The organism is Phycisphaeraceae bacterium (assembly GCA_019636655.1).
In the GTDB taxonomy this organism is placed as follows: domain Bacteria; phylum Planctomycetota; class Phycisphaerae; order Phycisphaerales; family UBA1924; genus JAHBXB01.
In genome coordinates this window covers 57,672-114,527 of sequence record JAHBXB010000006.1, presented here as the reverse complement: position 1 = coordinate 114,527, position 56,856 = coordinate 57,672, and the positions used below count along the sequence as shown (strand labels likewise).

52 protein-coding genes (1 of these 52 cut by a window edge) are annotated in these 56,856 nt (G+C 68.0%); 25 read left to right on the top strand and 27 right to left on the bottom strand.

Going from position 1 to position 56,856, the window contains the following annotated elements:
- Nucleotides 1–480 carry the 3' portion of an aldehyde dehydrogenase family protein gene (locus tag KF745_14510; protein MBX3359628.1) on the top strand. Its footprint begins 450 nt before the window's first position, so the window shows 480 of its 930 coding nt (coding positions 451–930); its start codon lies beyond the left edge, outside the window; its stop codon occupies nucleotides 478–480.
- A 5-nt stretch (nucleotides 481–485) separates the two neighbouring features.
- Here KF745_14510 and KF745_14505 read toward each other — a convergent pair whose 3' ends face one another.
- The 6 genes from KF745_14505 to KF745_14480 form a co-directional block, all read right to left on the bottom strand.
- Entirely contained in the window at nucleotides 486–1,997 is a 1,512-nt protein-coding gene (locus tag KF745_14505) for an undecaprenyl/decaprenyl-phosphate alpha-N-acetylglucosaminyl 1-phosphate transferase (GenBank protein ID MBX3359627.1), read from the bottom strand.
- A complete protein-coding gene (locus KF745_14500; GenBank protein MBX3359626.1) occupies nucleotides 1,997–3,061 on the bottom strand; it encodes a GDP-mannose 4,6-dehydratase in 1,065 nt (354 codons plus the stop codon). Before KF745_14500 ends, KF745_14505 begins: the two co-directional genes overlap by 1 nt.
- A gap of 39 nt (nucleotides 3,062–3,100) precedes the next feature.
- A complete protein-coding gene (locus KF745_14495; GenBank protein MBX3359625.1) occupies nucleotides 3,101–5,308 on the bottom strand; it encodes a polysaccharide biosynthesis tyrosine autokinase in 2,208 nt (735 codons plus the stop codon).
- Between the two features lie 124 nt (nucleotides 5,309–5,432).
- A complete protein-coding gene (locus tag KF745_14490) occupies nucleotides 5,433–9,986 on the bottom strand; it encodes a tetratricopeptide repeat protein (protein ID MBX3359624.1) in 4,554 nt (1,517 codons plus the stop codon).
- Nucleotides 9,987–10,040: 54 nt separating this feature from the next.
- A complete protein-coding gene (gene xrt, locus KF745_14485; protein ID MBX3359623.1) occupies nucleotides 10,041–11,912 on the bottom strand; it encodes an exosortase in 1,872 nt (623 codons plus the stop codon).
- Between the two features lie 118 nt (nucleotides 11,913–12,030).
- A complete protein-coding gene (locus KF745_14480) occupies nucleotides 12,031–13,581 on the bottom strand; it encodes a polysaccharide biosynthesis/export family protein (GenBank protein MBX3359622.1) in 1,551 nt (516 codons plus the stop codon).
- Nucleotides 13,582–13,861: 280 nt separating this feature from the next.
- On the opposite strand from KF745_14480, the gene lipA reads away from it, so the two are divergent.
- Nucleotides 13,862–14,986 carry a lipoyl synthase gene (lipA, locus tag KF745_14475; protein MBX3359621.1) on the top strand — a complete coding sequence of 375 codons (1,125 nt, stop codon included), beginning with the start codon at nucleotides 13,862–13,864 and terminating at the stop codon, nucleotides 14,984–14,986.
- A 13-nt stretch (nucleotides 14,987–14,999) separates the two neighbouring features.
- Here lipA and rpmH read toward each other — a convergent pair whose 3' ends face one another.
- Complete coding sequence (gene rpmH, locus KF745_14470; protein MBX3359620.1) at nucleotides 15,000–15,140, bottom strand: 50S ribosomal protein L34; 141 nt, start codon at nucleotides 15,138–15,140, stop codon at nucleotides 15,000–15,002.
- Between the two features lie 324 nt (nucleotides 15,141–15,464).
- Between rpmH and rnc the strand changes: the two genes are divergently transcribed.
- The 3 genes from rnc (at nucleotide 15,465) to KF745_14455 (ending at nucleotide 17,654) form a co-directional block, all read left to right on the top strand.
- Nucleotides 15,465–16,202: a ribonuclease III gene (rnc, locus tag KF745_14465; GenBank protein MBX3359619.1), complete on the top strand. Its 738-nt coding sequence runs from the start codon at nucleotides 15,465–15,467 to the stop codon at nucleotides 16,200–16,202.
- Between the two features lie 67 nt (nucleotides 16,203–16,269).
- The gene (locus KF745_14460) at nucleotides 16,270–17,229 is read left to right on the top strand and encodes a ParA family protein (protein ID MBX3359618.1); all 960 of its coding nucleotides are present in this window, start codon (nucleotides 16,270–16,272) and stop codon (nucleotides 17,227–17,229) included.
- Nucleotides 17,226–17,654 carry a VanZ family protein gene (locus KF745_14455; protein MBX3359617.1) on the top strand — a complete coding sequence of 143 codons (429 nt, stop codon included), beginning with the start codon at nucleotides 17,226–17,228 and terminating at the stop codon, nucleotides 17,652–17,654. The genes KF745_14460 and KF745_14455 overlap by 4 nt, the downstream gene beginning before the upstream one ends.
- Here the strand turns inward: KF745_14455 and KF745_14450 are convergent.
- From KF745_14450 to KF745_14435, 4 genes are read right to left on the bottom strand one after another with little or no spacing between them, the layout of a single operon-like run.
- Complete coding sequence (locus KF745_14450; GenBank protein MBX3359616.1) at nucleotides 17,635–18,201, bottom strand: NADH-quinone oxidoreductase subunit B; 567 nt, start codon at nucleotides 18,199–18,201, stop codon at nucleotides 17,635–17,637. The genes KF745_14455 and KF745_14450 overlap by 20 nt on opposite strands.
- Nucleotides 18,202–18,247: 46 nt before the next feature.
- Nucleotides 18,248–18,442, bottom strand: coding sequence for a hypothetical protein (locus KF745_14445; GenBank protein MBX3359615.1), 195 nt, complete (start codon nucleotides 18,440–18,442; stop codon nucleotides 18,248–18,250).
- On the bottom strand, nucleotides 18,357–19,892 hold the full coding sequence (locus tag KF745_14440; protein ID MBX3359614.1) for a YihY family inner membrane protein: 1,536 nt from the start codon (nucleotides 19,890–19,892) through the stop codon (nucleotides 18,357–18,359). Before KF745_14440 ends, KF745_14445 begins: the two co-directional genes overlap by 86 nt.
- Entirely contained in the window at nucleotides 19,889–20,830 is a 942-nt protein-coding gene (locus tag KF745_14435) for an rRNA pseudouridine synthase (protein ID MBX3359613.1), read from the bottom strand. The genes KF745_14440 and KF745_14435 overlap by 4 nt, the downstream gene beginning before the upstream one ends.
- A gap of 159 nt (nucleotides 20,831–20,989) precedes the next feature.
- On the opposite strand from KF745_14435, the gene KF745_14430 reads away from it, so the two are divergent.
- Genes KF745_14430 through KF745_14410 form a run of 5 tightly spaced genes read left to right on the top strand, consistent with a single transcriptional unit; the run spans nucleotide 20,990 to nucleotide 25,211 of the window.
- On the top strand, nucleotides 20,990–21,505 hold the full coding sequence (locus KF745_14430; protein MBX3359612.1) for a polymer-forming cytoskeletal protein: 516 nt from the start codon (nucleotides 20,990–20,992) through the stop codon (nucleotides 21,503–21,505).
- A gap of 28 nt (nucleotides 21,506–21,533) precedes the next feature.
- Nucleotides 21,534–22,082 carry a polymer-forming cytoskeletal protein gene (locus KF745_14425; protein ID MBX3359611.1) on the top strand — a complete coding sequence of 183 codons (549 nt, stop codon included), beginning with the start codon at nucleotides 21,534–21,536 and terminating at the stop codon, nucleotides 22,080–22,082.
- 60 nt (nucleotides 22,083–22,142) lie between these two features.
- The gene (locus KF745_14420) at nucleotides 22,143–23,171 is read left to right on the top strand and encodes a hypothetical protein (GenBank protein ID MBX3359610.1); all 1,029 of its coding nucleotides are present in this window, start codon (nucleotides 22,143–22,145) and stop codon (nucleotides 23,169–23,171) included.
- Between the two features lie 53 nt (nucleotides 23,172–23,224).
- Complete coding sequence (locus KF745_14415; GenBank protein ID MBX3359609.1) at nucleotides 23,225–24,736, top strand: aldehyde dehydrogenase; 1,512 nt, start codon at nucleotides 23,225–23,227, stop codon at nucleotides 24,734–24,736.
- A 37-nt stretch (nucleotides 24,737–24,773) separates the two neighbouring features.
- On the top strand, nucleotides 24,774–25,211 hold the full coding sequence (locus KF745_14410; GenBank protein MBX3359608.1) for a RidA family protein: 438 nt from the start codon (nucleotides 24,774–24,776) through the stop codon (nucleotides 25,209–25,211).
- Between the two features lie 20 nt (nucleotides 25,212–25,231).
- Here KF745_14410 and KF745_14405 read toward each other — a convergent pair whose 3' ends face one another.
- The 4 genes from KF745_14405 to dprA are packed head-to-tail and all read right to left on the bottom strand — an operon-like array spanning nucleotide 25,232 to nucleotide 29,952.
- On the bottom strand, nucleotides 25,232–25,879 hold the full coding sequence (locus KF745_14405; protein ID MBX3359607.1) for a cyclase family protein: 648 nt from the start codon (nucleotides 25,877–25,879) through the stop codon (nucleotides 25,232–25,234).
- 32 nt (nucleotides 25,880–25,911) lie between these two features.
- Nucleotides 25,912–27,327 (bottom strand): FAD-dependent monooxygenase, encoded by a 1,416-nt coding sequence (locus KF745_14400; protein ID MBX3359606.1) that lies wholly within the window; start codon nucleotides 27,325–27,327, stop codon nucleotides 25,912–25,914.
- 19 nt (nucleotides 27,328–27,346) lie between these two features.
- The gene (kynU, locus tag KF745_14395; protein MBX3359605.1) at nucleotides 27,347–28,696 is read right to left on the bottom strand and encodes a kynureninase; all 1,350 of its coding nucleotides are present in this window, start codon (nucleotides 28,694–28,696) and stop codon (nucleotides 27,347–27,349) included.
- 38 nt (nucleotides 28,697–28,734) lie between these two features.
- Nucleotides 28,735–29,952, bottom strand: a complete 1,218-nt coding sequence (gene dprA, locus KF745_14390; protein MBX3359604.1) for a DNA-processing protein DprA — start codon at nucleotides 29,950–29,952, stop codon at nucleotides 28,735–28,737.
- 59 nt (nucleotides 29,953–30,011) lie between these two features.
- Here dprA and KF745_14385 point away from each other — a divergent pair, with 59 nt between their 5' ends.
- Both KF745_14385 and KF745_14380 read left to right on the top strand, forming a co-directional pair.
- Nucleotides 30,012–30,539 carry a nucleoside deaminase gene (locus KF745_14385; GenBank protein MBX3359603.1) on the top strand — a complete coding sequence of 176 codons (528 nt, stop codon included), beginning with the start codon at nucleotides 30,012–30,014 and terminating at the stop codon, nucleotides 30,537–30,539.
- 52 nt (nucleotides 30,540–30,591) lie between these two features.
- A complete protein-coding gene (locus KF745_14380; protein ID MBX3359602.1) occupies nucleotides 30,592–32,100 on the top strand; it encodes a SpoIID/LytB domain-containing protein in 1,509 nt (502 codons plus the stop codon).
- Between the two features lie 19 nt (nucleotides 32,101–32,119).
- On the opposite strand, the gene KF745_14375 is transcribed toward KF745_14380, so the two are convergent.
- Nucleotides 32,120–34,036: a M61 family metallopeptidase gene (locus KF745_14375; protein MBX3359601.1), complete on the bottom strand. Its 1,917-nt coding sequence runs from the start codon at nucleotides 34,034–34,036 to the stop codon at nucleotides 32,120–32,122.
- Between the two features lie 15 nt (nucleotides 34,037–34,051).
- A complete protein-coding gene (locus KF745_14370) occupies nucleotides 34,052–34,483 on the bottom strand; it encodes an EVE domain-containing protein (protein ID MBX3359600.1) in 432 nt (143 codons plus the stop codon).
- 208 nt (nucleotides 34,484–34,691) lie between these two features.
- Here KF745_14370 and KF745_14365 point away from each other — a divergent pair, with 208 nt between their 5' ends.
- A complete protein-coding gene (locus KF745_14365; GenBank protein MBX3359599.1) occupies nucleotides 34,692–37,322 on the top strand; it encodes a hypothetical protein in 2,631 nt (876 codons plus the stop codon).
- A gap of 90 nt (nucleotides 37,323–37,412) precedes the next feature.
- Here the strand turns inward: KF745_14365 and KF745_14360 are convergent, their stop codons facing one another.
- On the bottom strand, nucleotides 37,413–38,207 hold the full coding sequence (locus KF745_14360) for a hypothetical protein (GenBank protein ID MBX3359598.1): 795 nt from the start codon (nucleotides 38,205–38,207) through the stop codon (nucleotides 37,413–37,415).
- On the bottom strand, nucleotides 38,204–38,788 hold the full coding sequence (locus tag KF745_14355; protein MBX3359597.1) for a sigma-70 family RNA polymerase sigma factor: 585 nt from the start codon (nucleotides 38,786–38,788) through the stop codon (nucleotides 38,204–38,206). Before KF745_14355 ends, KF745_14360 begins: the two co-directional genes overlap by 4 nt.
- Nucleotides 38,789–39,239: 451 nt before the next feature.
- Here KF745_14355 and KF745_14350 point away from each other — a divergent pair, with 451 nt between their 5' ends.
- From KF745_14350 to KF745_14325, 6 genes are all read left to right on the top strand, one after another.
- Complete coding sequence (locus KF745_14350) at nucleotides 39,240–39,866, top strand: DUF1559 domain-containing protein (protein MBX3359596.1); 627 nt, start codon at nucleotides 39,240–39,242, stop codon at nucleotides 39,864–39,866.
- Between the two features lie 136 nt (nucleotides 39,867–40,002).
- Nucleotides 40,003–41,019: a peptidylprolyl isomerase gene (locus KF745_14345; protein ID MBX3359595.1), complete on the top strand. Its 1,017-nt coding sequence runs from the start codon at nucleotides 40,003–40,005 to the stop codon at nucleotides 41,017–41,019.
- A gap of 26 nt (nucleotides 41,020–41,045) precedes the next feature.
- Nucleotides 41,046–41,987, top strand: coding sequence for a deoxyribose-phosphate aldolase (gene deoC / locus KF745_14340; protein ID MBX3359594.1), 942 nt, complete (start codon nucleotides 41,046–41,048; stop codon nucleotides 41,985–41,987).
- Between the two features lie 48 nt (nucleotides 41,988–42,035).
- A complete protein-coding gene (locus KF745_14335; protein MBX3359593.1) occupies nucleotides 42,036–42,662 on the top strand; it encodes a hypothetical protein in 627 nt (208 codons plus the stop codon).
- A complete protein-coding gene (locus KF745_14330; protein ID MBX3359592.1) occupies nucleotides 42,659–43,342 on the top strand; it encodes a hypothetical protein in 684 nt (227 codons plus the stop codon). The genes KF745_14335 and KF745_14330 overlap by 4 nt, the downstream gene beginning before the upstream one ends.
- Before the next feature lie 177 nt (nucleotides 43,343–43,519).
- On the top strand, nucleotides 43,520–43,768 hold the full coding sequence (locus KF745_14325; GenBank protein ID MBX3359591.1) for a hypothetical protein: 249 nt from the start codon (nucleotides 43,520–43,522) through the stop codon (nucleotides 43,766–43,768).
- A gap of 16 nt (nucleotides 43,769–43,784) precedes the next feature.
- On the opposite strand, the gene KF745_14320 is transcribed toward KF745_14325, so the two are convergent.
- The 6 genes from KF745_14320 to KF745_14295 form a co-directional block, all read right to left on the bottom strand.
- On the bottom strand, nucleotides 43,785–44,984 hold the full coding sequence (locus KF745_14320) for a DUF4340 domain-containing protein (GenBank protein ID MBX3359590.1): 1,200 nt from the start codon (nucleotides 44,982–44,984) through the stop codon (nucleotides 43,785–43,787).
- 20 nt (nucleotides 44,985–45,004) lie between these two features.
- The gene (locus KF745_14315) at nucleotides 45,005–46,951 is read right to left on the bottom strand and encodes a Gldg family protein (protein ID MBX3359589.1); all 1,947 of its coding nucleotides are present in this window, start codon (nucleotides 46,949–46,951) and stop codon (nucleotides 45,005–45,007) included.
- Nucleotides 46,952–46,969: 18 nt separating this feature from the next.
- Nucleotides 46,970–47,716: an ABC transporter permease subunit gene (locus tag KF745_14310; GenBank protein MBX3359588.1), complete on the bottom strand. Its 747-nt coding sequence runs from the start codon at nucleotides 47,714–47,716 to the stop codon at nucleotides 46,970–46,972.
- Nucleotides 47,713–48,723 (bottom strand): ABC transporter ATP-binding protein, encoded by a 1,011-nt coding sequence (locus tag KF745_14305; GenBank protein ID MBX3359587.1) that lies wholly within the window; start codon nucleotides 48,721–48,723, stop codon nucleotides 47,713–47,715. Before KF745_14305 ends, KF745_14310 begins: the two co-directional genes overlap by 4 nt.
- 199 nt (nucleotides 48,724–48,922) lie before the next feature.
- On the bottom strand, nucleotides 48,923–49,663 hold the full coding sequence (locus KF745_14300; GenBank protein MBX3359586.1) for a DUF4230 domain-containing protein: 741 nt from the start codon (nucleotides 49,661–49,663) through the stop codon (nucleotides 48,923–48,925).
- Between the two features lie 114 nt (nucleotides 49,664–49,777).
- The gene (locus KF745_14295) at nucleotides 49,778–50,683 is read right to left on the bottom strand and encodes a pseudouridine-5'-phosphate glycosidase (protein ID MBX3359585.1); all 906 of its coding nucleotides are present in this window, start codon (nucleotides 50,681–50,683) and stop codon (nucleotides 49,778–49,780) included.
- Nucleotides 50,684–50,809: 126 nt separating this feature from the next.
- Here KF745_14295 and nbaC point away from each other — a divergent pair, with 126 nt between their 5' ends.
- The 4 genes from nbaC to KF745_14275 all read left to right on the top strand — a co-directional run bounded on the left by nbaC (nucleotide 50,810) and on the right by KF745_14275 (nucleotide 53,343).
- Entirely contained in the window at nucleotides 50,810–51,439 is a 630-nt protein-coding gene (gene nbaC, locus KF745_14290) for a 3-hydroxyanthranilate 3,4-dioxygenase (GenBank protein ID MBX3359584.1), read from the top strand.
- Between the two features lie 92 nt (nucleotides 51,440–51,531).
- Entirely contained in the window at nucleotides 51,532–52,263 is a 732-nt protein-coding gene (locus KF745_14285) for a DNA alkylation repair protein (GenBank protein MBX3359583.1), read from the top strand.
- A gap of 62 nt (nucleotides 52,264–52,325) precedes the next feature.
- Nucleotides 52,326–52,853, top strand: a complete 528-nt coding sequence (locus tag KF745_14280) for an SMI1/KNR4 family protein (GenBank protein MBX3359582.1) — start codon at nucleotides 52,326–52,328, stop codon at nucleotides 52,851–52,853.
- A 52-nt stretch (nucleotides 52,854–52,905) separates the two neighbouring features.
- Nucleotides 52,906–53,343, top strand: a complete 438-nt coding sequence (locus KF745_14275; GenBank protein MBX3359581.1) for a hypothetical protein — start codon at nucleotides 52,906–52,908, stop codon at nucleotides 53,341–53,343.
- A gap of 21 nt (nucleotides 53,344–53,364) precedes the next feature.
- Here KF745_14275 and KF745_14270 read toward each other — a convergent pair whose 3' ends face one another.
- Nucleotides 53,365–53,928, bottom strand: a complete 564-nt coding sequence (locus tag KF745_14270; GenBank protein ID MBX3359580.1) for a hypothetical protein — start codon at nucleotides 53,926–53,928, stop codon at nucleotides 53,365–53,367.
- A gap of 196 nt (nucleotides 53,929–54,124) precedes the next feature.
- Here KF745_14270 and KF745_14265 point away from each other — a divergent pair, with 196 nt between their 5' ends.
- Nucleotides 54,125–54,538 carry a hypothetical protein gene (locus KF745_14265; GenBank protein MBX3359579.1) on the top strand — a complete coding sequence of 138 codons (414 nt, stop codon included), beginning with the start codon at nucleotides 54,125–54,127 and terminating at the stop codon, nucleotides 54,536–54,538.
- A 131-nt stretch (nucleotides 54,539–54,669) separates the two neighbouring features.
- Here the strand turns inward: KF745_14265 and KF745_14260 are convergent, their stop codons facing one another.
- Nucleotides 54,670–54,939: an FKBP-type peptidyl-prolyl cis-trans isomerase gene (locus tag KF745_14260; GenBank protein ID MBX3359578.1), complete on the bottom strand. Its 270-nt coding sequence runs from the start codon at nucleotides 54,937–54,939 to the stop codon at nucleotides 54,670–54,672.
- Nucleotides 54,940–55,170: 231 nt separating this feature from the next.
- Between KF745_14260 and KF745_14255 the strand changes: the two genes are divergently transcribed.
- Nucleotides 55,171–56,259, top strand: a complete 1,089-nt coding sequence (locus tag KF745_14255; GenBank protein MBX3359577.1) for an amidohydrolase — start codon at nucleotides 55,171–55,173, stop codon at nucleotides 56,257–56,259.
- The last annotated feature ends 597 nt before the right edge of the window (nucleotides 56,260–56,856 follow it).

Sequence of the window (56,856 nt, the reverse complement as noted above, 5' to 3'; positions counted from 1 at the left end):
CCCGAGCCGACCGGCGTCGTCGGCGTCATCGCCCCCGACGAGCCCTCGCTGCTCGGGCTCATCACCCTCATCGCCCCCCCGCTGTGCGCCGGCAACGCCGTCGTCGCCCTCGCCGCGGAAGCCAACCCCCTGCCCGCCGCAGTCCTCGGCGAGGTGCTGGCCACCAGCGACCTGCCCGGCGGTGTCGTCAACCTCCTCACCGGCAGCCGCGACGAACTGATCCCGGTCTTCGCCTCGCACCGCGACGTCGATTCCCTGGTCGGCGCCGGTCTCTCGCCAGCGCACGCGGCCACCCTCCGCGAGGGCGCGGCGGAGAACGTCAAGCGCGTGGTGATCCTCGGCGCCCCGGCCCCCGCCGCCAGGAAGTCCTCCTCCAAGCCCCCGGCCATCGACTGGCACGACACCACAGCCTGGGAAAGCCCCTGGTCCATCGAGCCGTTTGTCGAGTTTAAAACTGTCTGGCACCCGAGCGGCGCCTGATGCGCTCAGCGAGACTCCGCCGCGCCGACCGGCTGCGACTCCGCGACGCCGCGGAGCGCCGGCGCCCCGGCCTCGTCCTGCTTCACGACCGCGGGACCCTGACCGGTCCGCTTCGCCCGCCGCTCCGCGTGCTCCTCGATGTGCTTCCGGCGAGCGATCTTGAACGCCGTCACCCCGATGTACGCGGCAAACACGAGCACCACCGCGTACGTCAGGCGCGACCGGAACAGGGCGAGCGACACACCGAGTACCGCGAAGGACGCGGCGATCAGGTACAGCACGAACACCGCACTCTTGACCCCAAGGGCCCGCTTGAGCATGTGGTGCAGGTGCTGGTCGTCCGCCGCGGAGATGGCCTTCCCGGAGACCTTCCGCCGGACGATCGCCAGCGTGGTATCGATGATCGGGAGGGCGTACACCACAAGGCCGGCGAGCACAAGGTTCGTCCGACCCGTGTCGCCCAGCGTCAGGATGATGACAATCGTGCAATAGCCAAGCAGCAGCGACCCAGCATCGCCCAGGAAGATCGTCGCCGGGTTAAAGTTGTGCGGCAGGAAGCCAAGACACGCTCCGAGCAGCGCCAGACAAAGAACGATCCGCGGGCCGTCGAGTCCGCCGTTGACCTGGCGGGCGCCGTCGTCCGCCAGGGCCAGCGAGAGCGCGATGACGAGCAGGCCAACGGCCGATATCGCGGTAGTACCGGTCAGCAGCCCGTCCAGCCCGTCGATAAGGTTCGACGCGTTGCACGCGCCCAGCACGGCCAGCGCAATGATCGCCGTGCCGACCCAGTACACCACGTCGATGGGGATGTGGTCGATCCCCAGCACCGGCACCGGCATCGGGATCGAGAACACCACGCTGGGGATCCCATCACCCACAGACTGAGTCGGGATGCCGAACGCGTTCGCAACCGGGACGACTACCTGCGACGCCAGCTTCACGCCGACGTTCTCGACCGCGAGCGCCGCCGCGGCGACAAGCTGGCCCGCGATCTTGATCCGCGGCGAGATCTTCAGCACGTCGTCGAGCAGGCCGACGATCATGATGACCGTCATGCCCAGCAGGATGCTGACCGGCACGCCGCCGGGGATCAGCCCCTCGGAGGCGATTCCCTTGGTCGGGTGCGGCGCGATCAGCCCGTGCCACTTGGCGGTGTACGAGAAGAGGATCGCACCGAGCAGGCCGAGGTAGACCGCGACACCGCCCATGTAGGCGATCGGGATCCGGTGCACCTTCCGCGCCTCGCCCGGACGGTCGATCACGCCGTTGGCGATCGCGAGGCGGCGCATCAGGGGCGTCACGAGCAGGGTCACCAGGAATGCAACAATAAACACCCCCACGTAGCCGTGGAAGATCTCAAGGCGCGTGGCGCCCGGGACGACCGACGGTTCCAGCACCCGGATGACCTCGTCGATCTGATCGGTGCTTTTGGTGCTTTCCTCCTGGATCGAGCGCAGCATCTCCACGGCCCGCCGGGTCGCGAGCGAGTCCTGCGCCAAGGTGGTCATCCAGGTCATCACGGCATTGGCCCACGAGCTCTTGTTCCCGTGACCGTAGTCACGGACGCACCGCCCGCGGGCAACCACCCGAGGGTGTGTGCGATATCGACAATTGTCTGCTCCAGCGTTCGAGTCGGAGCAAAGCCGATCGCCTCGCGCAGCCGGGTGAGGTCGGGCCGCCGCTGGCGGAGGTCCTCAAAGCCCGGCGAGTAGGCGATCTCGTACGGAACGTGAACGGTATGAGACGAGGAACCGAGCGTGTGGATGACCAAGTCGGCCAAGCGGTTCATCGAGATCGGCGCATCGGATCCAAGATTGAGCACCCGACCGTGACAGCCGCGGTTGCCGACCAGCCGCGGCAGCGCGCCGGCGACATCGCGCACGTCGCAGAAGCACCGCGTCTGGTGCCCGTCGCCATGAATCGTCAGCGGCTCGCCGCGGATGGCGCTGGCCACGAAGTTCGGCAGCACCATGCCGTACGACCCGACCTGTCTGGGCCCGACGGTATTGAAAAAGCGAACGACGACCGCGCCGAGTCCGTGCCGGGCATGGTGGGCCAGGGCGAGGTACTCGTCGATGGCCTTGGAGCAGGCGTAGGACCAGCGTGTCTTGGTGGTCGCGCCGTAGACGACGTCGTCGTCCTCGTGGAACGGGGACCGCTCGGACTTGCCGTAGACCTCCGAAGAGGAGGCGATGAGCGTCGGGGCCGGGGCACCAGCCGGGCCGTGCGACAGCGCGAACTGGAGCAGCGCCGAGGTCTGGAAGACATTGGTCTCGATCGATTTGATGGGCTCATCCACGATGAGCCGGACGCCGACGGCGGCGGCGAGGTGGTAGATCTCGTCGAACGTTTCGCCGTTGCTGAATCCCTGGAGCGCCGCCGCGAGATCGGCCTCGATGAATCGGAGGCCGGCCGGCAGGGACCGTGGCAGGTTCTCGCGGCGACCCGTTGAGAGGTCGTCGATCACTGTGACGTGGTCGCCCCGTGCGAGCAGGGCCTCGGTCAGGTGGGAGCCAATGAAACCCGCACCCCCGGTGACGAGGGTGCGGCGTGGCGTTGGTGTGGGCGCGGGGGTACTCACGTCGCGGTGCGGTCCGGCACCTCCGGGCGCCGGGACCGATCAAGCCTTGGCGTTCTGGTACTCGTGCGTGGCCTTGATGTTCCTCTTGAAATAGCCGCCGGCTGAGGAGCGGACGGCGTTGACGATGACACCCAGGAACTCGCCACGGCAGTCCAGGAGCTGGGCCTGGAGCCGGGCGACCAGGCCACGCTTCTCGGCGAGGGCGCGGACGACGAGACACACGGCGTCGCAGCGGTTGGCGAGCACCAGACCGTCGCCGGAGACGATCGCCGGAGGCGCATCGACCAGCACGAGGTCGTATGAGTCGGCCGCCTCGCGGAGCAGGCGGGTCATCGTGTCGGTGGCCAGCCGCTCGGGGAGAGCCCGGTTGGCGCTGGTGCCGGCGGCAAGGACGGAGAGATTCGGAACGTTTGTGGACTGGGTGGCGGTGGCAAGCTGGGCCTGGTTGGCAAGGACATCGCCGAGCCCCGGGCCTTCGGGGAGTCCGAAGACCTTGTGGACGCCCGGGCGGCGGAAGTTGGCGTCGATGACCAGGACGCGGATATCGGTCGCCGCGTTGGCGATAGCCAGGTTGCACGCGGTGGTGGTGGCACCGGAACCGGGCATGCCAGCCATCACCAGCATGGACTTGTGACCTGCCTGCTCGAGCTTCTTGGAGAGCGGGGCGCGGAGCTGGCGGATGCTCTCGGTAACCACGCTCTGCGGGGAGTCGCGGAAGGCGAGGGCGACGTTGGCCGGGCGAGCCGGGTCCTCCGCCGCGTCGGGGATCATGCCGAGCAGCTTGAGGCGAGGGATGAGCGAGAGATCGGCGGGGCCGCGGACGCGCTGGTCGAAGACCTCGCGGAGGAACAGGGCGCCGCCGACGAGCAGCGGGAGCAGGATGGCCCCGCCGGGGACGCTGATATAGAGCTTGGGGAAGGTGACCTTTGTCGGCGTCTGGCCGCTGCGGATGACGCGGACGCGGTTGCCCTCCTTGAGGTTGCCGATAACGTCGAGCTGCTTGATGGCGTTCTCGGCGTCGTTGACGTTGGCGGTGTACCGCTCGATCTGGTCCTTGATGACCTCAAGACGGAGCTTGGCCTGAAGGAGTTGCTCTCGCTTCTTGTTGGACTCGGCAATCTTCTGATCGAGATCCCTGACGGAACTGATCGTGGCCTCGTAACTCGAGCGGGTGGAGTCCATCAGGCCATTGAAGAGACGGAGCAGGGTGTCCTCGAAGGCGCGGTCGCGCTGGTTGGCCTTGCTCGCGATCAGCGTCCGGATCGCCTTGACGTCCGGGTGGTTGTCGCCGAGCCCCTGCTTCTGAAAGGACTGCTCGCGGGAGCGGAGATCGGCGAGTTCGCTGTCCATGTTCTTGACGAGCGCATCGTTCATCGCCTCGTCACGGACGCGGTCGGGAAACTGGACCTCGCCCATATTGCCGACCCGCTGCCGGTACTCCTCGAGGAGCGAGAGCAGGGTCGCGGCCTTGGCGGCGTCCTCGGTGCGCTTGCTGGAAAGTTGCTGCAGCTCGATGTGCTGCCCGCCGATCTGCTGGCCGTCTGCATCGAGCCCGGTTTCGGTGATGATCCGTTCTCGCTGCGAGGCGAGCGACTGGATCGTTTCACGGAGATCCTGGAGGCGCCGGCCGAGCGCATCGCGCCGGTCGCTGGTCTGCGACCTCGTGCTCCGCTGGAAATCCTCGAGGTACGCGCGGTTGACGGCGTTGACGAGGGTCGCGGTCTCGGCCGCGTTCTTCCACGTGCAGGTGAGCTGCACGAGCATGGTCATCGGCCTCACGCGGGCGGAGAGGCGGTTTTCCAACTGGATCGCGGCGTCCCTCCACTGGTAGGCGCCCTGGCTGTTCACGAACCCCTTGGCCCACTTGGTGTCCATGACCTCAGGGTCCTTGGCCGCGGCCTGAAGGACCAGTTCGGAGGTCATCAGCGCCGCCTGCGTGCCCATGAAGCGATCGATCTCATCCTGGCTGTACACGACGGCCGCATCCACCTTGGACATGTCCTGGATCGGCAGCGCACACTCGTAGATCACCTGGGACTGGTAGACGGGCCAGGTCGCCATCATGGTGAAGTGAAAGGCAAGCCCGATCATCCCACCGACGATCACACAGACCGTCAGCAACGTCGCGTGCTGCTTGAGCAGCTTGATGGGGTCGACCGAGGCGACCCCTGGGGAACCTCCGGGGCCTGCGGGTACGGGGCGCGATGGGGAGGCGACCGAAGGTCTGGGTGGTGTGGCTGTAGTCATTGAGTCACTTCCCTATCATGATGCAAACAATCGCCCTGTGCCCCTCATAGTCTGTTTCGGCCCATAAACCCGGCGGCTTTGGCTGCCCGCGGGGATCCGATACGACTGAAGCCCACGTACGCCGTCAGGGCGTCGAGAGTTTCTGCCTGAGTTGGTCCACCTTGGACCCGTATTCGGCCTGAAGACCCGGGTTTCCGGCGAGGAGTTCTTCGAGTCGGCGCACGGACTTGCTGGCCTCGGTGCGATTGCCCTGGGCCAACTGCACCTCCCCGAGATGGAGGAATACGGGCGTCTTCTCCACCATGTTCGGGCTGGCTGCCAAAGCCCGCTGCAATGTCTCTTCGGCCTCGGCAAGACGGCCGAGTCGAAGATAGATCGTTCCAAGGGTATCCAGGTAACTCATGCTGTTGACCCGGGCCTTGGAGCCTCGCTGGGCGTAGGGCAGGGCCTCCTCGGGCCGACCGAGATCCTCGCAGAGGATGTAAGCGAGGTTGTTGTTCGTCTCCGGGTCGTCCGGCGCCAACTCGAGAACCTTGCGGAACTGGGCCGCGGCCTCCTCGGGGCGGGGCGGCGTCGCGGTGATGGCCAGGCGGGCCAGCGACGACCGGGCGGTCAGCGCGAGGTCCAATCGGTCCTTGCGTTCGGCCAGTCGCTCGAATCCCGCGACGATCTCGGGGGTCGGGCCGCCGGGCAAGGCCGCCCGCAGCTTCAAGTCCTGGAACTCGAACCAGTCCTTGAATGTGTACTTGGTCTTGAGCGCGGCGAGCATCCGGGCCTGATCCGTCGGGGTAGGGAGGAGCGCCTGCATCGCGACGACGAAGTTGGCGCAGGCGTTGGCATCCGACTGGTCCACGAGCGCGAAGGCGGCCATGGCGTCGGCCTCGGCGCGGGGCATCTGGCCCGCCTCCTTGAAGACCCTCGCCCGCGTCATGAGCAGCGGGAAGCTCTTGTCGATCTCCAGTTCCGGCGCGGCGAGGACGTCGCGGGCCTTTTGGAGGTTGGGGCGGCTGGACTTGAGGAGGACCTCGACGTACGCGAGGGCGACCGGGGCCGACTTGTTAAGATCCCAGGCGTGCTCCAAGTGCTTGATCGCGGGGTCGGGCGTGCCGGCCTTGATAAACACATCGGAAGAGAAGACGAGCCACTGGACTGAATCGGGTTTGCGGGCGATCGCCTGCGAGACGAGGTCGGCGGCCTGTTTGAAGTTGCCGCGGCCCATCAGGGTGTTGAGCAGATCGAGCCGCACGCCGTCGTTGTCCGGTTCGGCGGCAACAGCCTGCTGCCACTGGTCGAGCGCCTGGTCCCACTGGCCGCGGTAGGCGTAGAAGCGTGCGAGCCGGACTCTCGCGGCGACGCCCTTGGGGTCGACACGGATGGCGGCCTGCAGGTCCTGCTCGACGTCCTGGGCGCGCTCGGCGTCCATGGACAGGAAGTCGGCGCGGGTGATGTAAGGAACCGGTGACGTCGGGTCCGCTGCGACGGCGCGGTCGAGCAGCGTGCGGGCGCGGGCCATGTCGTTGCGGCCGGCGGCGGCCCGGGCCTGGGCCAGCAGCAGCGCGGGGTCCTTCGATGCGGACTCGATGCTGTTGATCGCCGACTCAGCCTCGGCGTACTTCTCGGTCTTGAGCAGGCATTCGATGATTGCCCGCGTCAGTTCATCATTGGGATCGGACTTCGCGCGATCGCGGATGCTCTTGAGCACGACCACGGCGTCGTCGCAGCGGTTGGAGAGCATCATCAGGCGGGCGCGCTGGCGGTCGCAGTTCATCGTGACCGGGTCCTGGTACTTGGCTCCCTCCTGGAGGACGGAGAGGGCCTCCTCGACGAGGTTGTTCTGCGCCAGCAGCGCGGCGAGGCGGACGTACGGGACATCGGTGAGCGACCCCGCGGGCTGGGTCGCGATGAAGTCCTCGAGCACCTTGCGGGCCTGCAGGACGTTCCCCTTGGCGGCCTGCCAGGCCGCGTCGAGGGTGGCGACGTCGACTCCGGCCCCGTCCTTGCTCAGCAGGTCGATCTGGGCGCGGGCCTCGTCGAGTGCCTTCTGGCCGATCAGCAGACCGGCGAGCTGCACCCGGTTCTCGCGGTCGGCGGGGCGGTTCTTGGCCCATTCACGGCGTTTCTCGATAGCGATCTTGCGGTCGCCGGAGGGCGCCTCGGTCTCCAGACCGATCAGGAGCATCGCGAAGTCCTCATCAGACGCGGCCCCACGGGGAGCACGGCGGGCGATCATGAGGGCGTCGTCAAGCCGATTGGCGAGGACCCGCGACATGATGAGGCCCTTGAAGGACGCCATCTCGTTGGGCTGGATCTCCACCGCCTGGGTGTAGGCCTGGGCGGCCTGTTCGTACTGCTTGAGCTTGAAGCGGCAGTCACCGAGGAATCGCCACACGATCGGGTTGAAACGGTCGATTTCGGCGGCCCGCTGGAACGCGGCGGCGCCCTCCTGGTACTCGCCGCGGGCCCACGCGAGACGGCCCTTGTAGGACAGACCGTCGACGTTGTCGATGTTCTTGGCAGTGCCCTTGGCGCCGAGCGCCGCGGCCTTGTCCAGGTCGCCGGCGACGAGGGCTTCGCTGAACGACTGCTCGATCACGCCGGGGTTCTCGGGGTCGATCCGCCTGGCCTCTGCGAGTGCGGCGGCGGCCTCGCTCTTCTTTCCGAACCGCTGGTAGATCGACGCCAGATAGAGCTGCTTCTGCACCTCGCTGACGTCGCTCGCGAGCACGGACGCCTTCGCCGCCTCGAGCGGGTCGGTGAAACTCAGTTGCTGTTCCATCGACTTGAAAACGCGGTTGTCGGGCGAGGCCTGCACCGCCAGCTTGGCCTCCTCGAGGGCGGCGGCGCGATCGCCGGACATCGCGAGCAACTGGATCAGCACGCTGACCAGGCGGTCGTCGCGCCCGAGATCAACGATTCCTTTGCGGATGATCGCGATGGCTCGCTGGGGATCGGAATCGGCGGTCGAGGCTTTCTCGGCTTGGTCGAGCACGATGAGCACCTTGTCCGTGGTGGTGCCCTGACCGCGGTTGTATCGCTGCATTTCCTTGATGACCGCGAGTTGTCTCTCGATCTCCTTGTTGGAGGGATCGACCAGCATGACCTGTTGGAGGTGCATGATCGCGACGGGGTACTCGCCCGCCTGGGCCGCCATGTTGGCGACGTAGAGCCGCGCCTGCACGTTCGCGGGCTGGAGTTCGACGACCCGCTCGTAGACCCTCCGGGCCTCGCCGCCGACGTTCATCTTCTGAAGGATGTCGCCGAGCAGACCGAGGGCCTGGACGTCGTTGGGGTCGTCGCGATCGAGGTAGGCGGTCACGGCGACTCGCGCCGCGCCGAGTTCGTTGGCGAGGTACTTGAGTTTCACGTCGGCCAGGCGGACTTCCTTGCTCGACTCGCCGGCCTTCGCCGCCAGGTCGTCGCGGAACTTCTTGGCCCGGGCGATCAGTTGCTCGCGTTCCTCGGGGGGCGTATTGCCTTTGATCTGCAGCATCACCGTCTCGATCTGCCTCGCCGCGGCGGAGGACCGCATCGATTGGAGAACGACGGCCATGAGGCCAACCGGTCTGTTCGGCAGGTCGACGACTTTCTGGAACGCAGCGATCGCCTCCTCGGGGCGGTCGGCTCGGGCCTCGGTCTCGGCGAGCTGCTTGAGCAGGATCGGGTCGTTGGGGTGGCCCTTGAGGGCCTGCGTGAGAACCTCGACAGCCGCATCGCGACCGAGTTCGGGCACGGCCTGGATGTACTGCGCGGCGATGCCGACGACGGCGGGGTCGAGCGAGGCAGGGGGGGCCTCACGGATCGATGTGATGACGCGGTCGATGGTGTCGCGGTGGAGCGAGATCACGTCCCGGGTCGACTTGCCCTCCCGCTGGAGGGCACGCACGCTGGAGTTGACGCGGAGCCGGAGCAACGCGACCAGGGCCTTGGTCGAGTCGGGGTGTGCGGACGTAAAGGTCTCGAGCGTGCCGGTGGCATCGGCGAGCGCGGCGGCCGCGGCGGCCTCGTCGCCGCCAAGCCTGGCGTTCTCGTAGCGGACCATGTCGAGATCGGCCAGGGCGATGGTGGCGTCGGCATCGGCGGGATCAGCGGCGATCGCGGCGGTGAGGTCTTCGCGGGCGCGTTCGAGTTTGACTCGGTCGGGGCTCTTGGAGGCACGGATGACGTTCAGCCTCGCCATGCCCGCGTAACGACGGAGCACAGCGCCATCCTCGGGCTTATCGGCAAAGAAGCGGAGGGCGTCCTCGGACTTGCGTAGGAGCGCCTCCCAGGCGGCCAGGTCGCCGCCGAACTTGGTCGCCGGGGAGAAGGCCTCGTCAAGGAACCGCCGGTGCGCAGCGACGTTCGTGCGCTGGACCTCGGCGAGCGTCTGCAGGGCGGGCACGTACTCGGCGTAGTACTTGTCGCGGATGGTCTGCTGTGATGTGGGGGTGAAGTGCTCGAGGCAGTCGATCCACTTTTCAAGCAGTTCGGGGTTGGACTGATCTTTGTTGACCGCGCGGGCGTAGGTCTCGCAGGCGAGTTCGTAGTTTCCGCCGGCGACATGCTGCGCGGCGATGGCGGCGAGTTGGGCGCTGCTCTTCCTCAGCGACAGGACGCCGATGGCGGCCACGCCGATCAGCAGCACGACGACCACGCTCGAGACGATGATGACGAAGCTCTTGTTGACGCGTGAAGCCATAATCGGGTGTTCCTCTTGCGGGACGGCGACGGAGCCGGAGAATGGGGGCGAAGGCTAGCGGTCCGGGGGAGAGAGGGCCCGGCGCGGGTTGTCGTCGGGGTAGGTCCCGGAGGTCACGCTGACCCAATCGGGCGTACACCGCATGATCTCGGGCAGGAGTTCGGAGAGCAGGCTCCCGGCGGCCGCGGCGAGTTCCTCTTCGGAGGCGACGCCGGAACTGCTGATCTGCACCTTCAAGTAATAGGCGTAGTCATCGGTGAGGTTAAACGCCAGTTCGCGGACGCCCTCGGCGGAGGAGACGGTGCCGCCGTTGGCGATGAAGAAGTACCCGGCGTACAGCTTCCGGCCTGACTCGGGGTCCATGAACGGGGTGATGCGGAAGCGGATGTCCTTGGCGTCGAAGGGGAGGTTGATCCGCTGGCTGGGAAGGTCGGTGAGGGCGGGATCGTCCGCGGTGCGGGCCTGGTAAACCCGTCCGTTGAGGGCATCGGGAACGTCGCGGTTGAGGATCCAGCGCGACGAATCGAGCGGGAGGGGCAGCGTGCGGGACTGGCCGTCCATCGTCATGCCGCCGCCGACCAGGCACCGCTCCGGGACGTGGGGAACGGTGTCGACGGTGCCGGTGTAGTAGGCGAGGTGCACATCGAGGATCGGCATGCCCTCGGCCGCGGTGCCGGGCTTGGGCATGTACTGGCGGTTGAGGTAGTTCTGGGTGCCGAGCGTCTCGATGACGGCTTCCTTCTCGATGCCGTCGGAGCCGATGCGCTTCCAGGAGGCGGTCTCGGCGGGCACGGCGCGGACCTGGCGATCGCCGGGGGCGTAGATCGGCTGCTTCTTGAGGTAGATCTTCAGCGAGGCCATTGCCGTGTTGAACCCGAGCGCGGAGCCGCCCATGAGGATGACGGCGGTCAGCAGCGCCGGCGATGCGAGGAGCCGCCACGTGGGCGGGGTGTTGGGGGCGGACCTGGCGACGGGGACGGGCGATGGCGGCGCCGGTGTGACGGATCGCTGCAGGATCCAGAGGATCAGCATGTAGAGGAAGAACCCGGGGATGAGCAGGAGGGTGCCGATGAACATGTGGGCCTCGCCCTCGGCCAACTGCGGGTTCCACAGCGAAGCGACGGCGAGGACGACGACCCTCATCATGTTCATGAACAGCGCGACGGGGACGGCCATGATGACCATGACGACCCGTTGCCACCACTCGCGGCAGGCGACCAGCGCCACGGCCGCTCCCAGCGCGACGAACGCGACCAGCATGCGCAGGCCCGAGCACTGCTCGGCGATGTTCAGGGGGATCGCGGCGCCGGCGGAGGAGTAGATCGTCAGCACCGTGCCCTTAATGTCGACGGTGAGCCCGAGGACGCGGAGCATCGCGTACGCGCCTTCGGAGGCGACGAACTGGAGGTCGGTGGTGATGCGGGTCATGATCTTGCCGGAGATCGACACCGCGAAGACGAGGTAGGCAATCGGGAGGATGAGCAGCCGCATCATCGCGGGCCCCAGCAGGAGCAGCACGAGCCCGAAGAGAGAGAGGATCACGGCCCAGCCGGCGATCATGTCGTTGCGGACGCCGACGAGGGAGAAGAGGTAGGTTGCGATGCCCAGCAGCATCACCGGGAGACCGGGCCAGAACACGCAGGCGGGTGTGCGGGCCAGTTCGGCGCGGCGCTGGTAGATGATGTAGCCGCTGATGACCGGAACCAGCAGCGCGTGGCCCCAGTCGGAGGGGTAGGCGAGGGAGATGCGGATCTGCGTCGTGAGCCAGGAGTTGAACAGCGCGACGAACGCGAGGGCGACGAGGGCCGTAGCCACGATGACGGAGGGCGTGAACCGCGAACGCAGGAGGGTCACACCGCCGGCGCGTCCCATGTCAGGGGCTTGTCCGACTCCCTGGCTGGTGGGCATGGCGAGGACTTGTGACACGCCTGACGCTCTCCTCAGAGTCGCTGCTGGTACCGGCGGGATGCAGACGTAGTACGACCACGGGAATCGGGGGTTCGCCCCCAGCCCCGGGACGATCGGACACCACGCGCCATCGCGGCTAGAACCGGAAGCTCTCGGGCGGCGGCCCGAAGACGTCGTTGCCGAAGTTGCGATCGAGCAGGAACCCGAACCCGTACGTCATCCGGAATCCGTTGCGGATCACCGCCAGCGGGTAGGCGAAGAAGTTCGTTCCGATATTGATCGAATCGTCGTTCTTCAAGAAAATGTTCGGCTGGGTGCCTTCCTGGATGGCCCGCAGGTTGAGGCGGATGGTCGCCTGCCGGTCCGGGCCGATCATGCGGATCAGGTCGACTCGCTCCGGGATTGCGAGCGAGCCGAGGCCGCCGGCGGCGACCACGGCGTTGGTGATGGTGATGCGGCCGTTGCGCGGGATGTTGTACACGCCCGGCCGGGAGATCTGGCCGCCGATGTAGAACAGCAGGTCGGAGTTGAGCGGCACGTGGATGATGTCGCCGGGGCGGATCACGATGTTGTACTTCGACACGCCGGAGATCATCGGACCCATGGGGATCTTGATGACGCGCTGGGTGACCAGCGGCGGCAGTACGCCGGCGCTGCCGTCGGACCCGGCCGGGGCTGTCGGAGTCTGCGGGGCGACTTTGACCCACTGCCCGTTCAGGAACTGCCACTGGTAGCCCGAGCCGGTCGGCGGCACCGAGGGCGCCGCGCCGGGGCGAGGCGCGGGAGAATCGGGCAGGTCAATCGGGGGCGGCTCGCGGCCGGCGGCGCCGTTGGGCGGCTGCTGGTTCACGCGGGCCGATACGAAGGCGGGGCGGTCACCCGCGTAGACGGCGGGTGACGGCTTGTCGCCGCCCTGGGGCTTCGAGAGTTCGTCGATCAGGTCGATCAGTTTCTCCGGCGGCGGGGGCGTCGGGGTCTGGCCGGGAGCCAATGGCACCTCGGCGTTTCCATCGAGCCCAAACTCAAGCGGCACCTGCCGGATCACGTAGACATACGGCGCCACCTCCTGGAACCCGCCGGCGGCGGTCAGGGCCTGCAGCAGGCGGTAGTCGGGGGTCGGGATGAAGTACGTGCCGGGGTTGAGAACCGAGCCGAAGGCGCTGAAGGTCTGCTGGCGCTGGGCCTGCGGGACGACGGAGACCGTCGGATCCTGCAAAAGGCCGGCATTCTTGATGGCCAGGGAGATGGCGTCCCGCGCCTGCACCGGCGTCAGCCCGGCGACGCGCACCGGCGCCAGCCTGGGCAGGTCGATGTTGCCGCGCTTGTCTACCACGCGGTCGAACTCGGCCTCTTCGCCGAGACGGAGGAAATCGCGGATCTTGACCGTCAGGGCGTCACCGGTCGTGATGCGGTACTCAGCCGCGACCGGGACAAGGTCATCGACCGTCACATCGGAGGTCTCGGCGTATCCGGTGTCGCTCGGCTCGACCGCGGCGATCCGGTCGAGGACGGGGACGGTCGTCGGGGTGACCTCCCAGCGGCCAAGGACGCTGGGGTCCATCCATGAATCGACATCGCACCCGGCGAGCGCCGGGAGGCTGGCGACGGCCAGCACAATCGAAAGAACCCGGCGCCACCGCCCGCTGGTACCCGCCGTGTGTGCTCGACTCTGCAAGACTTGGGTCACAGCCCGCTCCTTCGTCTCTGGATCTGGAACTACCCGCCGCCAGCCGGGCAACACCTCGCCGACCGACGCCCGCACCCCCGATTTCGAACGCCCTGACCCCACCTTGGGACAACCACGGTAATCGCTTGGATCGACAGTCCGCCACCCCGGGGTTAGTCGGACCCGCGGAGGGGACGGTTGAATCGACAAGAATATCGGGCAAACTGGGCAAGTCCGGTGACTCGACCAAGGTTCTTGGATTCACGGAGCGCAGAAGCCGCGCGGCTACACTTGGCCTGCCATGACTCAGGACGCGGGCCCCAACTGCTCTCACACCAGCCCACCGGCCCCACAGGCGGTGTCGGCAGCGGCTGCTCTGCGACACCCGAGACCGCCGGGCGGTGACCCCCTGAGACGGGTGGATCGGCCGCTGGTGAGCCTGTCGTCGATGGTCCTGAACAACGCTTCGGGAGCGGTTGACCACATGACGGTCAAGCGGAAGCCGGCGTGGCTGCGGGCCCGAGTGCCCGGCGGCCCGGGGTACACCCGCCTGAAGGGGATCATTGATGAGCACCGCCTCCACACCGTGTGTCAGGAGGCGGGTTGTCCGAACATGGGGGAGTGCTGGGCCCGTGGCGTCGCCACGATCATGATCCTCGGCGACACGTGCACGCGCGCCTGCGGCTTCTGCAACGTGAAGACCGGGCGCCCGGGGACGCTGGATACTGATGAGCCGCGGCGGGTGGCGGAATCTCTGGCCCTGATGGGCCTGCGGCATGTTGTCATCACGTCGGTCAATCGGGACGAACTCTCCGACGGTGGGGCTGGGATCTGGGCGGAGACCATCCGGCGAACACGGGAGGCGTGCCCGTCCATGTCGGTCGAGGTGCTGATCCCGGACTTCGAGGGGAACTGGGAGGCCCTGCAGGCGGTGATCGATGCCCGGCCGCACATCATCAATCACAACCTGGAGACCGTTCGCCGCATGTACCCGGCGGTCCGCCCCAGTGCGAAGTTTGATCGATCCCTGGAGTTGCTGCGGCGGGTGCGGGACCAGGGGACCGTCGCGAAGACGGGGATCATGGTCGGGATCGGAGAGAACGACGATGAGGTCCTGGCGTTGATGGATGATGTCCGCCAGGCAACGTCGGTCGGGAATGGCGCCGGGGTCGAGATCCTCACGATCGGCCAGTACCTGCAGCCGACGCGGAACCACCTGCCGATTGAGCGGTGGGTCACGCCGGAGACCTTTGCCTGGTACAGGCAGGAGGGTCTGGCTCGCGGGTTCAAGGTGGTCGAGAGCGGGGCGCTGGTCCGCAGCAGTTACCACGCGGACGAGCAGGCCGAGCAACTGGCGGGCGCCCCGGGGGAAACCGCCCGCAGCATGAACCGCCTCATCGAAGCCGCAAAGACACGGCTCGCCTAGTAATTACCCTAGTCTACCGATCGGCGGTGTTGAGCGAGCGGCCCACCCGGCGCTGACGGTTGATGAGCTTGCGGCCACTCTTGGTCTTCATGCGGGCACGGAAGCCGATGGCCCTCTTGCGCTTGAGCTTGCTGATACGGTGCGGATAGTGCATGGATGGATCTCGCTGACGGGGGGAGGCAGGTCCCAGCGGCCGCCGGGCGGCCTTTGGGGCGGGGATAGTAGGCCGATGGGTCGGGGTGGTGGATGGGCACGAATCAGATATAGTTGAGTGCGGCGGACACGCTCGTGTCGTGCCGATAGATACCGGGGTGGGTGGGGGCGCGTCTGCTCGCCGGCCGCGGTCTTTCGGGCTTGGCGCCCGAGGGGATCGGCCTGCGAGCATGCGCGTCCGACGGTCCGCGGCCGATTCCGTGCCGCGCCCGACCCGACCGGAACGACCGGCGGGTGTTGTCGGTGGTCTCCCCAATCCCCGCGCATGGACCCCCAGGTACGCCAACAGATTGAGACGAGCATCGGGCATGTGTTTACCGATGGCGCGATCCTTGAGCAGTCGCTCACTCACGCCTCGGTGACCGAGCGGCGGACGGACTCGAATGAGCGGCTCGAGTTCCTTGGCGACGCGGTGCTCGGGCTGGTGACCTGCGAACTGATCTTCGCTGAGTACCCGGACCTGCTGGAGGGGGAGATGACCAAGATCAAGTCGACGGTGGTCTCGCGGCAGACGTGCGCCGCGGTCTCACGCGACCTGGGGCTGGACCAGTTGCTGGTGCTCGGGCGAGGAATGCAGTGGCACACGGTGCTGCCTCAGAGCCTCGCGGCGGCGGCTCTGGAGGCGATCGTCGCGGCGGTGTACCTGGACGCGGGGCTGGAGGCGGCGAGGAAGTTCCTGCGGCCGATCCTGGGCCCGCTGATCCGCCGGGCGTTTGCCTCGGGGCACCAGGAGAACTTCAAGAGCGTGCTGCAGCAGCATGCGCAGCAGTCGCTGCAGGAGACTCCGATCTACCTGGTGCTCGACGAGAAAGGGCCGGACCACGCCAAGTGCTTCGAGGTGTGCGTCGAGATCGGGACCAGGCGGTTCGACTCGGCGTGGGGGCAGAGCAAGAAGCAGGCGGAGCAGCTGGCGGCGCTCGCGGCGCTGCGGGCCCTGGGCCTTGTGCAAAATGATGAAGGCGGGCACGTCCGGGTGGCGAGAACGGGCACCGACGCCGGCTGACCGACGAATGCGCACGTCGCCGCCAACGCCCCCTGTTTCGGGCCCGGCGTCTCCTTATACTGCGGCCATGCCTCCTCACCCCGCGCGGGTCATCGCGCTGATCAATCAGAAGGGCGGCGTCGGGAAGACCACCACGACGGTCAACCTCGGCGCGGCGATCGCGGAGGAGCCCTCCGAAACGGGTCCGCGCCGCGTGCTGATCATCGACATGGACCCGCAGTCGCACGCCTCGCTGCACCTGGGGGTGGAGCCGGGGAACGGGAAGGCGAGCGTCTACGACCTGCTGTCCGACTCGACGATTGACCCGGCTGACGCGCTGCACGAGGCGAGGCCGAACCTGTTTGTGCTGCCGGCGGAGACGGACTTGGCCGCGGCGGAGTCCGAGCTGGCCGCGAAGCCGGACCGGCTGCAGCGGCTTCGCCAGGCGATCGACAAGATCCAGGCGGGCCCGCGCCCGTTCGACTTCATCCTGATTGATTGTCCGCCGGCGCTCGGCCTGCTGACGCTCAACGCGCTCGCGGCGGCGCGCGAGGTCTTCATCCCCATGCAGGCGCACTTCCTGGCGCTGCAGGGTGTGGGAAAACTGCTCGAGACCGTGGCGCGGGTGTCCCAGTCGGTCAACCCCAGACTGGTGGTGACGGGCGTCATCCTGTGCATGCACGATCCGCAGTCGACGCACTCCAGGGAGGTCGTCGCGGACCTCGAGGGGTTCTTCGAGGCTGCGCGGGGTCAACCTGTGGCGTGGCGAGCGGCCCGTGTGTACCGACCACCTGTTCGTAGGAACATCAAGCTTGCGGAGTGTCCGTCGTTCGGGCAGACGATCTTCGACTACTCAGCGTGGTGCCCCGGCGCGAACGACTACCGGCAGTTGGGGCACGCCATCGTCTCGGAGTGGGAGCGCATCACTGCGCGGATCGCACCGGGTCAGGGCGCCGCGGCTGCGGCGCCGGCGGTGACCGAGGCCAAGCCGACGGTGACGACGGTCCCGCCGCGACCGCCGGCGGTCGCGGGCGAGCGGAGCGCATGAGCCAGGCTGAGGAGCGCGGGGGGATACTTCCGAGGCTGCGCGTGACGGTGTTCGCCGCGTACGCAGTGCTGCTGTTCACGATGACGCACTGGCCACGGCTGGAACTGCCCCCGGTGGTGCAGCGACCGGACCTGATCGTTCACTTCGGCGCGTTCGGGCTGTGGGCGTTGCTGCTCAACTTCTCGGGGCTGGTCGGGCCGTTTCTGTCGCGGCGGACGGCGATGATCGCGTTCCCGATCTCGCTCGCCTACGCGGCTATCGATGAGGGTTTGCAGGCGATTCCGTTCGTGCACCGGCAGTGTGCACTCGACGACTGGCTCGCCAATGCGGGCGGGGTGACGATCGTCACGATCGGTCTGCTCGTGGTTGCTCGGCGCGCGCCGCCAGCGGCCGCGGAGGCCCGGGCTACGCGCCCCCGACCGTGAGCCCGACGGGCTGCGGACGGACGGTGTGGGTCGGCTCGATCACGAGACCAAGGGGGGCACGCTTGCCGCCGGGTGGCGGCATTCCTTCGCGGTCGATGTGGCGCTGGATGGCCATGATCCCCTCGAGCAACTGCTCGGGACGGGGCGGGCAGCCGGGGACGTAGACGTCAACCGGGATGTACTGGTCGACGCCCTGGACGACGGCGTAGGTGTCGAACACCCCGCCGGTGCTGGCGCAGGCGCCCATGGAGAGAACCCACTTGGGCTCGGGCATCTGGAGGTAGATGCGCTGCAGGACGGGCATCGCCTTGATGGACACACGCCCGGCGACGATCAGCAGGTCGGCCTGTCGCGGCGAGAAGCTCATCCGCTCCATGCCGAACCGCGCGAGGTCGTAGCGGCTTGCCGCGGTGGCCATCAGCTCGATCCCGCAGCAGGCGGTGGCGAAGGGCATCGGCCAGAGGGAACTCCGGCGCGCCCAGTTAATCACTCGCTGCAGCTGGGTGGTGACAAATCCGTCCGCTGTGAGTGCCGCTTCGATCCCCATCGCACGCTCCTGCCGTCCGTGACGCCGTTCAGGCGGGCCTCAGGCTTCAGTTCGACTTGCGGTCCAGCAGCGTGCTCTTGGGCTGCTTCTGGGGGCCGAAGATCCAGTCGTCGACCGCCGAGTTGGACTGGTACTTCTGCTCGACGGAGTACTGATCAGACCCCGGGCCCTTCGCCCCGACGACCCGCTCGTAGCACCCCCCCATCAGCAGGCCTGCCGCCGGGATGGCGAGCAGCATCATCGCCGTCCGCCTCGTCTGAATCACCCAATGCCGACCCATTGCCCGCTCCTTGTTCGGAATCATCTAGCCTAGCCCCGGGCTGGTCGGGCGACCAACCGGCGTGCGGCCCCCGGGCTCCAGACTTCTTCGATCCGGCCGGAATCCCGATGAGTTCCGCCAGGGTGGTCGGACCGGCGGCGGCGAACTGGGCGTCCCGCAAGCGCCCGGCGATCCGGGAGGCCTCCTCGACGGGCTTGGCCGCGGTCGGGTGATCGACGGCGTCGAAGGAGGCTTCGAGGACTTCTCGGACGGTGATCCCCTCTGCGGGGCGAGCGGGGGTGACGACCTCGGGACCGCCCTCCTCCCGCCGCACGAAGTGGACCAATCCGCGGGTGCGGAGGCTCTCGACGATCGCCTCGCTGACCTCGAGGCTGACACCAGCCCACTGCGCCAGCTGGGGGGCGGCCACGGGCTTGCCCTCGGCGAAGGCCCGCGAGACCCCGGCCATGATCGCGACACCGACGGAGGGGTCGACCACGCGGGCGGTCTCGGTGGGCTCATCGCGCGCGAGGCCGTACTGCATGACGTAGCTCACCTGCAGCCCGACGAGGACGACGGCCCACGTGAGATAAACCCACAACAGAAAGAGAGGGACGAGCGCGAGGGCGCCGTAGAGGCGGGCGTAGGTCGTGGAGTATTCCAGGTAGCGGGTGAAGCCCCACTTGGTGGCTTCCCAGAGGATGGCCCCGATGATCGCGCCGCCGACTGCGGGCCAGAACGCGACGCGGGCGGTGGGGACGGCTGTGTACGCCAAAAGCAGCATGAGCATGCTGATGGCGGAGGTGGTGATGAAGCCGAGGGCCTTGACCGGGGGCGCAACGCCGATCCATGACCAGCCGCGGGCTGTAATGTCCAGCGCCCATTGCTGGAACTGTTCGCCGATGTAGAAACTGGCGAAGAGGCCGATGGAGCCGAGCGTGAGCAGGGTCCAGTAGAGGGTGATCCGCTTGGTCCAGCCGCGGGCGGCGGGCGCCTTGTAGACCTCGTTGAAGGTGCGTTCGACCTCCGAGAGCATGGAGATCGCGGCGTAGAACAGCGTGAGCGCCGCGACAAAGCCGACGGCGGTAAACGGGACGTCGCGGGCGCGATCAACGGCCTGGGCGACCCATTCGTCGAGTTGGAGCGAACCGGTGATACCGTGGTCCGCCGACGGACCGGCGAGTTTCTCGGAGTTGAGCACGATTTCGGTCAGGCCCATGTACTGCAGGAGCGAGGCGAGCAGGCTCTTGAGTTGCACATCGGAGACGAACGACCGGACCACGACCAGCGCGACCACCAGCATCGGGACGACGGCGAAGATGGTGCGATAGGCGAGCGCGGCGGCGAGCTGGGCGATGCGGGAACGCTTCGCCTCGGTCCACACCCGTGACAGGGTGCGGCGCGCCGGGCCTGTCGCCGAGAGATCGATCACCTGCTTCTCCCGTTGGAGGGGACCTTTGCTGGAGCGGGCTTGGTCGACTTGTGCCGGTTGCCCGCCGCGGCCGGCTTCCTGTCGTCGCCCAGCCCGACGGCCTTCTTGAGGGTGCGGACCTCGGTCCGGTCCAGTTCCCGCCATTGGCCGACCGCCAGCCCTTTCAGGGAGAGGGGGCCGAGACCCACGCAGAGCACCTTCTTGACGCCGTACCCGGCCCGCTTCAGGACAACGCCGACCTGCCTGTTGCGTCCCTCGGCCAGCGTGACCTCGAGGATGGTCTTGCGTTCACCTTGGCCGGGGACCTTGACGACCCGCATGCCGACGCGTCCCTTCTTCAGGTCGGGGCCATCTGGGGTGCGGCCGGCGGCCTTGCGCTCGCTCCTGGCCGCGAGGCGGCCGATCCGCGTGGCCTCTTTCTCGATCTTTGGGAGTTTCTCGGCTTCGACGGTTCCCCCGACCTCGACGAGATAGCGGCGCGCGATGCCGTACCGGGCGTGGGTCAGGCGGTGGGCCATGTCGCCATCGTTGGTGAGCAGGAGCAGGCCGGCGGCCTCGTAGTCGAGCCTTCCGACCGGAAACAGGCGGGCGCCGGTCGGATGGTCGACGAGGTCCAGCACGGTCCGGCGGCCGTACTCGTCGCTGGTCGTGCACACCGTGCGGGCGGGCTTGTAGAGCATGACGTACACACCTCGCCCAACGCTGCCGAGCCGGCCGGCGCCCGGGGCGATGGTCTTGACCGGACGCCCGTCCACGTGGATGCGGTCGACGCCGGGGTGGGCGAAGACGGGCAGGGTGCGGACAATCTCACCGTTCACCTCGACGCGTCCGGCCTCGATCATCTCCTCGCAGGCTCGGCGCGAACCGACGCCGGCATCCGCCAGGATCCGCTGGAGTCGCTCGCCGGGGCCGGTCGTCGGTGCGGGGGTGCGCTGCATCGTCGCAATCGTACGGCGGTGGAGCGAGCAACCCCGCCAAAGACCCAAAAACTGGCCGGGGGACGCCGTGGCGGCCGATCCATGAGTTGAGCACGGGGTGCGCCCATGCCCCCACCGCACGAGCCCCTCGCGCCCCACGCGCCCCTGGAGAGATGCATCATGGCGGACAACGTGACGGTCATCGGACCCGGCTCGGTGATCAAGGGCGACATGGCCTTTGACAACGCGGCGAGGATCCAGGGGACGTTCGAGGGCACCATCTCAGCAAAGACGGACCTGCACATCGGCGATACCGGCTCGTGCAAGGCCGACCTGACCGCCAACACGGTCCAGATCGACGGCTCGGTCGAGGGCGATGTCGTGGCGCACGAGTCGCTGCAACTGGGCGCCAAGGCGAGGCTTGTCGGCAACATCACGGCCGGAACGCTGGTTGTGGTCCAGGGGGCGACGTTCATCGGCCACTGCCGGGTGGGCGCGGGGGCGGAGTCGATCGCCCCGGCGAACCCGCGCCCGGAGACTCCCGCGCAGCCCCGGCCCCGTCCGGGCACGAACAACAGCGCCCGCGCGACGCCGGTCCCCACTGTCACCGCGGACCTGGAGGCCACGCTTGCGGGCCTCGAGACCAAGCTCGCCAGCATGGGAAAGCCCCGCCCGGCGGCGGCGCCGCAGGCCTAGGGCGCCGGGCCCAGGCTCGCGGCCGATCGTGTCCCTCGCACCCCGCATGTCGATGGCCCGCCACCCCACCCCACGACTGGTCCTCTGCTACAACTGCTCGCGCTCGTTCTCCGCGAGTTCGCAGGCGATCACGCTGACGTGCCCGCTGTGCTACCAGCACCTGAGGCTCTCCGACGTGATCGTCGAGGCGGCGCAGTCGGTGACGCGGCTGCAGACGTGCGGGCGGCTGGTCATCACGGCGCGGGGACGGGTCACCGCCAAGGTTGTTCAGGCATCCGGGGGCATCGAGGTCCACGGCCGGCTGCAGGCCGAGTCGGCGGCGACACCGGGACACTTCTACCTCGCGCCCGGGGCCGTGCATTCCGGGAACGTCAGGGCGTCCTCCCTGATCGTCCACCCGGGCTCGACGGTGCTCGCGGGGCACTTCGAGATCACCCCGCCTGTGGAGTCCGTCGATGACGCGGCCGAGGACCGTGTGCCCGCCGCGCCGATCCAGGTCCCCGATGAGCCCCCGCGCGCCGCAGCATCGCGTCCGCGGTCACGCCTTGCATCGCTGTTCGCGCCCGCGTTTTCGTAACCACCTGCCTGTGCGCGGTGGTCCCTCGCGGACCCCGCCGAGGTCTCCCGGATCCGAACCATGCCCCGTTCGACCCAAGCGTCCCGGACTGTTGCCCCGCTCGCCGCGCCCGTCGAGGTGAAGCCCCTGCCCGGTCAGGTTCCGGCGGGGATGTTTGTGTCGCCGCGTGTCGTGGACCAGAACGCGCTCGGCGAGTTCGCCGCGGCGCTGCAGTCGTTGATCGAGCGGGCGGCGGCACAGATCGAGCCGCTCAGGGCCGCGACGGTCGGGGCCGAGCGGGCGCTGGAGGCGATCCGGAGCGCGGCCGAAGTGCAGCAGGCCCGGCTGGACCAGGCAGCGGCGACGCTGTCGTCGCTGGATGCGCGGGTGCAGCAGATCGAGAGGATGCTGGAAAGGGCGACCGATTCGGCCTCTTCGGTCCGGCAGTTCCAGGAGCGCACCGACGAGATCATCGCGGAACGCACGGCCCACTTTGCACGGACGATCGAGGGAGTCGGGGACGAGCAGACCAAGTCGCTGCGGGGCCTGGTGAGCCGGGCCGATGTGCTCGTGTCGCCATCGGCCGAGGCGTTGCCGGCGGTGATCGCACGGGCCGAGTCGCTGCTGTCGCGATCGACGCAGGCCGCGGCGCAGCTGGATTCGATCCGCCAGCAGACCGAGTCGGCGAGGACGGTGCTTGGGCAATCGCTGGTGGTCGCCTCAGACGAGACGGATCGGTTCCGGCGCGAGCACGATTCGCTCCAGGAATCGCTGCGCGACGCGGTGGACCTGTGCAGGTCGGCGCAGTCGATCCTGGAGGCAAGGACAAGCGAACTCCGTGGGGCCTCTGAGTCGGTGTCGGAGACGGTGGCCGCGCACCGCGAGCTGATCACGCGGCTCGCGGAGATGATCGAGCGGCTCGAGCCGTGGCGGGGGGTGTTGCTGGAGCCGCAGCCGGGCTCCGACGGCGCAGAGGCGCCGCCGCTGCCGCCGGCGATTGCCGGAATTGTGGACTCGCTGCGCCACGAACTCAGTCGGCAGCTCGGTGCATTCTCCGGGGCGCTCTCCGAGCTGTCCGCGGGCGCGGCGAGGGCGTCCGGGCGCCTGTAGGCGATGGCGGCGCGATAGACTGGGGCACCCCCACACGCTCGGGGGACGCCACCATGCCGACGCTTCCTGCGCAACTCGCGAACTTCATCGACGGCCGGTTCGTGCCGCCCGCGGGCGGAGCCTACCTGGACAACATCGAGCCTGCGACGGGCGCGGCGTATGGAGTCGTGCCCGATTCGGACGGACGCGATGTGCAGGCCGCGGTCGATGCCGCTGCGGGCGCGTTCCCGGAGTGGTCGGCCACGCCCGCGGGGGAGCGTGCGCGCATCCTCCTCAGGCTCGCCGACCTGATCGATGCCAACCTCGATCGGCTCGCCGAGGCCGAGTCGACGGACTCCGGCAAACCGGTCTCGCTCGCCCGCGCGGTGGATGTGCCCCGTTCCGCGGCGAACTTCCGGTTCTTCGCGACCGCGATCCTGCACACATCATCGGAGTTCCACGAAACGGACATCGCCTCCTCGGGTCCGTCGCCATCGAGCGGCCAGTCGGGCAGGGCGATCAACTACACGCTTCGCCGGCCGCGCGGCGTCGCCGGGCTGATCTCGCCGTGGAACCTGCCGCTGTACCTGCTGACGTGGAAGATCGCGCCGGCGATCGCGACGGGGAACACCTGCGTTGCGAAACCCTCCGAGGTGACGCCGATGACGGCGCACCTGCTGGCGGAGTTGTTCGGCGAAGCGGGGCTGCCGCCGGGCGTGGTGAACATCGTGCACGGCACGGGCCTGGGGTGCGGCAGCGAGATCGTCCGCCACCCAGAGGTTCCCACGATCTCGTTCACCGGATCGACACCGGTTGGGCGGTGGATCGGCGAGACCGGCGGCTCGATGCTCAAGCGGGTGTCTCTCGAACTGGGTGGCAAGAACCCGTTCATCGTGTTCGACGATGCGCGGCTCGACGGACCGGCGGGCGCGATCGAGACAGCCTGCCGCGCGGCGTTCACGAACCAGGGCCAGATCTGCCTGTGCGGCTCGAGGCTGCTGGTGCACCGGCGCGTGTTCCCCCGTGTGCTGGAGCAACTGGCCGAGATGGCTCGGGCCATGCGTCCGGGCGACCCTCGCGACGAGCGGACACAACTCGGATCGCTGGTCGGCGCGGCCCACCTGGAGAAGGTGGACTCTCTCGTGAAGGCGGCCCGCGAACTGGACGGGACGGTGCACTGCGGCGGGGCCCGGCCCGATCCGGCGTCGCTCCCGGCGCGGGTCCGTGCCGGGGCGTTCTACCTGCCGACGGTGATCAGCGGGCTCAATCCTTCCTGCCGCGTAGAGCAGGAGGAGATCTTCGGCCCGGTCGTCACGCTGCAGCCGTTTGACGACGAGGATGAGGCGATCGCACTCGCCAATGGAACTCCGTACGGGCTCGCGGCGACGCTGTTCACCTCCGACGCATCGCGCCTGCACCGCGTCGCCTCCGTCCTGGACGCGGGGATCATCTGGGCCAACTGCTGGATGGTGCGCGATCTGCGGACGCCCTTTGGGGGGATGAAGCAGAGCGGAGTCGGCCGCGAGGGGGGGTGGGATGCGGTGAAGTTCTTTACCGAGGCCAAGAACGTGTGCGTGAGGCTGTAGCGGCCGCTGACGGCTCCACCCCGGCGAGGAGTGCACCATGACGAACAACGCCACCAACAGCGCGAAGGCGGCGGAACCCGTCGGGGCGTATCCGCACGCACGGCGGGTGGGGAACCTGCTGTTTCTCTCGGGCGTCGGCCCGCGTCGGCGCGGCAGCAAGGACATCCCCGGCGTCACGCTCGACGCTTCCGGCGTGGTTGCGTCCTACGACATCGAGGCCCAGGTCCGCTCGTGCTTCGACAACGTGAGGGAGATCCTCGCCGAGGCGGGGTCGTCGTGGGACCGGATCGTCGACGTGCTCGTGTTCCTCACGGACATGAAGCGGGATTTCGCCGTATACAACCGCTTGTGGGCTGAGTACTTCCCGCCGGGCCCGAACCAGCCGACGCGCACGACGATTCAGATCGGGGCCCTCCCGCAGGGCGGCAACGCGCCGATCGCCTTTGAAGTGAAGATTGTCGCAACGGTTCCGTGACGGCGGCGCGCGGGGCGGGCCTACAGGCTGCGGAGCACGGCCCGGACCGGGCTGGCGTCGAACCCGACGAGTTTCAGCGGCAGGGCGATCAGTTCATAGGACCCGAGCGGAACCCCGCGAAGGTCGATCCCCTCGAGGATCGCCATGTCATGAGCCAGGATCGCCTTGTGCGCGGGGAGGTTCTTGGAATCGAAGAGGTCGACGCTGGGAGTGTCGATGCCGACTGTCACCACGCCCCGGGCCGCAAGGGCGTCGATCAGCTCAACCGAGAGCCCGGCAAAGTCTCTGCTGAAGTCCTCGGCATCGGGGTAGGTACCGGTGCGGATGAGTATGCGAGGGTGGCGAATCGCCGCGAGGCCGCGGCCGGCCTGCGTTCTGATGTCGTCCGGTTCCACGCGGAGGCCCCGCGCGACACCGGCCTCGACCACATCGCACGACCCGAGGTAGTAGTCGAGGGACCGCTCGCTGATCGCGGGGGCGCCGGCGCCGTAGTGGTTGGGACCATCGGCGTGAGCCCCCAGGTGGACGGTGGCGCGGATCGTGCTGAGGGTGATGCTCGCCCCCTTCTCGATCTCGCACAGCACCTCGCGCGACATCGGCGTGTCGCCGGGCCAGACGCCGAGCCGCTCCGTGACCGGTGGAGTGATGTCGTAGATCTTCGGCGGCATGGCAATCTCTCCTGTGGAGAATGACGGCATCCTCACCCGCCGGCGCGCAGGCGTCCGATGAGCATGCCCAGCGCAAGCCCACCGACGACAACGCCAGCCCAGATGGCCACGGCCTGGATCACCTGGGATTGCCGCTGCGCCCGCCGGCGCGCCTCGGCGTAAGGGATGGTCGAGAAGCTCACCATGTTGTAGAGCGGCACGAAGTGACCGGGAAGAATCGCATGGAGGGCGTGCTCGAGCTTCTTCTTTGCCCGGAATGCCCGTGACGCAACCTTGTCCCGCATCTCGATGAAGTTGGTGATCGCCATGTCGGCGATCGCCTCGGCGTTGTCGGTCCGATCCTCGCCGTACTGCGGCAGGGCCCTGGTCAGGTCGCCGCCGAACCGCTTGAGGCACTCGGCGAGCGCGGTGCAGTCCTCGAACGCGCAGTTCATTCCCTGCCCGAAGAACGGGACGATCGCGTGGGCGGCATCGCCGATCAGGACGGTCCCGCCGACACCGCCCGTGATCTGCCGCGGCTTGGAGCCCGGCGTCCACCAAGGTGCGCACCGCACTGTGACCAGCGAACTGACCGGGTTGGTCAGATAGTCCTGCACGAAGGAGGGGCTGAGGGCGGGGAAGTCGGGGTAGTTCCCCTTGAAGAACCGCTCGACCTGCTCGGGCGTCTTGAGGTTACCGAACCCGTGAGGCCCTTCGAAGGGCCAGAAGAGCGTGCAGGTGAAGCTCTTGTCCGGGTTCGGCAGCGCGATCATCATCGAGCCGCCCCGCGGCCAGATGTGCAGCGCGTTGGGCTCCATCGCGAACTCGGGCCCGGAGCGCCCCCGGCGGGCGGGGATGTGGAGTTCCTTGTACCCGTGACCGAGGTATGACTGGCTGTACTCGAAGCGGTCCTGGATCTGCATCCGGGCGCGGACCGCGGAGAAGGCGCCGTCGGCCCCGATGACCAGGTCGGCCTCGACCCTGCCGGTGAGCCCGGCGCCGCCTTCCTCGGCCGGCCGCTGGTCCTTGAAGGTCACGCTCGGTGCGTCGAGGCCGACGTCGAGGCACCGCTGGTCAAAGTAGAACTTCACGCCGGGGCGTTTCGCCGCGGCCTCGATCAGGAGGAGGTTGAGTCCGCCGCGGGAGATCGAGTTGATCGCGTCGGAGCGATTCTTGCTGTAGGCCTGGAAAGCGAGGGGGCCCGAGACGGGGTGCACCATCCGGCCGCGCATCGGGATGGCCTCGGCAAGGACTTTTTTGTCGAGCCCAGCGCCGGCGAGGCCCTTGATGCCCCGCGCCGAGAGGGCGAGGTTGATCGATCGTCCGCCGACGTACCCCTTCTTGCGCGGGTCCGGGCGGCGCTCGTAGACGTGGATCTCGTAGCCCAGGTCCGCGAGGTAGCACGCCATGAGCGAACCGGCGAGCCCGGCCCCGACGATCACGACCTTCTTGCCGTCTCCGATGGCCATCGGGGCTCCTGGGAGTCGCTCACGTCAGGGCGGATTCGAGCGCCTTGCCGAAGCGCCACACGTCGTGGAACGAACAGTACAGCGGCGCCGGCGCGGCGCGGATCACGTTCGGCTCGCGGAAATCGCACACCACCCCGGCTTGGGTCAGGCGGTCGAAGAGCGAGCGGCTCGGGTTCTTCTTCGCCCGAGCCCCGCCGTCCCCGGCGCGCACCGCGAGGGAGAGGTGGGCCCCCCGCTGCCGCGGATCCCGCGGCGTCACGATTTCAACAGCCTGTCCCGCGACGGTGTCCACGATCCACTCAAGGTACCCGGTCAGGGCGAGCGACTTCTTCCGCAGCGCCGCCATCCCGACCTGGTCGAAGATCTCGAGGGAGGCTTTGAGCGGGGCCATCGCCAGGATCGGCGGGTTGCTGAGCTGCCAGCCGTCCGCCCCGGGCCTGGCAACAAACCCGGGCTCCATGCGGAAGCGAGTCTTCGGATCGTTCCCCCACCAGCCGGCGAACCGCGGCAGGGAGGAGTCCTTGGCGTGTCGCTGGTGGACGAAGCAGCCGGCGACTGCGCCGGGACCGGAGTTGAGGTACTTGTACGAGCACCACGCGGCGAAATCGACGCCCCAGTCGTGCAGCCGCATCGGCACGTTGCCCGCGGCATGGGCGAGGTCCCAGCCGACCATGCAGCCCTGTTCCTTGCCCGCTGCGGTGATCTTCTCCATCTCGAACCACTGCCCGGTCAGGTAGTTCACCGCGCCCAGCATGACCAGGGCCACGGTCTCGCCCTCGTCGCGGAGGTAGTCGACGATGTCCTCGGTGCGCAGGGTCTGTTCGCCCTGCCGGGGCTTGAGCCGGACGACCGCCTGGTCCGGGTCGAACCCGTGGAACGCGGCCTGGCTGGCGACCGCGTAGCTGTCCGACGGGAAGAGGGAGTCCTCAACGACGATCTTGTAGCGGAAACTCGTGGGCCGGTAGAACGACACCATCATCAGGTGCAGGTTGGCCGTGAGGGAGTTCATCATCACCGCCTCGCCGGGCTTGGCCCCGACCAAGCGGGCACCCATCTCGCGGAAGACCTCGTGGTACGAGAACCACGGCTGGCGGCCCTTCAGGTGCGCCTCGACCCCCAGGCTGGCCCAGTCGTCCAGCTCCTGCTCAACGGCCGCCCGCGCCGATCGCGGCATCAGGCCCAGCGAGTTGCCGACCAGGTAGACGCAGTCTCGCCGGCTTGCCCCCTTGCCAGTCGCCAGGCGGGATGGAAACTCGAACTCCCGGCGCCAGGGCGCGAGCGGATCGGCCCGGTCCATCGACCGGGCGAACGCCTCGTCGTTGCGGTAGTCCGTTCGTCGTGCCGTGCCTGCGCTCGCCGCGTGTGCCATGCAGGCCATTATGGCACGGCGCTCGCGGTCGTGCGGGGTCACACCCTGGCGATGCGAGTGCCCACTCGCCTGACCCGCCGCTGGATCTCCAGCATCGTGACCTCCCCCCGGAGCGCACCGACGTCCATCCCCGTAGCCCGCGACAGTTCATCGACCGTCATCGCGTCGGCGAGCGCCTCGACGATCACCCGCTGAGAGTCGCTGAGTCCGACTCCATTCCACGGTCCGCCGCTCGATTCGGCGTGGGTCGCGGCAGGCAAGTCTTCGCCGACGCCCTCCCCATCGCACGGGGCCAGTTGGAACCTCGCCGCGTGCGTCCCCAGGAACTGGTGCCGCGCCGGCCCCTCGAGAGCCTCGACGACATCGGCCGGGTGGGTTACCAAGGCGGCTCCTCCGGACTTCAGAAGCGAAAGCGTCCCCTCGCTCGCGGCAGAATCTACCCGGCCGGGCACGGCGAAGACCTCGCGGCCGTGGGACTCCGCGGCGTCGCGGGCCGTGATCAACGCCCCTGACTTGCGCCCCGCCTCGATCACGATGACGCCGAGCGAGAGGCCCGAGATGATCCGGTTGCGCGCGGGGAAGTTCTCCGCAGTGGGCGGAGTCGACAGGGGAAGCTCCGACACCAGCGCCCCGCCGGAGGAGATCATCGAATCGAACAACTGGACGTTGTCGGGCGGGTAGCGATGAGTGAGGCCGCAGCCGAGGACCGCGACCGTCACCCCGCCGGACGAGCCCGCCCCCGCCCGCATAGCCCCGCGGTGCGCGGCGGTGTCGATGCCTCGGGCCCCTCCGGACACGACCGTGAGGCCGGCCTGCGCCAAGTGCATCGCGAACCGCTCCGACTGCTCGATGCCGTAGGGAGTGCATGAGCGGGAGCCGACGATCGCCACCGGGTAGCCATCGGATGACAAGGCTTCGGCCCGCCCCAGCACGTAGAGCACCGGCGGGGCGCCGGGAATCGTGCGAAGCAGAGATGGGTACGCCGGTTCATCCCAGCCGATGATGCGAGCACCAAGCCGCTCCGCTTCGGCGCACTCCCGCTCCGCGAGTCGCGACGCCTCGCGCAGACCCGATGCGGCCTTTCGAGCGCGATCCGCTCCGAGTCCCTTGATCCCCCGCAGGGTGGTCTCCGAGGCCGCGACGGCGGCCGCCGGGGAGCCGAGCGCCTCGACGGCTCGCCCAATGAGTACAGGGCCGAGGCCGGGCACCAGGGTGAGGGTGAGAAGATCAAACGTGCTTGGATCGATGTTCGGCATTCGAACGGATTGTACTGAAACTACCCTGTGTTGCAACTCCATCCCGCGAACCCCCTGCCATGAGAGGACCGACGATGACCATGGACCGTGCCACCCTCGATTCGATGGTGTTTGAGGCCGCCCTAGAGCAGGCGCGCAAATCCTTGCGGGAAGGCGGGTTGCCCATAGGATCGGCCCTGATGGATCCCCGGGGGACAATCGTGGCGCTGGGCCACAATCAGCGCGTCCAGACCGGCGACCCGACTGCCCACGCGGAAACTGTCTGCATCCGCAACGCCGGCCGCCGGCGCGACTGGCACGAACTCACCCTGGCGACCACCCTCAGCCCGTGCGCCATGTGCTCGGGCACCGCGGTGCTCTACCGGATCCCGAGGCTTGTCATCGGGGAGCACACGACGTTCCTCGGCCGGGAGGACTGGTTGAGGCACGAGCGGGTCGAGATTGTCCTGATGAACGATCAGCGATGCATTGATCTGATGCAGGCAGCGATCCGGGACAACCCCGGGCTGTGGAACGAAGACATCGGGGTCCCGGACGAGATCGCGCCCGAGTCCAACCCGTCGCCGCTCCGCGGGCACAGGTCCTAGCGCCAATCCTGCTCCCGGGCGAGGGCACCGGCCGATCAACACAGGCTTCCCCATGGACTTTGCAAGGACGCTGCTTATGTCGCTGGAGCGCAGGCCCAACACAGTGATCGCGGTCGGTTCGGTCATCCTCGGTGCGTCGTCGCTGATGCTTGGGATCACGCTGACCTCGTGCGACGCCAGTCGATCGTCCTACCGGTCCACTCGGATTGCCGATCCCGTCACCCGTCCGACGCCCGCCGCGCCGGACGCTGTCGGGAATGTCTTCGCCGTCGCGGGGATCAAGGGTGAACCCGAGATGCGCATCCGCATCCTCGAGTCCGCGCCACGGGCGACGTTCTCCGGGGTTGATTCCATTTGGCTTGGCCCGGTCATCGGCAGCGGGTCCGCCGGCGCTGCGGAACGCACGCGGGGCGCCTACTTCACGCCCCCGGTCGAGGTTGTGCTCGCCGCGGACTCCTGGGTCGTCCGCGACAATGCCGGCCAGGAGAGGCGACTGCCCGCCCGCGGGGCGCAGGCCCGCGAGTTGGAGGTCGAGGGAGTGATGCGGGACAACAAGCCCGCATCCACGGCCGTGAACGGCCAGCGGTTCGCAGGGCGTTTCCGGCTCGCGCCCGCGGCCGCCCGCCGGCCGACGGCCGATGTGTCGCAACCGGCGCCCGTGACGCTTCCCTCGAGTTTCGACGTGATCGAGTACATCCCGATGGAGGAGTACCTCCCCGGGGTCCTGGCCAAGGAGCTGCCGAAGGACTGGAACCTCGCGGCGTGCATGGTCCAGGCGGTGTGCGCCCGCAGCTACGCCATCCACGAGCGGAACCGATCCGCCGCGACGGGGCGGGCGTTCGACGTCGAGGCCTCCACCCGGGACCAGGCGTACGCGGGCGCGACCACGCTGCCGAACGCGATCGACGCGGTGGCGCAGACCCGCGGCATCATCCTGACTACGGACGGGGCGGTGCTCCGGGCGTACTACTCCAGCACGTGCGGCGGGCGGACCGCCGCGGCCAGGGACACGTGGCCTACGTCGAAGGGCTTCGAGTTCAACCTCGTTCCGCCGCTGCAGGCGTACGAGCGGGCCCACTATTGCCAGGCCTCGCCGCTGTACACGTGGACGGTCGAACGACCGAAGGACGAACTGGTCCGCCGCTTCGCCGTCTTCGGCGAACGCAACAACTACCTGATCCGGCAGATCCGGGACCTGGCGAAGATCGAGGTGGTCCGAACGAACGCCACGGGGCGTCCGGCGGAGTACAAGATCATCGAGCCCGGCGGCAAGTCGTACATCCTCAAGGGCGAGGAACTGCGGCTGGCCTGCAACACGGAGGAGCCGCCGATCGCCGGCGTGTCGGCCGGCCTCCCCCCGATCACCCGCGCGACTCGCGTCAACTCCAGCGACTTCGAGGTCGTCGTCGAGGGATCGACGGTCGTCTTCTCCGGACGCGGGTTCGGGCACGGCGTCGGCATGTGCCAGTACTGCACCAACGCGATGTCGAAGCGCGGCACCGACTGGCAGGACATGTTGCACGCGTTCTACCCGGGCGCCCGCGTCGTCAAGGCGTACTGATCAGCCCGTGGCGCCCGCGTCAGTTGGAATCCGCCTTGGCCTCGGCCGCGGGTCCCGGCCACCCCTGGCCGAGCCACGAGGAATACTGGGCACGCTGCTGATCGCTCGGGTGCTCCACCCGCCTGAGTTTCCATGACCCCGCGGGCTTTGACGCGAGCGTGACCGGGATCTCCTTCAACGCGTCGCGCCGCAGCACCGTCAGCCGGACCACCTCGCCGGGTCTGAGCGGCTTGAGCCGTCCGGCGAGGTCGTTGGCGCCGAGCCGCACGCCGTTGAGGGCGACGATCTCATCGTCCGCGTTCACCCCCGCCGCGTACGCGGGCCCGTCGCTCGGGATCGACTGGACCACCGTCCGCCCCGACTTCTCCGCGAGGTTCAGGCCGAGGTAGGCGGCGGGCGGAAGCGGCTCACCGTCCTTTTTCTCCGGCTCGAACACGAGCTCAAGCCCGACCACGCCGGTGTGCGCGGCGAAGTCCATCGGCTGTCTCCCGGCGATGTGGTCCCGCAGCACGGGCGCCATGTCGGACCCGGTGAGTTCGTTGAGCGCCGCCAGCACATCGGCCGTGGTGTACCCGGCGGACCCGAGCGGATGCCGGCGGTACAGGTCCCGCATCACGTCGTCGAGCGAAACCCTGCCGTCCGTGCGCTCCCGCACCAGCAGGTCCAGGTACAGCGACGCCAGCGCCCCCTTGCCGTAGAACGATACCGTCGAGTTCACCGCGTCCGGGTCGGGGCGGTTGAACTTGATCCAGGCGTCGAACGACGACTCCTCCAGCGACTGCTCCGCGGCCCCGGGGCGGTCGGCCTCCGCCGCGATGGCCCGTTGCAGCAAGGCCAGGTAGTCGTCCGGCTTGATGATCCCGGCCCGGACGAGGCAGAGGTCGTCGTAGTAGGAGGTGGTCCCCTCCGCGACCCAGAGCAGTTTCGTGTAGTTCTCGTGGGCGTAGTCGTAGGGTGTCAGGTCCGCGGGGCGCAGCCGCTTGACGTTCCAGGTGTGGAACATCTCGTGCGAGATCAGGCCCAGGAACTTGTCGTAGGCCTTCGGATCGTCGAGCGCGTTCCGGGGTCCCTGCGCCACGAACGAGTTGAGGTGCTCCGTGCCGCCGGAGGCCCCGGCCGTCAGGTGGATGATGTACACGTAGCGCGCGTAGGGCAGGTCCCCGAAGATGTCTCGCTGCGCACGCACGATCGCGGCGAAGTCCCGCGCCAATCGCTCCGGATCCCGCACGGAGGCCCCATCGCCCCCGCCTCGTCCGGTCCAGACCACGATCTCGTGCGGCACCGAATCGACCTCAAAGTCGATCCGCTGGAACCGCCCGATCTCCAGCGGCGAGTCCACCAGCGTGTCGTAATCGGGCGCGGCGTACTCGTGCGGCATCCCGGGGACCGCGTCGAGACCCGTCGCGACCTGCCAGCCGCCCGGCGCCTCGATCCGCACGGCGACGGGCTCGCCACGCCGATCCGGCACGTACATCAGCACGGTTGAGGGGGAGATGAACGCGTGGGTGTCGTCCACGTGCCGGGTGCGGTCCCCGAGCGCATTGGCGTAGACCCGGTAGGACGCGATGACGGCATGGCTCCCCTCGGTCGTGATCCGCCACGTCGCCTTGTCCGTTTTCTCGACCGGCAGCGATCGTCCATCAGCCCCGGTGGCGCTCATGCCGCGGATACCACCGGCGGGATCCAGCACCAGGTATTTACCCGGCCGCCACACCGGGAGCGCGAGGTCCAGCGCCGGCGCATCGACCCCCTCGATCGTCATGCGCACATCGATCATCTGCGTCTGGGGATCGGGGAGCGAGACGGTGTACCTGATGCGTGGCGACCCGCCGCCCGCCCCGCTCGGGGTCCGTGGACCGCCGGCCTGCATCGCGCACGCTGCAACGGCGAGAAGCGCCGCGGCGACTACCGCTCCCACATGAATCACGCTCGGCATCGACGGGTGTCCTCCTCAAAGCCCTGCGAGTGTGCTGATCAGGTCCGCGACCGACTCGGGGACCGGCATCACGCTCAGCCGCGGCAGGCGGACGAGGTCGAACCCGGGCACCGCAAACCGCTTGTCCGCCTTGACCTGATCCAGCGTGACGGGCGAACGTGCGGCCTTCACCGGCTTGAGGTCCACGACCGCGAACTTGGGCGCACCCGCGGCGTTCGTGCCCGGGTTCGCCGGGTCCTCGTAGGGGCCGCTCACTGCTTTTGCCAGACCGACCACGGCCCGTTCGTCCCCGGTGTGGTACACGAAGACGCGGTCGCCCTTGCGGACACTCCTGAGGTGCCCGAGCGCGGCGTTGTTCGTCACGCCGCTCCACATCGTCGTGCCTTCGTGCACGAGGTCCGAGAACGAGTATTCGCCCGGTTCGGTCTTGAACAGGAATGAGGCCATGGTGCCAAAGCCTAGCGGAGCCCGCCCCATCGCGCCGACTCGCCCGTTCGTGACGGCTCCGTCGGGGGCCGTCGTGCGAAGTTCCGGTTCGGGGCTTTCAGCGCCCCGTGCCACGCGCCGATAGACCCGGGTGCCGATCCCTCACCGGCGGCACGTGCGCCGCGGCCGAGCGGCGACATTCTCGGACATTCGAATCGACGGAGCGTGCATGTCGACCGACCCGGCCAAGACGAATGCGGACCGCGCCAAGCCCGGCACTCATCCCAGCCCCACATTCTCCGCCGATTCGGATGCGATCCTGCGGACGATCGGCGAGATGGAGCAGCAACTCGGCGGGCTCCGCTGGGCACGCGAGGAGACCCAGCGTCTCGAGCGGGACCTGGACCGTCGACGCGAGGCGATCGAGAGCGCCGAGTCCAAGCTCGCTGCCCGGTCGGAAGAGCTCGAACTCGGTCGCGCCGGCTTGGCGGAGAAGACCAAGGAACTGCAGGAGCGCGACCGTCGCGTCGCCGCCGAGCGCAAACAGATCGAGGCCCGCGCCGCGGAGCTCGAGGCCAGGGCGCAGGAGATCGATCAGCAGCAGCGCGGCGTCGCCGACCAGTTGAGGCTGATCGAGAACGATCGCAAGGAACTGGACGCGCGGGCCAACCGCGTGGACCTGAAGAACGGCGAGATCGACAAGCGGGCCGCCGCCCTGGCGGCGGAGCGCCAGGAGGTCGACGGCCGCGCCGCATCGCTCAAGTTGCAGCAGGAACAGTTGGCCGCGGAGGCGAAGGAGATCGAATCGCAGAAGCGGGATCTCGATTCCCGGCGTGCCGCCGTCGAGGCCAAGGAGAAGCAGGTTGCCGACCTGGAGGCCTCAATCCAGTCCCGCGACGCGCAACTCTCGCAGATGACCGCGGCGATCGAGGCGCAGCGCGCCGAGCTCGACGCCCGCTCCGCATCGATGGCGTCGACTCATGCCGAACTCCAGGCCCGCGCGGCGGAGCTGGACCAGGTGCAGGCCCGCATCGAGGCCAAGCGGCTGGAGGCCGAGGCCGCCCGGAACGAGTCGCAGGAGATGCTCAAGCAGGCCGAGGCCCGCAACGCTGAACTCGACAAGGCCCGCGCGGCCATGGATGCGAGACAAGCCGACGCGGACCGGGAGCGGGAGCATGTGGCCGCGCAGCGCCGGCAGGCCGAATCGCTCCGGCGCCAGGCCGAGGAGCTCCGCGCCGAGTCATCGCAGCAGGCCGAGCGACGCTCCCTGGAACTCAAGCAGCAGGCCGAAGAACTGGAGGCCCGCGAGGAGCGGATGCGCCAGGTCGAGCGTCTCGCGGCCGAGAGCGTCCTGGAGGCTTCCCGCAAGCGTGACGAGGCGATCGCCGGGGCGCAGCGCGCCGCGGAGCGTCTCACGGCCGTCGAGCGCGAACTCGACGGGCTCCGCTCCGGCGCCACCTCAGCATCCGAGGTTGCCTCCACCGCCCTTGATCGTGCTCGCGAGGACTCCGAGGCCAGCGCCGGGAGGGCCAACGCGGCGATCGCTCGGGCCGAGCAGCTGGAGGCCCAGGCCGCCGACCTCCGCGAGCAGGTCAAGCAACTCACTGAGGATCTCTCGACGCGACTGGCCGAGGCCGCGCAGGTCCGCACCACGCTCGAGGCCCGCATCATCTCCCTCGAGGACGAGGCGGTGCAGGCGGCGACCACGCTCGCTGACACGCTGGCGAAACTGGAGCAGGCGTCCGCCGTGTCGCCCGAGGACATCCAGAAGCGGGACATGGCCATCGAGGCCCTCTCCAAGCAACTCGACGAGGCCCGCGAGTGGGGCAAGATGCTCGAGGCCGAACTCGCCTCCAAGCCCGAGTCGCCGACCGATGCGTCCGAACCCGCCGGTGGTGTCACGCGGAACGATGCCGCGCCTGCACCATCCGTTCCGGCCGCACTCTCGGCCGATGCGCAGTGGGTGGCCCTCCGGCGCGTCCGGCTGGCCAAGTACAAGTCCCTGCTGCAGGTTCAGGCCCGCAAGATCCTCACCGCGAAGGAGGCCCTCGCCAAACGTCGAGCCGAGTGCGACACGGTGCTCGCCCAGCGCGTCAAGCTCGCCGAGGCCGTCGAGGCAATCCGCGCCCGCGAGCGGCACCTCGCCGCCAAGCGCGCCGGCGTGGGGGCCGCGGCGATCGTGTTCTACAGCATCGGCATCGCGGCGCTCCTCGGGATGGTCTCCTGGGCGGTCACCAACCAGATCGTCCCCGCAACGTACATCGCCACCGCCATTCTCTCGGCCGACACCCAGGGCCGCGAGGCGGGTGAGGGTGAGCTCGCCGGCTGGCAGCAGTACCACGAGGGGTTGCTTGTTGACCCGAAGATGATCAACACCGCCGCGGAGCGGTACGGCAAGCGCGGCATGGCCACCCTGGCCGTCCCGCAGGAACTCGCCGCCCGCCTCAAGCAGGATCTCGCCCTGCAGACCAAGGGCGACGGCGTGCTTGTCCTCGAACTCAAGGGCAAGGGCACCGAGCGGACGGCACGCGAGCTCGACACCTTCGTCACGGCCGTGGCGGCGGTCGCGAACGCGTCCCGCTCCGGACGTCCCGACGGATTGGCGACCACGATCGCCCAGTCGGCCAAAGTCGGCCATGAGCCGGTTGAAGATCCTCGCCTGACGTATGCCCTCGGCTTCGCGGGCGGTGGCATGCTCGCCGCGGGTCTGCTGGGGGTCATGATCTGGAGCCGGCTATCCCGCTCCAAATCCCAGTATGAAGAGGATCAGCGCATCGGCGAGGCCATGGGCGGCCTGTCCTGGGAAGGTGTGCCCACAGCCCCCCACCGCCCGGCCCCGCAGCCGCCCGCAGCGCGCTAGCCGATCAACCCGGTGAATCCCGCAGGGATCAAACGAAAGCGGGCCGGGCGACGCTCGCCCGGCCCGCTCCATTCTTGATTCGTGATCAACTCAGGTTCCCGCGCTCCGGAGGAGCGGGGTCTGCCGGCCAGCGGCTTTTTCCGAAGGCGCCAGGATTGCCAGCGAGCACCCTTCCGGGATCGACTTGAGGTCCAACCCCTTGATCGGCTGGAACGACTTGTTCCCCGCGGACTTGAACGTCAGCACCGCGGTCCCGACGGGGTTCCCCTCGCTGTCGACGATCGCCAGCGAGTAGGTGCCCTCGGATGCCGGCAGGTCCTTGAACAGGAGCTGCCCGCTGCCCGTGGCGTTGTCCATCAGCAGCACCGCGCGCCCGCTGGCCTCGCCCGAGAATGACACGAAGCGGGTGCCTGGATCGAACAGACGCTGCTCGAACCGCGGTCCCCAATCCCTGATCCACGCAGCGGTCTCGAGATCCAGGCTCAGCTGCTTGGTGATGTTGTCGAACTGGCTGCGCATGTGGGCGGTCGTCAGCCCGAAAACGATCGACGCGGCCACACACCCGATCGCCGCGGCACGCCACACCGGCGAGACCCCGCGGCTCGGCAGGATCGCCGGCGAGATGCGACCGGCAATCGTCCGGCCGGAGACGGCCTGCATGGCATCACGGACCGCCGCGAGCACGCGGGCGCGCAGCCCCGCCGGCGGCTCGCCCGCGGGGAGGATGGCGTCGTTGCGCGCCAACCGGGCCTGCTCCCGACGGATCTGGGCCTGCACCGCCGGCGCCGCGGCGAAGAACGCCCGTTCGAACGATTCCCGCTCTTCGTCGTCGAGCAGGCCCATCGCGTCCAGGGTTGCCATTTCCAAGAGTTCGTACGTCGTCATGGCGAAAGTTCCTCGGTAGGCCCGCGCTCTCGAAGTCGTACGAGGGCGCGGCTGAGGGCCGATTTAACCGTTCCAATCGGCGTGTTGAGTTCTTCCCCGATCTGCCTGAGGGTCTGGCCCCCCAGATATGCCCTGATCACCACCGTCTTCTGCAGTTCCGGCAACTTCGAGACTCGCGCCAGCAAGGCGTTGAATCGCTCGTCCCGGTCCATGTTCCTTCCGACCACATCGGTCATCGCTTCCGGCTGGGCCTGGCGTTCGTCCAGCGCCGAGGGCTTGAGCCGGGCCTTGGCCCTCCGCAACCGATCCACCAGATGCCGCCGCGAGATCAGCATGACCCAGGTCACCAGGGCTGCTCGCTTGGGGTCGTACCGACCCGCCGTGCGCCACAAGCGGACAAAGATCTCCTGTACCGCGTCTTCCGCATCCGCCCGGGTCGGCATCGCCTGAACAGCCAAGCGATACACCAAAGAACCGAACCGGTCGTACAGATCGGCGACCGCCGATTGATCGTTGCTCGCGACACGCTGCATCAAGCGCAGATCGGCTTCATGGATCGCATCGGAAGGAGACGAGGTCATCGCGCTCATCCGATTCGGGCTGCGCCCGATGCAGTCAACCAGGAACGGCACTCGATTCGTGGAGATGCCTTGGCCGCAAAACACGGCCACGCCACTTGATACGACAAACTCGGTGTCACGGATGCGTCCCCTGATCGTGTTTCCCACCCACTGAAATCGCTAATGTAGCGTAACCCGGACCTGCCTTCATTGTGAAGGGCGAAAAAGGAAAACGTTAGGGTAGACGGCGTTTTTTTCGCCCGAGAGCGAACAAGGCTCTTGCTCCAAGCGTCGGCTCTTTGTACAGTCTCAACAGGTGGGGTATCGCTGGAGGGTTCAAGTGGCACGCATGGCGTCCGGCCACTCATCCCGCGCAACATTTGTAAAGGCAGGCCCTTCGAATCGGCGAGGGTTTACCCTTGCTGACATTCTGGTCAGCATTGGGGTTATCGGCGTTCTGATCAGCCTGCTGATGCCCAGCCTCGCGATGGTCCGCGAGACGGCCCGCAGGGTGGTGTGCTCATCGAACGTGCGCCAGCATGGCCTTGGTGTGGCGATGTACGTTGAGGATTACCACGATCAGTTCCCACCGAGCGTTTTCTCGGCGCAGTACCGGGATGCTGGTTCCCCGGAACAGATGGACACGCTGCGACTCGAAGCACCCGCGGATGCCTGGGATGGCCTTGGTCACCTCTACGCCGGCCAGTACCTGGATGCACCCGGCGTCTTCTACTGCCCATCTCATCGCGGCGAGCACTCGCTGGCACGCTACTCGCGCCGCTGGAACGGCCTTGAGGACGGGCAGATCATCGGCAACTACCACTACCGCTCGTCCACCTCGGATGGGCGGAGGTTTACCTTGTTCAGCCAGCCGACGCTCGCCGTCGTCTCAGACAGCATGCGCACCTACGCCGATTTCAGCCACCGGGTGGGGACCAACGTGATGCGCGTGGACATGAGCGTCGCCTGGTTTGCCGACTCGGCTTCCCGGTTCATCGCGATGCTGCCGACCAACGATGTCGATCCACGAGCCCAGGAGAAGATCGAGGGCGCGTGGAACATGCTCGATGGCCCGGCCACGTCGTCGGCCTCTCGCTAATCGCGTTGCGATGTTCCGCGAACTGACACGCCCCATATTCAGCGTGTCGCGGTGCCAACTTCCGACCTCCAATGTCGAGACGCTCTGCGGCCCAGGCGGTACAGTCCTATTCCAGCCGCCCAGGAGGACCCCGCGAATGCGCCACGACATGCTTGACCGAGCCCGCGCGGCCCTCGTCGCCGCGGTCTGCCTTGGGCTTTGGGCGCACCTTGCCAATGCCCAGCTCTCGCCCGACCGCACCTATTACGGGATCAACCGTGCCGCGCCGATGACGGTGGCGATGCCCGCCGGTGTCGATGGCGCCGCCGAGATCGCGCTGCTCGAACCCGAAACCGCCAAGGTCCTCGACCAGAAGCCGGTGCAGCCCGGCGGGGTCGACATCGCCGCGATCTTCCCGTCGCTGTGGACGACGCAGACTCCCAAGGTCGTCTACGCCCAGCTGCTCGTCGGCGGCAAGAAGGTCGGTCCCGCCGTAGTCATCCAGCCCATGGTTTCGGCCGCCTACCCGGTCGTCATCGACCCTGTCTCCGGGATGCCCCGGTTCCCCCTCGACTCGCGCCGCCGGGTCTACTCCGGTTTCCGCGCCTACGTCGACAAGCACGTGGTGCTCGACACCACGGCGGGATCGATCGAGATCGAACTCCGGCCCGACGCCGCCCCGACGACCGCGTGGAACTTCCGCGAACTGGTCGAGGGCGGGTTCTACACGGACGTGATCTTCCACCGCGTCGTGGCCGTCAACCAGCAGGGCAACCCCTTTGTTATCCAGGTCGGCGACCCCACGGGCAAGGGCGAAGGGGGCCCGGGCTACAACATCGACTTGGAGCCCAGCACGCTGCCCCATGACTTCGGCGTGGTCTCGATGGCGAGGAACGACGACCCGAACACCGCGGGCTCGCAGTTCTTCCTCTGCCTCAGCCGCGACGGCACGGCGGCACTCGACGGCCGGTACACGTCGTTTGGACGCTGTGTCAGCGGTGCGGAGACAATCCTTGCCATCGCGCGGACGCCGATCCTCCCGCCGGGGTCGGACGGACGCGACCGCCCCGCGAACCCGCCGGTCATCCGCACCGCGAAACTTGTTGATGCGCCCCCGTACGGCGAGGGCCCGCGGCCGCTGCAGGACCCTCGCACCGTCCCCATCCGAAAGTGATCCCCGAGGTTTCCCAGAGACCGGCCATGAAACTGCGGACCGTTGATCGTGTCATGCTCGAGGCTCGCGCCGCGTCGTTCCAGGCGCGATCGATCAAGCAGCCCGCGAAGCTCGCCGGGCTGCTGCTGGCCATGTCGATGATCGACCTGACCACCCTCGAGGGAAAGGACACGCCGGAGAAGGTCCGAGCTCTGTGCCGCAAGGCGATCCGTCCCGGCGACGGGCTGGCGCTGGAATCGGCCGAACTGCCATCGGTCGCCGCGGTCTGTGTCTACCCCACGTTCGTCGCGCTCGCGAAAGAAGAACTGGCCCGAGCCGGCGGGCGCCACATCAAGGTCGCCTCGGTGGCAACAGGGTTTCCCAGCGGCCAGTACCCGCTCGACGTACGCCTCGAGGACACACGCCGGGCCGTGGACGACGGCGCGGACGAGATCGACATGGTCATCAACCGCGGCGCGTTCCTCGCGGGCCGCTACGACGAGGTGGCCCGGGAGATCCGCGAGGTCCACGCCGCGTGCGAGCGCTGCGACGGCACCCACGCGCACCTCAAGGTCATCCTCGAGACCGGCGAGCTCGAGACCTACGACAGTGTTCGGCGAGCCAGCGACCTGGCCATCGAGGCCATGGCCGATTCGTCCGGCGATTGCCGCGGCGGGTTCATCAAGACGTCCACCGGCAAGGTCCAGCCCGCGGCGACGCTCCCCGTCACGCTCATCATGCTCGAGGCCATCCGCGACCACCATCTCGCTACCGGTCACATGGTCGGCATGAAGCCAGCGGGCGGCATCGCCTCCGCGAAGCTCTCCCTTCACTACCTGGTCATGGTCAAGGAGACCCTCGGCGATCGCTGGCTGACTCCGGAGTGGTTCCGCTTCGGCGCCTCCAGCCTCGCCAACGACATCCTCCGCCAGATCCGCTGGCTCACCACCGGTGTCTACTCGGCGCGGTACGACTTCTCGGAGGCGTAGCAACCGGCTCGCGAGCGCCGGGCCGCGCCCACAGCGATCGGATCGCCTATGAGCCGTCGCCTCTCGATCCTCGGGTTGTTCCTGCTGCTTGGCGCCTTGGCCACAGTCGCCGCATCGTGGTCGTCGTTCCTGCTCCTGGACCGCCAGATGACCGGCGAGGCCACGCTTCCAGCGTCGAAGTGGCCCTGCAGCGTGCCCGGGCACTGGGAGGCGCCGGGCTCGACGGTCGTTTCATGGAACCTGTGGCGGACGTGCGCTCAGACTCGCAGCGCCGGCGAGTTCGGCCCCCCCGGAGGAACGAGGGCCCCGGTTCCGAGGTTTGAGGTCAACACGTGGTCCTTCGGGTTCCCGGTCCGGGCACTGGAGATGACCTACCTCGCGGACCACGGGCCGCTGATCGCCACCGGCGGCGCTTCGATCGTCGCTCGCCGCGGGGTCATCGAACTGCCTGACGCTATCGCTTCCCGGATTCGCGCCAGCGCGTTGCCGTGGGTCCCCGTGTGGCCCGGGTTTCTCATCGATTCGGTCACCTTCGGGGCGGCGCTGTGGGTACTGACCGCCGTTCCGATCGCATGGCGGCGCGGGGCCCGCGTGCGCCGGGGCTTGTGCGCGCGGTGCGCATATGCAGTCGGCAACCTCGCGCAGTGCCCCGAGTGCGGGCACACCCGTCCATGAAGCGGGCAGCGATCATCCTGGCTGGATTCCTCGCGATCGGAGTGCTGGCGAACGTCGCCGCCGCGTGGCTCTGCATCCTCCTGAACAGCGACCTCTCGTACGAACGACCGGAATGGACGCAGTGGCCCGAGCGGGAAGGGTTTCTCGAGGTCTCCACGGTGGATGGACGCTCCGCCCGCGGCCTCTCGGTGCTGGTCATGGTTGGCTACGTCCCCCTGCTCCGGGAGGACCAGGCCCTCGGAGCCGGTGACATCGCGTGGTGCCGCCGGGAGATCCTGGTCGCGGGCTGGCCCTTTCCCGCGCTCGCCTGCGACGCGTTCCATGGCACACAGGGGCTGATCGACACCGGTGACTCCTCGTTCGCACGATCCGGGGTTGGCCTCGGCTCGCAGGCGTGGACCACCGTCGAACCAAACGGGATGACATGGCACATCGCCAACAAGCGGCTGCCTGTTCAGCCGGTGTGGCCGGGGTTTCTGTATGGCGTGCTGCTGTACGGTGGTCTCCCGGCGGCGCTCGTGCTCGGCATTGGTGCGTTCCGGCGTCGCTGGCGGCGTTCCAGATCCCAGTGCGAGCGATGCGGCTACCCCATCGGCCAGTCCCCCCACTGCTCGGAGTGCGGGAACGCTCTACCAGTCGCGGTGACGCCGCGACCGATCGGCGCGGTATCCTCGGGATGAGGCCCTCGCTCGACCCTGGCCTCACAGGATCACCCCATGAAGCGTTTGCTGCTTGCACTCCTCGTGCCCCTCGCCGCGTGCGCCGCACCGGCACCAACGCCTGCCCCAGCACCATCCGGCCAGTCCACCCCGGCCGCCGCGGAACCAGGCACGCCAGCGCCTGCCAACGATGCCGGCATGGTTGAGCGCACAGGTCGCCTTCGCGGCGGCATCATGGCAATAGGGGGAGAGCACACCGGCTGGATCCTCCAGCCGCCGAGTGACGACGCCAAGCCGATCGAGGTCGACGTCTCCCGCGTGGCGAGCGACGCCGCCGCGCTGGACTCCATGCCCGTCACCATCCGCGGCAGGCTGATCCAGAAGAAGTCGGTGGAGCGTGGCGAGCGGACGATCCTGGTCGCCGAATCGATTGCCCCTGCGTCGTAGCGACTGTCTAGCCGTCTCAACCGCCCGGTGTCGGCGCCAACGGCGTCGGCGGCTCCGATGCGGCGGGCGGCGGAGCAGTCGGCTTGAGCCACTTCTCCATCCGCGGCGTCAGCACCGCGGCCTTGTAGTCGGGCAGTTCAAACACCCAGCCCGAGAGCTTGGCGTTGAGTTGTTCGGCCTCCTTCTTCACCTCGTCCACCGGCCTGAGCGCCTTGCGGGCGCGGTCGTCCGGCGGCGGCTGGTCCGCCGGTGTCGGCTCGGGCACGGCATCCGTGGCGTCGGCCTCGGGTGTTCGCGCCGCGGGGTCGAAGCCCGCCCAGAACGTCGCCCAGGTCCGGCCGTCCTTGTTCGTCGTAGCGACCTTGACCACGAGCCCGTCGAACGTCCTGAACTCCGACGCCGGGCCGGGATTGGACTCCATGTCGACCGCGGTCGCCGGCTGCACATCGGCGAGGGTGAGATAGGTGATCGCGCCGCCGAGGTTCTCCCCGATCGACGGGCTGGTCAGGTCCCGCCCCTGCGGGACGTCATCGACCCCGAACACGGGCGTCTCGGGCTTGCTCCGCGAGACCGAGAGCCGCTCGCCATCGGGATGCTGCACGCTCGCAGTGTGAACCCGTTCGCGCGACACGTTCATGATCTGCCGGTCGACCCATGCCATCGGCTCGCTCGGAACATCAACGCTGCCCTGCGCGAGCCACGACTGCGCCTCCCCGGCCTTGCGCACAAAGACCTCCGGCACCTGGCCAAACTTGGCAGTACCGACGATCAGCGAGGCCAGTTCCTGCCCCTTGTCGTCGCGGAGAGTGATCAGCGCGCCGCCCGCCGCCGCGGCCGCTTCGGTCGCGGGCTCCGCGCCCGGGTCCTGCACGCCGATCTTTGAATAGGACTCGGGCTTGCTGGTCTTGGGCTCCACAGGCCGGAGGTCCGCCATTCCCACGAGCGTCGCCTTGAGCGCCTCGAACTGCACCGGATAGCCGTTGCGTTCCGAGAGTCCCCAGGAGCCGTCCTTTCGAGCGACGGTCCACTCCTTTCCGGCTCGCCTGATCGTGACCGACGCGACGTCGTTGATCCGATCCCCCAGCGCCGGGAACAGCCTGGCGCTCTCATCCCGGTGGACCGCTGTTTCCTCGCGTGCACTGCGGGTCACGACCACCGCCGCGACCACGACCGCCGCCGCCACCCCCGCCAGCACCAGCACGTTGGAGTTCTTCATCTCAAGGTTCTCCCGCGGGCTCAGGTCCGCGCCTCGGGCCTTCCCTCATCGCGACGGCGGTCCACCCGCCGCCGCTGCACCCGCCACAGGCTCAGCCCGATCGCGGCGCACCCGACCAGTGCCGGGACCAGCGCGATGTTCAGCACCTTCAGCCGCGTCCCGAGCCCCTCGATGTCCTTGCGCATCTGGTGCCGGACATTGCGGAGTTCCTTGCGGGTCTCCACCGCCTGGACACGGTACTTCTCGATCTCGGCCTGCTGCTGCGGCGTCAGCAGCAGCGCCTGGCTGCCGTCGGGCCGCTGGCGCTGCAGTTCGGTGATGCGCTGCTCGGTCTCCCGCAGCTTGGTCTGGAGTTCCGCCTCCTTCTGCTGGTACTCCTGCTCGGCCTGTTTCTGGATCTCCTTTACGCGGTCGAACGGCCTCGCAGAGCGGCCCCGCGCCCGCACCCCGATCAGGTCGCTCGAACCCGAGAGGTTGTCGAGGGCCCCGATCACCAGGTCGCCGTTGTCGGCGAGTTTCGTGTAGCCGATCAGCATGTTGCCGATCCGCTCCTCCTGGGACCAGAAGCCATCCGAGAGCATGTCGCAATCCGCCACGACGATGATGCTCGCCGGCTCGGAGCACTCGCTCAGGTGTGTTCCCCCGGCCGGCGGCGGATTGGGCGCCTCGCCCTCCTTCGGGGGCGGTTGGGCGGGACGTCCGCCGGGGAAGGCGGTCTTGAACTTCCCGGTGACTCTCGCGGCGACGGCCAGCGGCTTGCCCCCCGAAACGAACTGGCTCAGCAGCGTCTTGGGCCCATCACGCTCCATCAACGCCGTTTCGACCGCCTGCACATCCATCGGCGCCGCGTCCGAACTCGTCCGCACCAGCGGCGTGAACTGCGAGCCCGCGCCGTCCTTCGCCTTGAGCACCCCCGCGGCGGCCATGTTGAGCGACTTGAGCTGGCCCGTCACCGGATCGGACGCGTCCATATTCTCGGGTCCAAGGCCGATCCATGCCACGAAGTGCGCCCCGGCGCTGACCTGCAGCGCCGATCCAAGGTCCGCCGCGACCCGTTGCGGCTCCATCTCCAGGCCCCACGCCTCCATCAGTGCCGGCAGGTTGGACGACTTGGGGATCCCCATCGCCTGCATCGGGTTGATCCCGGGCGGCACATCGACGACGCAGAGCGGATCCACGAACAGGAGCACCCGGCCGCCCCTCATCACGAACTGATCGACGGCGTACTGCGTCGCCTCGCTCATCGCCTTGGGGTGGATGATCATGAGCACCTGCACATCCGCCGGGATCTCCGCGGCGTCGCTCGGCACCGACTTCACATCGAAGAACTCCCGCATCTGTCGGACGATCTGCCACGGCGGCATCCCCTGGCCGCGCGTCATCGGGTTGGCCTGCATCCCCTCCACCGGCAGCCACGTCATCAGCCCGACCGTCTTCTTTGCCGGGTCCGACAGCAGGTACACCAGCCGCGTGATCTCGTATTCCAGGAACTGCTCCCGGTCCGGCCGGAAGAACGGCACGGTCTCGGTGCGGTCCGTGGCGTTGCGCCCGACGAGTCCGAAATAGAAGCGGTCGCTCCCGGGCCGCCCCGTCTCGGCGCCCATCAGCCCCGCCTCAGCGGCCTTGTCCTCCGCCTCCGGGGAGGCGTCCGGACTGACCACCTCGAGCCTGATCTTCCCCTTCGAGGCGCTCACGAACTCGCGCAGGACCTCCTTGACCCGGGCGGCGTACGCCTTGTACGGCGCGGGCAGTTCGTTGGCCGTCTTCTCCGAGTAGTACAGCGTGAGGGTGATCGGCTCGTCCAGTTTGGAGGCAATCGCACGCGACCCGGGGGCGAGCGTGTAGAGCTTGCCCTGCGTCAGATCGATCCGCGTGGACCGCAGCCCCGCCCCCGCGAGCACGTTCACGCCGACGAAGAGCACCGCCAGCACGGCGAGCACGATGAGCGACACAAGTCCCTTGCTCATGGCCTCACGCCCCTTCCTCTACGACTTCTTCGACTCGACCACGACCGCCGTCCCGATCAGGAACACCGTCATCAGCGACACGAAGAACACCAGGTCCCGCGCATCGATCACTCCCTTGCTGATCGAGTCGAACCGCGTCAGGAACGAGAACGACGCGATCGCGTCCACCACCGCCTGCGGAGCCCACCCCGTCACGGCGCTCATCACCGGGTCGAACCCCGCGATCAGGAACAGGAAACAGACCACCACTGTGATCACGAACGCGATCACCTGGTTCCGCGTCATCGCCGAAACGAACGATCCGATCGCCAGGTACCCCCCCGCCATCAGGAGGCTGCCGACGTACCCGGCCACGATCACGCCGTTGTCCGGCTTGCCGAGGTAGTTCACCGTGATCCACACCGGGAACGTCAGCGCCAACGCCACCGCCGTGAACAACCACGCCGCCAGGAACTTCCCGGCTACCGCGGCCGGCAGCGGGATCGGCAGCGTCAGCAGCAGCTCCAGCGTCCCCTGCTTGCGCTCCTCCGCCCACAGCCGCATCGACACCGCCGGGATCAGGAACAGGTACAGCCACGGATGAAACCCAAAGAAACTCGAAAGGTCCGCCTGCCCCCGCTCGAAGAACGCCCCGAGCGCCCCGGAGAAGGTGAACATCCCCGTCACCAGCAGGAAGATCACGATGAACACGTACGCCACCGGCGTGACGAAGTACCCGCCCAGTTCCCGCTTGCACACCGCCCACGTGCGCGCCACGCCGGTCATTGCCCGCCTCCCTTCACAGCCCCGCCGCCGCTCCCCGACTCGGCACCGCCCCCGCCCGGCCCGCCGGTGATCGATCGGAACACCTCGTCGAGCCGCCCGGTCTCGACCCTGATTTCGTCCACCTCCCACCCCTTTACCCTCGCCGCCTGGCTGACCTCGCCCAGGATGGCCCTCCCATCACGAGGGAACACGATCACGCGAACCGTCCCGTTCCCGGCCGCCGCGGACCGCTCCCCCGTCATCTCCTGCACCCCTGCCACGCCAGCCACTCGCGACAACTCGCTGGTGATCGCCCCCGCCGCGCCGCCCCGGACACTCATCGCCACCGCGTTGTGGTACCGCGACCGCGCCTGCAACTGCGCCGGCGTCCCATCGGCCACCACGCGCCCGCGGGCGATGATTACCGCCCGTGTGCACACCGCCTCCACCTCCTCCAGGATGTGCGTCGACAGCAGGATCGCCTTCCGCGGCGACATCTCCGAAATCAACCCCCGCACCTCCGCCTTCTGGTTCGGGTCCAGCCCGTCCGTCGGCTCATCCATGATCAGCACATCCGGATCATGCAGGATTGCCGCGGCGAGCCCGACCCGACGCTTGTACCCCTTCGACAGTGTCTCGATCGGCTGCCGCATCACCCCCTCCAGGTGCACCGTGTCGGTCACCTCGGCAACCCGCTTGGCCCGCGCCGCCCCCTTGAGCCCGCGCACCTCCGCCACGAACCGAAGGAACGACTCGGGCGTCATCTCCGGGTACGCGGGCGCGCCCTCCGGCAGGTAGCCAATCTTCTCCTTCACTGCCAGCGGCGACTCGGTGACGTCAAACCCGCACACCACGGCCGTGCCGCTGGTGGGTGTCAGGAAACCGGTCACCATCTTCATCGTCGTGGATTTCCCGGCGCCGTTAGGCCCCAGGAACCCGAGCACCTCGCCCCTCTGCACCTGAAGTGAAACCCCGTCCACCGCGACAAAGGGCCCGAACCGCTTGGTCAACTTTCGAATGTCGATCATGGTGGCTCTGCTCAGATCAGACTCCGAACACTCACCCGCAAACCAGCGATCTGATTGGTATCCCCCTCCACCCCCGGTCGGCAAGCGCAGCCCGACCACGCATCGGGACGCGCCACCGAGGACGATCCGTCACGTGCACGACCGCGGGCCGAAAAGCCCGCGGCGACGCCAACTTGGAATGAAGGTGCCCGTTGCCGGGCTACGCCGCGGCGCTCGCCGCTTCGATCGCCCGGTCAGCCGACCGCTCCGCCGGCGCATCCCCCGACAGCCGAGCCGCGAACGGGACGCCCTCGTCCCACACCACCTCGACGCGAACGCCAAAGAGCTCCATCAGCGACTTGAGATGCCGCTCCGCGCTGAGCTTGGCCTCGCGCAGGTACCGCTCGTCGTTGGACTTGTACAACTCGGCGGCCTGCTCCTGGGCCCGCTTCATCAGGTCGCGCTGCCGGTCCGCCGTCATCGGGATCACGTCCAGCAACCCGAGCACCCGTGCGTTCTGGATGTCGTACGGCGTGATGTCAATCGTCCGCAATGACCCCTCGATCTTCGGCAGCCGCACCCTGAACCGCCCGCCCCCGGTCGGCACACCCGCCGCCACCTCCGGCTCCAGGCGCTCAACGTCCTCGGTCCGCACGCGCGACAGGTCGACGAAGTACTGCTTCTCGAAGTTGAAGATCATCGCCAGGCGGGCCTGGCTCAGCAGCAGCGGCGGCAGCCACGCCCAGCCGGTCGTCGCGGTCGCGATCTCCTTCGCGAACACCTCCAGCGCCACCAGCTTGCCCACTGCGCGCACCCGTTCCGCAATGGTCTGCGTGACGATGCGCTCCTGCCGGCGGCGCGAGCCGCTCCAGCCGCGGAACTTCCGCGTGACGAACCACACCCCCAGACCGCCGAGGGCCAAACCCGTCCCGATCAGAATGAGCGGAGTGATGTCGATCATGGTGTAGACCTTCTTTGGAACTACACCCCACCGGTTTCAATGGTTCGGCGATCACGCCCAAACCCCGCCCAATCCGCCGATTCTTCGAACAACGACCGATCACCACGGTCCCAACTACCCCGCGCGCTCCGCGAGCATCGCCCGCGCCACCTGCGCCGCCACCGCCGCGTTGCTCTTGACCAGGTCAACGTTCGCCCGCAGCGTAACCCCCTCCGAAACCTCGTGCAGCGTCTTGAGCACGAACGGCGTCACTGCGCGCCCCATCACCCCCGCCGCGAGCGCCCGCTTCATCGAGGTGCTCAGCCACTGGTCCCACTGCGCCGGCGCGATCTCCTGCCCCTCGGGGATCGGGTTCACGATCACCATCCCCCGCCCGGTCCTGTGGATCTCCCGCCTCGCGAAGCGCCCGAGCTCCGCGGCGTCGTCGAACCTTGCATCCACCGCGATCAGCGGGTCCGTCTTCCTCAGGTAGAACGCCGGGAACCAGTCCGTCCGGAACCCGATGACCGGCACACCCAGCGCCTCCAGCGCCTCGCGCGTCGCCGCGACATCCAGGATCGACTTCACCCCCGCCGTCACCACCGCGACCGGAAACCGCGTGAACGCCGCCAGGTCCGCCGAGATGTCCAGCGTCACCCCGTACCCCTTGTGCACCCCCCCAAGCCCCCCGGTCGCAAACGTCATCACGCCCCGCGCCGCGGCGATCTCCATCGTCGTCGAGACCGTCGTCGCCCCCGTCAGCCCCCGGTGCATCGCCACCCCGATGTTCGACGTATTGAGCTTGGGCACCCCAACCCCGTCCGCCCCCGCCGCCGCGACCTCATCGAGCATCCCCTGCAACTGTTCATCGCTCACCCCCACCGTCGGCTCGCCCCTGATCACCCCCACCAGCGCCGCCTCCGCCCCGTTCTCCCGCACGATCCCCCGCAGCGCCGCCGCCAGCGGCATCGCCGCCTCGCGCGGAACGCCGTGGAGCAGCAGGGTGGTCTCGAGCGCTATGCGCGGTGTGCCGGTGGTCATGCTCGATTGTCCATCATCCCAAGCGCCGGAGCAACTCCCGCCACGACGACTTCATCACGCTCCTTGCCCCGCGGCCGGAGGCGCGATCTAATGACCCGGACCGATCACCCCGCCCGGAGCCCGCTCATGCCCACCAGACTCCCCATTCTCAACCTCCAGAAATGGATCCACCAGAACCGGGCCAACCTCAAGCCCCCCGTCTCCAACAAGCAGCTCTTCACCGACTCGAACGACGTCATCCTCTTCGTCTCCGGCGGCCCCAACACCCGCAACGACTTCCACGTCAACCCCACCGAGGAACTCTTCTACCAACTCAAGGGCGACATCGCCGTCCGCATCCGCCCCCTCGACGGCAGCCCGCCGCGCGACGTCGTCGTCAAGGAGGGCGAACTCTTCCTCCTCCCCCGCTGGGTCCCCCACCGCCCGCAGCGCCCCGCCGGCACTATCGGCCTGATCGTCGAGTTTCCGCGGCCGAAGGTCGCCGGCAAGGGGGGCCTCGACGGCCTCCAGTGGTACTGCCCCTCCTGCGACACCCTCGTTCACGAGGTCCGCTGGCGGCTCAAGAAGATCGACGAGGACCTCGCCGTCATCATGCACAAGTTCTGGGATGGCCCGGCGAAGCACCGCACCTGCAAGAAGTGCGGCCACGTCATCGAACGAGCCGGCGCCGTCGCCCTCAAGGGCGGCAAGATCCGCGCGGTGGGCAAGACGGCCCGCAAGACCCCGCGGCGCGCTGCCATGACATCTCGCTGGTAGCCCCACGCGGCGAAGCCCGCCTACACGGAGGCAACCCCATGCCCACAACGAAGCGTGCACCCAGGAAGCCTTCGAACACTCCAGCAACTCGAATGACCCTCCAGGACGCGATGAGCGCCCTGGAGAAAGCCGGTTCGGCGCAGACTCGCAAGACTTACGCCCGGCACGGCGTCGCGGACCCCATGTTCGGCGTCAGTTTCGCCACCCTGAAGACCCTCCGCAAGCGGATCGGCGTGGACCAGGAACTGGCGGAGTCCCTGTGGGACACGGGGAACTTCGACGCCCGCAACCTCGCGGCCAAGATCGCCGACCCCGCGAGCATCTCCTCTCGTGAACTCGACCGCTGGGCCGCCACACCAATCGCCCGCAACTGGGCGGGCTACGTCGGATACCTGGCAGCCGAGAGTCCGCACGCCCGTGCCAAGGCCGACAAGTGGCTCGCCGCTTCGAACGAATCGACGCGATCCGCCGCCTGGTCTCTCGTCGGCGCGATGGCGATGATCGATGAATCGACCGCGGAGTCCTGGTTCGCGGAGCGCCTCGCGCAGATCGAGAAGAGCATCCACTCCGCGCCCAACGCGCACCGCTACCTCATGAATCAGGCGCTCATTTCCATCGGCTGCCGCAGCGCCACGCTTCGCAAGGCGGCACTGGCCGCCGCCAAACGGATCGGCACGGTCGATGTCGACCACGGCGACACAGACTGCAAAACCCCGGATGCCGCGGCGTACATCGAGAAATGCTGGGCACACTCGAAAGCCAAGGGCTTCGAGGGCCCCGCCGCCCACGAGCGTTCCCGCGAACCGATGCGGTTACGCTGCTAGCGGAAAGCGGTCTGAGGACCCCGCCACCCATTGGGTCCGGATGACGTACCGGAGAGATGATCATGCCAGGCGTCTTTGGCGACTTCGACTTTGCCGGGTTCTGGGAGGACTCCGAGTACGCACTCGAGGAATACGTGGGCCGACCGCTCGACAGCGAATCGGTCCGTGCGGTGGAACATGAACTCGGCTTCAAGCTCCCGGCATCGTACATCGAGTTTATGAGCTTCCAGAATGGCGGGATTCCCCATCGGAGGAACCACCGCACAACGCAGCGGACAATGTGGGCGTACGACCACATCGCAATCAGTGGCCTGTACTCCATAGGGAGCGACAAGGGTTGTTCGCTCTGCGGCCAGTTCGGGAACAAGTTCTGGACCGACGAGTGGGGCTACCCACTGATCGGGGTGTATTTCGCTGACTGTCCATCGGCGGGTCACGACATGGTGTGTCTGGACTACAGCAAGTGCGGTCCCCAGGGCGAGCCACGCGTTACTCACGTCGACCAGGAATGGGACTACAGGCTCGTCGTCATCGCGAAGGATTTTGAGTCGTTCATCCGCGGGCTGGAGAATAACACCGCGTTCGAGTAGGCCCGCCGAGCATGGCGTCATCCGGAGCAAGGCGCCGCCGTATCATCTCTAGATGGCCCAATCACCGCGAAGTCGCTCACAGCGGCACTACCAGAAAGATCTGGAATGGGCCCGTGCGCTGCAGAGCGCGATCGAACGGTACTTCTTCGATTCAACCCGGCCCGACAGAGCGCTGCCGCGGGCCCAGGTCATTTCTGTGAGCCCGAGCGGCAATCGGTTCGAATTGGAACTGCGCTTCCAATCCGGAACAACATACTGCTGCGCAGAACCCGGCTGCTTCTTGCCGACCTTCTGCCGCAGTTGGTGGAAGCAGCTGCGAGAAACCCTCCTCGAACTCTCCGATCGTGATCCACCACCGCTTTCGCTCGTGCTGCACGGCGTAGTCGAGCACGGCGCATGCCTGCAGGATCGCCAGGTATTCGGTCTGCCGGTGAAGTCGCGGGCGTACACGTACAAGCACGGCCCGCTCCGCGAGCGCAATGCGAAGTGACGTTCCGCCCTCAACAACCCCTCAATGCGGCCACCGCCACGCGAAGATCGCCCCCGTGATCAGGCCGCAGACCACGCCATCAACCACGCCCGCGGCGATCGCTCGCCTGTACGCTCCAAACCAGATGGCGCTCGGAATAAACGCGAACGAGTACGCGAGGACCCCGGCGGTGGCGACCACTTGGAAGACCCTGGCAAACTCGGCGGGCCTCGGCAGCGCAACCGACGCCAGGTAGGCGATCAGGGCACTCACCACGAGGTACACCACAAACGTCCCGGCCAACTTGCCCCCCATCGAAAGCGGCGGCGACCACACGCTGAGGTGGCCCACCGGGCCATGCTCCAGCGCCGTCTTCACCTTCTCCGACTCCATCGCCTCGCGGCTGCGGAAGTCGGGAAACAGGTAGTTCCCCGGCCTGATGCCGCTCGTGCGCAGGAACCCGAGAAGGGCATCCTCCTGACCGGCGGGAAGGCCGACCCAGTCGTTCTTGTGGTGCAGGAACGGCAACGAGAGGATGGTGGAGACGATCCACACCGCCGCGGCGGAGAGGAGGATGGGGAGCCACAGTGAAGTGAGCAAGTCCATGGGGCGGTTCCTTTCGTCTCGACCAGCGTACCAACACGCGCAGCACGTCAGCAAAGCGGGGCCGCCGCATGCAAACGGCCGCGCACAGCGCACGGGGTCCAGCCGCCAATGGCGCAACGAGCGGTACACTTCGCACCAGCGTGTTCGAGTTGTACCAATTGGCTGCACGACGGTGCATCTATCCAGCGGAGGCAAGTTGACCGCCGTTCTTCGAGCATCAGGTCCCGACTTCGACGTCGACGCGTTCGTTGGCGACTGCAAGTGGAACGTCGCCAGCGTGTTCCGCCGCGCGGATACCCCGCCTCCGACGACTCGGCCCCAAGGTCGCCAGCGGAAGGAGTCCGGATTGAACGTCGTAGTCAGTAATACCGACCTGGACGACTTCGCAGGCCAGTTGGCGGACGCGGTCGAGTTCCTGAGGGCGAGTGCGGAGGAGGTCCGCAGGCTGGTCGAGTTCCCCGGCGTGAGCGGGGTCGTTCTTGATTTCGGCATCGCGTGGCATGACGTCGCCGCGCAGTCGGATCGCTTTCCGGCTGAACTGATCCGACTCGCGGGTGCCTGTGGGATCGCCTTGGAACTGTCGCACTATCCGGTAAGCGACACCGAATGATCAACCGCGGCAACGAACCGGCCTGAACAGGTCGTCGCCCCCCATTGGCTCCGTTGCGGGTCGAAGGATGGAGGTGCCGGAGGAAGGGCATCCCCTTCCTCTGGCCTCAACGGACCATCCCATACCCGCGATCAGCCCTCCGACTTGCGCTGCTGTCTTCGCTCCCTCGCAATCTTGAGTTTCGGCGGGATTGGGCGAGCCCACTGGAGTTCGAGAAGCTCCACATCGCAGATCAACAGAGCACCAGGCGGAATGCCAGCCGCTGGGGCACCGGTCTTGCCATACCCGAGGTGCGGCGGAATCGTCACACGCCGAGCACCGCCTACCCGCATTCCTTCGATGCCGTATCGGAGCCCGGCGATTGTTCCACGGCGCTTTAGATCGATCCAATCGCTGGCCAAATACCGCACGCACTCGCCGCGGTGAAGGCTGATCTTGCAGGCGATGCGGGCCTTGTGTTCGCGCGTGGCTACCTCGCCGCCGCCTGCCGCACATCCTCAACCTCAACTCTCCCTCGCGCGTAGCTCACCATGTGATGATCATCGATGGGCACCGGAACATCCACACCCGGCACGGCATTTCCTTCCTCCCCACCCCCCACCGCCCCCACCCCATTCCCTTACTATCCCCCCGTGCCCCCCGCCCCCACCCTCATCGACCTCCACACCCACATCCTCCCCCGCTCCTGGCCGGATTGGACCACACGCTCCGGCTACGCAGGATGGGTCGATCTCGCCCACGAGACCCCGTCGTGCGCCGCCATGCACCGCTCCTGCCCCGACGGCTCCCGGCGCTTCTTCCGGCGCGTTGACGCCAACTGCTACGACCCCGCCGTCCGCATCGCCGAGATGGACCGCCTCGCCGGCCCACTCTCCATGCAGGTCCTCTCCACCGTGCCGGTCATGTTTTCGTACTGGGCCAACCCCGAGCACGCCCTGGACCTCTCCCGCCTCCTGAACGACCACCTCGCCGGCATCTGCCGCGACCACCCCACCCGCTTCGCCGCCCTGGGCACCATCCCCCTCCAATCCCCCGACGCCGCCTGCCGCGAACTGGAGCGCTGCATCACCGACCTCGGCCTCCGCGGCGTCCAGATCGGAACCCACGTCGAGGCCTCCGACCGCACCGGCCTGGCCAACGACTGGAACCTCTCCGAACCCGCCCTCTTCCCCGTCTTCAAACTCGCCGCGGACCTCGGCGCCGCCGTCTTCGTCCACCCTTGGGACATGATGGGCTCCGCCCAGATGGACAAGTACTGGCTCCCGTGGCTGGTCGGCATGCCCGCCGAGGGCGCCCGCGCCATCGCCTCGGTCCTCTTTTCCGGCCTGCTCGATCGCCTCCCCACCCTCAGGATCTGCTTCGCCCACGGCGGAGGCTCGTTCCCCGGCACCGTCGGCCGGATCGGTCACGGCTTTGACTCCCGCCCCGACCTGTGCGCGATCGACACGACCACCCACCCCCGCGACTACCTCGCCAAGGTGCAAACCAACGGGACCATCACGCCCGCCCGCTTCTACGTGGATTCGCTGACCCACGACCCCGATGCGCTCCGCTCGCTGATCCGCCAGTTCTCCGCCGAGCGGATCGCCCTCGGCTCGGACTACCCATTCCCGCTCGGCGAGTCCGTCCCCGGCGCGATGATCCGCGCCATGACCGATCTCGACCCCAGCGTGCGCGACCAACTCCTGCACCGCACCGCGGCTGAGTTCCTCTCGCTGTAATCGCTCACATCCCCACCCCAAGTTGTCGTCTTGGCGCTGTTCTGCGCGGACGGAAGGGGAACAAATCGTTCGCCCTGCGCCTTGGTTTTAGGTAGGAGTCTTGCGGAATTTCGCACAACTCCGTGCGAAGTAGGGAATAGAAACCAAAAAAACTTTGTCCTACCCCTTGCCGTGTGGACGATGATCGCCTAGTCTAATCCGAACGATCGAGCAATGATTCTGGTGAAGTCATGACACGTTCGCCGATCACTTTCGCAGGCCTAGGTAGGCCCAACCTGTCGTGGAGCGACAGGTCTCCCGTCCCAATGGGTGGAGCCCATGCCCGGTCAGTCGGCCCCTTCGGCCGTACCCCGGGGTGTCTCATCCCCTTCGAGCCGGACACGGTGGTCCGGCCAGACCTGGGAGACCCACATGACGATCAGCAGCATGCCCCTGGTCCATCTCGGCCCCGGCGGCGACTTCGTCGAGAGCATCTACGGCTCGCCGCAAGGCAGCCTGATTCGCCGGCAGGGCGCGGCGATGCCAAGTTCCGGAATGTCCTCCGACGGGGGATCCCCATGGTCCGGGGGGGCATGGGGGCACGCGGGGTCGGCAGCG

Bases quoted from the DNA above. Each gene is read 5' to 3' on its own strand.
- KF745_14360 (MBX3359598.1), bottom strand. From the start codon at position 38,207: ATGACGACGTACGAACTCTTGGAAATGGCAACCCTGGACGCGATGGGC.
- KF745_14325 (MBX3359591.1), top strand. From the start codon at position 43,520: ATGGTTGAGCGCACAGGTCGCCTTCGCGGCGGCATCATGGCAATAGGG.
- KF745_14450 (MBX3359616.1), bottom strand. From the start codon at position 18,201: ATGGGGATCGAAGCGGCACTCACAGCGGACGGATTTGTCACCACCCAG.
- nbaC (MBX3359584.1), top strand. From the start codon at position 50,810: ATGCCCACCAGACTCCCCATTCTCAACCTCCAGAAATGGATCCACCAG.
- KF745_14435 (MBX3359613.1), bottom strand. From the start codon at position 20,830: ATGCAGCGCACCCCCGCACCGACGACCGGCCCCGGCGAGCGACTCCAG.
- KF745_14345 (MBX3359595.1), top strand. From the start codon at position 40,003: ATGCGCCACGACATGCTTGACCGAGCCCGCGCGGCCCTCGTCGCCGCG.
- KF745_14270 (MBX3359580.1), bottom strand. From the start codon at position 53,928: ATGGACTTGCTCACTTCACTGTGGCTCCCCATCCTCCTCTCCGCCGCG.
- rnc (MBX3359619.1), top strand. From the start codon at position 15,465: ATGGACCCCCAGGTACGCCAACAGATTGAGACGAGCATCGGGCATGTG.
- KF745_14275 (MBX3359581.1), top strand. From the start codon at position 52,906: ATGGCCCAATCACCGCGAAGTCGCTCACAGCGGCACTACCAGAAAGAT.
- KF745_14370 (MBX3359600.1), bottom strand. From the start codon at position 34,483: ATGGCCTCATTCCTGTTCAAGACCGAACCGGGCGAATACTCGTTCTCG.
- KF745_14400 (MBX3359606.1), bottom strand. From the start codon at position 27,327: ATGGCCATCGGAGACGGCAAGAAGGTCGTGATCGTCGGGGCCGGGCTC.
- KF745_14495 (MBX3359625.1), bottom strand. From the start codon at position 5,308: ATGACTACAGCCACACCACCCAGACCTTCGGTCGCCTCCCCATCGCGC.
- KF745_14455 (MBX3359617.1), top strand. From the start codon at position 17,226: ATGAGCCAGGCTGAGGAGCGCGGGGGGATACTTCCGAGGCTGCGCGTG.
- kynU (MBX3359605.1), bottom strand. From the start codon at position 28,696: ATGGCACACGCGGCGAGCGCAGGCACGGCACGACGAACGGACTACCGC.
- KF745_14300 (MBX3359586.1), bottom strand. From the start codon at position 49,663: ATGATCGACATCACTCCGCTCATTCTGATCGGGACGGGTTTGGCCCTC.
- KF745_14410 (MBX3359608.1), top strand. From the start codon at position 24,774: ATGACGAACAACGCCACCAACAGCGCGAAGGCGGCGGAACCCGTCGGG.
- KF745_14295 (MBX3359585.1), bottom strand. From the start codon at position 50,683: ATGACCACCGGCACACCGCGCATAGCGCTCGAGACCACCCTGCTGCTC.
- KF745_14330 (MBX3359592.1), top strand. From the start codon at position 42,659: ATGAAGCGGGCAGCGATCATCCTGGCTGGATTCCTCGCGATCGGAGTG.
- KF745_14380 (MBX3359602.1), top strand. From the start codon at position 30,592: ATGGACTTTGCAAGGACGCTGCTTATGTCGCTGGAGCGCAGGCCCAAC.
- KF745_14375 (MBX3359601.1), bottom strand. From the start codon at position 34,036: ATGCCGAGCGTGATTCATGTGGGAGCGGTAGTCGCCGCGGCGCTTCTC.
- KF745_14385 (MBX3359603.1), top strand. From the start codon at position 30,012: ATGAGAGGACCGACGATGACCATGGACCGTGCCACCCTCGATTCGATG.
- KF745_14355 (MBX3359597.1), bottom strand. From the start codon at position 38,788: ATGACCTCGTCTCCTTCCGATGCGATCCATGAAGCCGATCTGCGCTTG.
- KF745_14335 (MBX3359593.1), top strand. From the start codon at position 42,036: ATGAGCCGTCGCCTCTCGATCCTCGGGTTGTTCCTGCTGCTTGGCGCC.
- KF745_14505 (MBX3359627.1), bottom strand. From the start codon at position 1,997: ATGACCTGGATGACCACCTTGGCGCAGGACTCGCTCGCGACCCGGCGG.
- KF745_14285 (MBX3359583.1), top strand. From the start codon at position 51,532: ATGACCCTCCAGGACGCGATGAGCGCCCTGGAGAAAGCCGGTTCGGCG.
- deoC (MBX3359594.1), top strand. From the start codon at position 41,046: ATGAAACTGCGGACCGTTGATCGTGTCATGCTCGAGGCTCGCGCCGCG.
- KF745_14310 (MBX3359588.1), bottom strand. From the start codon at position 47,716: ATGACCGGCGTGGCGCGCACGTGGGCGGTGTGCAAGCGGGAACTGGGC.
- KF745_14305 (MBX3359587.1), bottom strand. From the start codon at position 48,723: ATGATCGACATTCGAAAGTTGACCAAGCGGTTCGGGCCCTTTGTCGCG.
- lipA (MBX3359621.1), top strand. From the start codon at position 13,862: ATGACTCAGGACGCGGGCCCCAACTGCTCTCACACCAGCCCACCGGCC.
- KF745_14430 (MBX3359612.1), top strand. From the start codon at position 20,990: ATGGCGGACAACGTGACGGTCATCGGACCCGGCTCGGTGATCAAGGGC.
- KF745_14445 (MBX3359615.1), bottom strand. From the start codon at position 18,442: ATGATGCTGCTCGCCATCCCGGCGGCAGGCCTGCTGATGGGGGGGTGC.
- KF745_14315 (MBX3359589.1), bottom strand. From the start codon at position 46,951: ATGAGCAAGGGACTTGTGTCGCTCATCGTGCTCGCCGTGCTGGCGGTG.
- KF745_14365 (MBX3359599.1), top strand. From the start codon at position 34,692: ATGTCGACCGACCCGGCCAAGACGAATGCGGACCGCGCCAAGCCCGGC.
- KF745_14420 (MBX3359610.1), top strand. From the start codon at position 22,143: ATGCCCCGTTCGACCCAAGCGTCCCGGACTGTTGCCCCGCTCGCCGCG.
- KF745_14350 (MBX3359596.1), top strand. From the start codon at position 39,240: ATGCCCAGCCTCGCGATGGTCCGCGAGACGGCCCGCAGGGTGGTGTGC.
- KF745_14415 (MBX3359609.1), top strand. From the start codon at position 23,225: ATGCCGACGCTTCCTGCGCAACTCGCGAACTTCATCGACGGCCGGTTC.
- KF745_14405 (MBX3359607.1), bottom strand. From the start codon at position 25,879: ATGCCGCCGAAGATCTACGACATCACTCCACCGGTCACGGAGCGGCTC.
- rpmH (MBX3359620.1), bottom strand. From the start codon at position 15,140: ATGCACTATCCGCACCGTATCAGCAAGCTCAAGCGCAAGAGGGCCATC.
- KF745_14490 (MBX3359624.1), bottom strand. From the start codon at position 9,986: ATGGCTTCACGCGTCAACAAGAGCTTCGTCATCATCGTCTCGAGCGTG.
- KF745_14320 (MBX3359590.1), bottom strand. From the start codon at position 44,984: ATGAAGAACTCCAACGTGCTGGTGCTGGCGGGGGTGGCGGCGGCGGTC.
- KF745_14460 (MBX3359618.1), top strand. From the start codon at position 16,270: ATGCCTCCTCACCCCGCGCGGGTCATCGCGCTGATCAATCAGAAGGGC.
- dprA (MBX3359604.1), bottom strand. From the start codon at position 29,952: ATGCCGAACATCGATCCAAGCACGTTTGATCTTCTCACCCTCACCCTG.
- KF745_14280 (MBX3359582.1), top strand. From the start codon at position 52,326: ATGCCAGGCGTCTTTGGCGACTTCGACTTTGCCGGGTTCTGGGAGGAC.